This window comes from Enterobacter sp. MGH 37 (assembly GCF_000534515.1).
GTDB lineage: Bacteria > Pseudomonadota > Gammaproteobacteria > Enterobacterales > Enterobacteriaceae > Enterobacter > Enterobacter kobei.
Map to the genome: position 1 here is coordinate 1,020,661 of NZ_KI973206.1, position 52,730 is coordinate 1,073,390.

At 55.5% G+C, this 52,730-nt stretch carries 45 protein-coding genes, 6 tRNA genes, 1 rRNA gene and 3 other annotated features (1 of these 55 running past the window's edge); of the genes, 13 read left to right on the top strand and 39 right to left on the bottom strand.

The genetic code is table 11. The annotated features are described in order from the left end of the window. Window positions 1–726, top strand: partial view of an EamA family transporter RarD gene (rarD, locus tag L383_RS06360; RefSeq protein WP_023331569.1) — the 3' portion only. 171 nt of this gene lie to the left of the window's left edge; 726 of the gene's 897 nt are visible here — the last part of the coding sequence; the start codon falls outside the window, past its left edge; the stop codon is at window positions 724–726. A gap of 84 nt (window positions 727–810) precedes the next feature. On the opposite strand, the gene corA is transcribed toward rarD, so the two are convergent. From corA to L383_RS0124250, 8 genes are all read right to left on the bottom strand, one after another. Then, window positions 811–1,761 carry a magnesium/cobalt transporter CorA gene (gene corA / locus L383_RS06355; protein ID WP_008501540.1) on the bottom strand — a complete coding sequence of 317 codons (951 nt, stop codon included), beginning with the start codon at window positions 1,759–1,761 and terminating at the stop codon, window positions 811–813. 150 nt (window positions 1,762–1,911) lie between these two features. Further along, complete coding sequence (ysgD, locus tag L383_RS26210; protein WP_212743980.1) at window positions 1,912–1,968, bottom strand: YsgD/CorL family protein; 57 nt, start codon at window positions 1,966–1,968, stop codon at window positions 1,912–1,914. Between the two features lie 149 nt (window positions 1,969–2,117). Beyond that, a complete protein-coding gene (gene uvrD, locus L383_RS06350; protein ID WP_014885645.1) occupies window positions 2,118–4,280 on the bottom strand; it encodes a DNA helicase II in 2,163 nt (720 codons plus the stop codon). Window positions 4,281–4,387: 107 nt separating this feature from the next. After that, the gene (gene yigB / locus L383_RS06345; RefSeq protein ID WP_023331570.1) at window positions 4,388–5,104 is read right to left on the bottom strand and encodes a 5-amino-6-(5-phospho-D-ribitylamino)uracil phosphatase YigB; all 717 of its coding nucleotides are present in this window, start codon (window positions 5,102–5,104) and stop codon (window positions 4,388–4,390) included. Next, complete coding sequence (gene xerC, locus L383_RS06340) at window positions 5,104–6,006, bottom strand: tyrosine recombinase XerC (RefSeq protein WP_014885647.1); 903 nt, start codon at window positions 6,004–6,006, stop codon at window positions 5,104–5,106. Before xerC ends, yigB begins: the two co-directional genes overlap by 1 nt. After that, a complete protein-coding gene (locus L383_RS06335) occupies window positions 6,003–6,710 on the bottom strand; it encodes a DUF484 domain-containing protein (RefSeq protein ID WP_023331571.1) in 708 nt (235 codons plus the stop codon). The genes xerC and L383_RS06335 overlap by 4 nt, the downstream gene beginning before the upstream one ends. Further along, window positions 6,707–7,531, bottom strand: coding sequence for a diaminopimelate epimerase (gene dapF, locus L383_RS06330; protein ID WP_014885649.1), 825 nt, complete (start codon window positions 7,529–7,531; stop codon window positions 6,707–6,709). The genes L383_RS06335 and dapF overlap by 4 nt, the downstream gene beginning before the upstream one ends. Before the next feature lie 35 nt (window positions 7,532–7,566). After that, window positions 7,567–7,770: an LPS translocon maturation chaperone LptM gene (locus tag L383_RS0124250; protein WP_014885650.1), complete on the bottom strand. Its 204-nt coding sequence runs from the start codon at window positions 7,768–7,770 to the stop codon at window positions 7,567–7,569. A gap of 135 nt (window positions 7,771–7,905) precedes the next feature. Between L383_RS0124250 and cyaY the strand changes: the two genes are divergently transcribed. After that, window positions 7,906–8,226 (top strand): iron donor protein CyaY, encoded by a 321-nt coding sequence (gene cyaY / locus L383_RS06325; RefSeq protein WP_014885651.1) that lies wholly within the window; start codon window positions 7,906–7,908, stop codon window positions 8,224–8,226. A 92-nt stretch (window positions 8,227–8,318) separates the two neighbouring features. Here cyaY and cyaA read toward each other — a convergent pair whose 3' ends face one another. After that, window positions 8,319–10,862, bottom strand: a complete 2,544-nt coding sequence (cyaA, locus tag L383_RS06320; RefSeq protein ID WP_023331572.1) for a class I adenylate cyclase — start codon at window positions 10,860–10,862, stop codon at window positions 8,319–8,321. A 350-nt stretch (window positions 10,863–11,212) separates the two neighbouring features. Here cyaA and hemC point away from each other — a divergent pair, with 350 nt between their 5' ends. From hemC to L383_RS06295, 5 genes are all read left to right on the top strand, one after another. Beyond that, window positions 11,213–12,154, top strand: a complete 942-nt coding sequence (hemC, locus tag L383_RS06315; RefSeq protein ID WP_032629599.1) for a hydroxymethylbilane synthase — start codon at window positions 11,213–11,215, stop codon at window positions 12,152–12,154. Further along, a complete protein-coding gene (gene hemD, locus L383_RS06310) occupies window positions 12,151–12,891 on the top strand; it encodes a uroporphyrinogen-III synthase (protein ID WP_023331574.1) in 741 nt (246 codons plus the stop codon). Before hemC ends, hemD begins: the two co-directional genes overlap by 4 nt. A 20-nt stretch (window positions 12,892–12,911) precedes the next feature. After that, window positions 12,912–14,102, top strand: a complete 1,191-nt coding sequence (gene hemX, locus L383_RS06305; protein WP_023331575.1) for a uroporphyrinogen-III C-methyltransferase — start codon at window positions 12,912–12,914, stop codon at window positions 14,100–14,102. A 2-nt stretch (window positions 14,103–14,104) separates the two neighbouring features. Then, window positions 14,105–15,304: a protoheme IX biogenesis protein HemY gene (gene hemY, locus L383_RS06300; RefSeq protein WP_014885656.1), complete on the top strand. Its 1,200-nt coding sequence runs from the start codon at window positions 14,105–14,107 to the stop codon at window positions 15,302–15,304. Between the two features lie 169 nt (window positions 15,305–15,473). Then, window positions 15,474–16,685 carry an MFS transporter gene (locus L383_RS06295; protein WP_023331577.1) on the top strand — a complete coding sequence of 404 codons (1,212 nt, stop codon included), beginning with the start codon at window positions 15,474–15,476 and terminating at the stop codon, window positions 16,683–16,685. 506 nt (window positions 16,686–17,191) lie between these two features. On the opposite strand, the gene L383_RS06290 is transcribed toward L383_RS06295, so the two are convergent. From L383_RS06290 to trxA, 17 genes are all read right to left on the bottom strand, one after another. Next, a tRNA-Pro gene (locus tag L383_RS06290) sits at window positions 17,192–17,268 on the bottom strand. A 45-nt stretch (window positions 17,269–17,313) separates the two neighbouring features. Then, a tRNA-Leu gene (locus L383_RS06285) sits at window positions 17,314–17,399 on the bottom strand. 21 nt (window positions 17,400–17,420) lie between these two features. After that, window positions 17,421–17,496, bottom strand: a tRNA-His gene (locus tag L383_RS06280). Window positions 17,497–17,563: 67 nt separating this feature from the next. Continuing rightward, window positions 17,564–17,640, bottom strand: a tRNA-Arg gene (locus L383_RS06275). 102 nt (window positions 17,641–17,742) lie between these two features. Next, window positions 17,743–19,128, bottom strand: coding sequence for a bifunctional threonine/serine APC transporter ThrP (locus tag L383_RS06270; RefSeq protein WP_023331578.1), 1,386 nt, complete (start codon window positions 19,126–19,128; stop codon window positions 17,743–17,745). 197 nt (window positions 19,129–19,325) lie between these two features. Next, a complete protein-coding gene (gene wecG / locus L383_RS06265) occupies window positions 19,326–20,066 on the bottom strand; it encodes a lipopolysaccharide N-acetylmannosaminouronosyltransferase (protein ID WP_023331579.1) in 741 nt (246 codons plus the stop codon). A 12-nt stretch (window positions 20,067–20,078) separates the two neighbouring features. Next, the gene (wzyE, locus tag L383_RS06260; RefSeq protein ID WP_023331580.1) at window positions 20,079–21,431 is read right to left on the bottom strand and encodes an ECA oligosaccharide polymerase; all 1,353 of its coding nucleotides are present in this window, start codon (window positions 21,429–21,431) and stop codon (window positions 20,079–20,081) included. Then, window positions 21,428–22,507 carry a TDP-N-acetylfucosamine:lipid II N-acetylfucosaminyltransferase gene (locus tag L383_RS06255; protein WP_023331581.1) on the bottom strand — a complete coding sequence of 360 codons (1,080 nt, stop codon included), beginning with the start codon at window positions 22,505–22,507 and terminating at the stop codon, window positions 21,428–21,430. Before L383_RS06255 ends, wzyE begins: the two co-directional genes overlap by 4 nt. Next, window positions 22,504–23,754: a lipid III flippase WzxE gene (gene wzxE, locus L383_RS06250; protein ID WP_014885663.1), complete on the bottom strand. Its 1,251-nt coding sequence runs from the start codon at window positions 23,752–23,754 to the stop codon at window positions 22,504–22,506. The genes L383_RS06255 and wzxE overlap by 4 nt, the downstream gene beginning before the upstream one ends. Window position 23,755: 1 nt before the next feature. Beyond that, the gene (rffA, locus tag L383_RS06245; RefSeq protein WP_014885664.1) at window positions 23,756–24,886 is read right to left on the bottom strand and encodes a dTDP-4-amino-4,6-dideoxygalactose transaminase; all 1,131 of its coding nucleotides are present in this window, start codon (window positions 24,884–24,886) and stop codon (window positions 23,756–23,758) included. A gap of 4 nt (window positions 24,887–24,890) precedes the next feature. Next, entirely contained in the window at window positions 24,891–25,568 is a 678-nt protein-coding gene (gene rffC / locus L383_RS06240) for a dTDP-4-amino-4,6-dideoxy-D-galactose acyltransferase (protein WP_023331582.1), read from the bottom strand. Further along, window positions 25,565–26,827 (bottom strand): UDP-N-acetyl-D-mannosamine dehydrogenase, encoded by a 1,263-nt coding sequence (gene wecC, locus L383_RS06235; RefSeq protein WP_014885666.1) that lies wholly within the window; start codon window positions 26,825–26,827, stop codon window positions 25,565–25,567. The genes rffC and wecC overlap by 4 nt, the downstream gene beginning before the upstream one ends. Beyond that, the gene (wecB, locus tag L383_RS06230) at window positions 26,824–27,954 is read right to left on the bottom strand and encodes a non-hydrolyzing UDP-N-acetylglucosamine 2-epimerase (protein WP_014885667.1); all 1,131 of its coding nucleotides are present in this window, start codon (window positions 27,952–27,954) and stop codon (window positions 26,824–26,826) included. Before wecB ends, wecC begins: the two co-directional genes overlap by 4 nt. A 56-nt stretch (window positions 27,955–28,010) precedes the next feature. Continuing rightward, entirely contained in the window at window positions 28,011–29,057 is a 1,047-nt protein-coding gene (gene wzzE, locus L383_RS06225; RefSeq protein ID WP_014885668.1) for an ECA polysaccharide chain length modulation protein, read from the bottom strand. Between the two features lie 13 nt (window positions 29,058–29,070). Then, a complete protein-coding gene (gene wecA, locus L383_RS06220; protein WP_014885669.1) occupies window positions 29,071–30,174 on the bottom strand; it encodes a UDP-N-acetylglucosamine--undecaprenyl-phosphate N-acetylglucosaminephosphotransferase in 1,104 nt (367 codons plus the stop codon). 241 nt (window positions 30,175–30,415) lie between these two features. Then, window positions 30,416–31,675, bottom strand: coding sequence for a transcription termination factor Rho (rho, locus tag L383_RS06215; RefSeq protein ID WP_008501566.1), 1,260 nt, complete (start codon window positions 31,673–31,675; stop codon window positions 30,416–30,418). Window positions 31,676–32,019: 344 nt separating this feature from the next. Then, on the bottom strand, window positions 32,020–32,349 hold the full coding sequence (trxA, locus tag L383_RS06210) for a thioredoxin TrxA (RefSeq protein ID WP_006179218.1): 330 nt from the start codon (window positions 32,347–32,349) through the stop codon (window positions 32,020–32,022). A gap of 144 nt (window positions 32,350–32,493) precedes the next feature. Here trxA and rhlB point away from each other — a divergent pair, with 144 nt between their 5' ends. Next, window positions 32,494–33,759, top strand: coding sequence for an ATP-dependent RNA helicase RhlB (gene rhlB, locus L383_RS06205; protein WP_014885670.1), 1,266 nt, complete (start codon window positions 32,494–32,496; stop codon window positions 33,757–33,759). A 6-nt stretch (window positions 33,760–33,765) separates the two neighbouring features. After that, a complete protein-coding gene (gene gppA / locus L383_RS06200) occupies window positions 33,766–35,250 on the top strand; it encodes a guanosine-5'-triphosphate,3'-diphosphate diphosphatase (RefSeq protein WP_023331584.1) in 1,485 nt (494 codons plus the stop codon). Between the two features lie 56 nt (window positions 35,251–35,306). Here gppA and rep read toward each other — a convergent pair whose 3' ends face one another. Next, a complete protein-coding gene (rep, locus tag L383_RS06195; protein WP_008501569.1) occupies window positions 35,307–37,331 on the bottom strand; it encodes a DNA helicase Rep in 2,025 nt (674 codons plus the stop codon). 85 nt (window positions 37,332–37,416) lie between these two features. On the opposite strand from rep, the gene ppiC reads away from it, so the two are divergent. Beyond that, complete coding sequence (gene ppiC / locus L383_RS06190; protein ID WP_008501570.1) at window positions 37,417–37,698, top strand: peptidylprolyl isomerase PpiC; 282 nt, start codon at window positions 37,417–37,419, stop codon at window positions 37,696–37,698. 85 nt (window positions 37,699–37,783) lie between these two features. On the opposite strand, the gene ilvC is transcribed toward ppiC, so the two are convergent. Continuing rightward, window positions 37,784–39,259 (bottom strand): ketol-acid reductoisomerase, encoded by a 1,476-nt coding sequence (gene ilvC, locus L383_RS06185; protein ID WP_023331585.1) that lies wholly within the window; start codon window positions 39,257–39,259, stop codon window positions 37,784–37,786. A gap of 152 nt (window positions 39,260–39,411) precedes the next feature. Here ilvC and ilvY point away from each other — a divergent pair, with 152 nt between their 5' ends. After that, window positions 39,412–40,302 carry an HTH-type transcriptional activator IlvY gene (ilvY, locus tag L383_RS06180; protein WP_014885674.1) on the top strand — a complete coding sequence of 297 codons (891 nt, stop codon included), beginning with the start codon at window positions 39,412–39,414 and terminating at the stop codon, window positions 40,300–40,302. 18 nt (window positions 40,303–40,320) lie between these two features. Here ilvY and ilvA read toward each other — a convergent pair whose 3' ends face one another. The 7 genes from ilvA to ilvL all read right to left on the bottom strand — a co-directional run bounded on the left by ilvA (window position 40,321) and on the right by ilvL (window position 46,871). After that, entirely contained in the window at window positions 40,321–41,865 is a 1,545-nt protein-coding gene (gene ilvA / locus L383_RS06175; protein WP_014885675.1) for a threonine ammonia-lyase, biosynthetic, read from the bottom strand. Window positions 41,866–41,867: 2 nt separating this feature from the next. Continuing rightward, window positions 41,868–43,718 (bottom strand): dihydroxy-acid dehydratase, encoded by a 1,851-nt coding sequence (ilvD, locus tag L383_RS06170; protein ID WP_014885676.1) that lies wholly within the window; start codon window positions 43,716–43,718, stop codon window positions 41,868–41,870. Window positions 43,719–43,778: 60 nt separating this feature from the next. Further along, window positions 43,779–44,708, bottom strand: coding sequence for a branched-chain-amino-acid transaminase (ilvE, locus tag L383_RS06165; RefSeq protein WP_023331587.1), 930 nt, complete (start codon window positions 44,706–44,708; stop codon window positions 43,779–43,781). An 18-nt stretch (window positions 44,709–44,726) separates the two neighbouring features. Then, window positions 44,727–44,990: an acetolactate synthase 2 small subunit gene (gene ilvM, locus L383_RS06160; protein WP_003860184.1), complete on the bottom strand. Its 264-nt coding sequence runs from the start codon at window positions 44,988–44,990 to the stop codon at window positions 44,727–44,729. Then, window positions 44,987–46,633: an acetolactate synthase 2 catalytic subunit gene (gene ilvG, locus L383_RS06155; protein ID WP_023331588.1), complete on the bottom strand. Its 1,647-nt coding sequence runs from the start codon at window positions 46,631–46,633 to the stop codon at window positions 44,987–44,989. The genes ilvM and ilvG overlap by 4 nt, the downstream gene beginning before the upstream one ends. A gap of 2 nt (window positions 46,634–46,635) precedes the next feature. Continuing rightward, window positions 46,636–46,686 carry a peptide IlvX gene (gene ilvX, locus L383_RS26565; RefSeq protein ID WP_201405605.1) on the bottom strand — a complete coding sequence of 17 codons (51 nt, stop codon included), beginning with the start codon at window positions 46,684–46,686 and terminating at the stop codon, window positions 46,636–46,638. Between the two features lie 86 nt (window positions 46,687–46,772). Then, window positions 46,773–46,871, bottom strand: a complete 99-nt coding sequence (gene ilvL, locus L383_RS25275; RefSeq protein ID WP_001311244.1) for an ilv operon leader peptide — start codon at window positions 46,869–46,871, stop codon at window positions 46,773–46,775. 341 nt (window positions 46,872–47,212) lie between these two features. Here ilvL and L383_RS06150 point away from each other — a divergent pair, with 341 nt between their 5' ends. Next, complete coding sequence (locus L383_RS06150) at window positions 47,213–48,733, top strand: YifB family Mg chelatase-like AAA ATPase (RefSeq protein WP_023331589.1); 1,521 nt, start codon at window positions 47,213–47,215, stop codon at window positions 48,731–48,733. Between the two features lie 29 nt (window positions 48,734–48,762). Here the strand turns inward: L383_RS06150 and L383_RS06145 are convergent, their stop codons facing one another. Next, complete coding sequence (locus L383_RS06145; protein ID WP_014885680.1) at window positions 48,763–49,101, bottom strand: MaoP family protein; 339 nt, start codon at window positions 49,099–49,101, stop codon at window positions 48,763–48,765. A 118-nt stretch (window positions 49,102–49,219) separates the two neighbouring features. Between L383_RS06145 and hdfR the strand changes: the two genes are divergently transcribed. After that, window positions 49,220–50,041: an HTH-type transcriptional regulator HdfR gene (hdfR, locus tag L383_RS06140; RefSeq protein ID WP_023331590.1), complete on the top strand. Its 822-nt coding sequence runs from the start codon at window positions 49,220–49,222 to the stop codon at window positions 50,039–50,041. 93 nt (window positions 50,042–50,134) lie between these two features. Here hdfR and L383_RS06135 read toward each other — a convergent pair. From L383_RS06135 to rrf, 3 genes are all read right to left on the bottom strand, one after another. Next, window positions 50,135–50,210: transfer RNA gene (locus L383_RS06135), tRNA-Trp, on the bottom strand. A 53-nt stretch (window positions 50,211–50,263) separates the two neighbouring features. Continuing rightward, a tRNA-Asp gene (locus L383_RS06130) sits at window positions 50,264–50,340 on the bottom strand. Window positions 50,341–50,396: 56 nt separating this feature from the next. Next, window positions 50,397–50,512, bottom strand: a 5S ribosomal RNA gene (rrf, locus tag L383_RS06125). A 77-nt stretch (window positions 50,513–50,589) separates the two neighbouring features. After that, window positions 50,590–51,462 (bottom strand) — a sequence feature (23S ribosomal RNA rRNA prediction is too short). Between the two features lies 1 nt (window position 51,463). Continuing rightward, window positions 51,464–52,222 (bottom strand) — a sequence feature (23S ribosomal RNA rRNA prediction is too short). A gap of 11 nt (window positions 52,223–52,233) precedes the next feature. Further along, window positions 52,234–52,673 (bottom strand) — a sequence feature (23S ribosomal RNA rRNA prediction is too short). Between the last annotated feature and the right edge of the window lie 57 nt (window positions 52,674–52,730).

Below are 52,730 nucleotides of genomic sequence, written 5' to 3' on the forward strand. Positions count from 1 at the left end.
CGTCAGTGGTCCGGCGTCAAAACGCTGCTCAAAACGCCTAAGAAAGTTTTTCTGCTGGCGCTTTCGGCGGTGCTCATTGGCGGAAACTGGCTGCTGTTTATCTGGGCGGTGAATAACCACCACATGCTCGAAGCCAGTCTTGGCTACTTTATTAACCCGCTGGTGAACATCGTACTGGGGATGCTTTTCCTCGGCGAACGTTTCCGCCGTATGCAGTGGCTGGCGGTGTTTCTGGCCTTCTGCGGCGTGCTGGTACAGCTCTGGACGTTCGGCTCGCTGCCGATTATTGCCCTCGGCCTGGCTTTCAGCTTTGCGTTCTACGGTCTGGTACGTAAGAAGATTGCGGTGGAAGCCCAAACGGGGATGCTGTTTGAAACCCTGTGGCTGCTGCCGGTGGCGGCGATCTACCTCTTCGGTATCGCCGACAGCGCCACCAGTCATATGGGCAGCAACCCGTGGTCGCTGAATCTGATGCTGATGGCGGCAGGCGTGGTGACCACTATTCCTCTGCTGTGCTTCACCGGTGCGGCAACGCGTCTGCGTCTCTCCACGCTGGGCTTCTTCCAGTACATCGGCCCGACGCTGATGTTTCTGCTGGCGGTGGTGTTTTACGGCGAAGTGCCGGGTGCAGATAAGATGGTGACGTTCGCCTTTATCTGGATAGCGCTGGCGATTTTTGTCGCCGATGCGATTTACACCCAGCGCAGAGTGCGCAAAGGGCTGTAGTGCCTTTTTGCCGGATGGCGGCTGCGCCTTATCCGGCCTACACATTCAGTAGGCCCGGTAAGCGTAGCGCCACCGGGCGGATTCTCAAAGCCAGTTACGACGCTTAAAGTACAGATACGGCGCCAGCCCGGCGAGGATCATAAAGATAATCGCCCCCGGGTAACCAAAGCTCCACTTCAGCTCCGGCATAAACTCGAAGTTCATCCCATAGCTGGAGGCCACCAGCGTCGGCGGCAGGAACACCACGGATACCACCGAAAAGATCTTGATGATGCGGTTCTGCTCGATGTTAATAAAGCCCATCGCCGCCTGCATCAGGAAGTTCACCTTCTGGAACAGGGATTCGTTGTGCGGCAGCAGGGATTCGATATCGCGCAGGATCTCACGCGCCTGCTCCAGCTGACCGCCCGGCAGACGCGCCTTGCGCACGAGGAAGTTCAGCGCGCGCTGGGTATCCATCAGACACAAACGCACCTTCCAGCCGATATCTTCCAGCTCGGCCAGCGTGGAGAGCGCTTCGTCGTATTCATCGCCCTGATGGCCTTCCATGATCACGCGGCTCAGCTTTTCCAGATCGCTGTAGATGTTTTCAATCTCATCCGCCAGCTGTTCGATTTTGGTCTCAAACAGGTCGAGCAGCAGTTCGTAAGCGTTGCCGTCCACCATTGCCTGGCTGCGGGCGCGCATGCGGTAGAGACGAAACGCGGGCAGTTCACGCTCGCGCAGGGTAAACAGGCGACCGTCGCGAATGGTAAAGGCCACGGTGGAGTTGCCCGCATGGTCTTCCGCATCTTCAAAGAAGAAGAAGGAGTGAATGTGCAGGCCGTCTTCATCTTCAAAAAAACGCGCAGATGCTTCGATGTCTTCCAGTTCAGGACGGGTTGCCAGGCTTTGCCCCAGCTCAGATTGTACGCGAAGGCGCTCATCGTCGTCCGGCTCGACCAGATCCACCCATACGGCATCAATGAGGGGCTGTGACTCTTCGGCTTCAAGCCGAGTCAGTCGGTTATTTTCGAGTTGAAATGCGCTCAACATGACCGGGACTCCCAATGCAAAAAATATCGGACAGTTCGGTGGGCACACAGAAACAAATTGGGTTTCAGACCATTAAACAGCCTGACTCAGCGCGACGGGAATAATGCAGTCGCTGACAACCACTAAGGCCATCAGCAAGGGGAGATAGCCTTAGGAGTTGTTCCTGGATGACAGGGAATTGAGCCAGTATCTACTGGGTGTGTCCAAGGCGAATGTCCTCTTAGCGTAATCGTGCGCGCATGTTACGCCAGCTATAACTGTGGCGTCAACACGCAACGGAACGCTGAAGGGCATTAATTGACCTTCAACGTATAAGGCTAGCAGATTATTACAAAATAGTGATATTTTTCTGAATGTTACACTGTTTCCAGCTTAGCGTAAGCGGCCACCAGCCATTTGATCCCCTGCCCCTGGAACGCCACCTGCAGGCGGCTGTGCTCGCCGCTGCCTTCCAGGTTCACAATGGTGCCTTCGCCAAACTTCGAATGGCGCACGCGCTGGCCCAGCTTGTACCCGGTGTCCGTTTCAGAGATCGGTGACCCCATACGCGGATGGCTGACCGGGCGGCTGATGCTGGCACGCAGGCGCACTTCCTCCACGCACTCCTCCGGCAGTTCGCCGATAAAGCGCGACGGACGGTGGTAGACCTCTTTCCCGTACAGGCGGCGGGTTTCCGCATAGGTTAGCGTCAGCTTTTGCATCGCGCGCGTCACGCCCACATAGGCCAGTCGACGCTCCTCTTCCAGCCGTCCGCCTTCATCGAGCGACATCTGGCTCGGGAACATCCCCTCTTCCATCCCGACGATAAAGACCTGCGGGAACTCCAGACCTTTGGCGGAGTGCAGTGTCATCAGTTGCACCGCATCCTGCCAGGTGTCCGCCTGCCCTTCACCCGCCTCCAGCGCGGCGTGGGAAAGGAACGCCTGCAGCGGCATCAGGTCTTCGTCTTCTTCGTTGTAGCTGAACTGGCGCGTTGCCGTGACCAGTTCCTCTAAGTTCTCAATACGGGTCTGACCCTTCTCGCCTTTTTCCTGCTCGTACATGGTGCGCAGGCCGGAGTCTTTGATTACCCGGTCAGTCTGCACGTGCAGCGGCATATCGGCGGTTTCCTGCGCCAGAGCGTCAATCAGCTCAAGGAAGCGCTGCAATGCGCTTGCCGCACGACCGGCAAGGGCTTTCTCCTGCAGCAGCTCGCGGCACGCCTGCCACAGCGTCAGCTGGCGGTCGCGCGACGCCTGACGCACCACGTCCAGCGTGCGGTCGCCAATGCCACGGGTTGGGGTGTTGACCACGCGCTCAAACGCCGCGTCATCATTACGGTTCGCAATCAGACGCAGATACGAGAGCGCATCTTTGATTTCCTGACGTTCGAAGAAGCGCATACCGCCATAAATGCGGTACGGCATACCTACCTGCAGCAGCGCCTCTTCCAGCACGCGTGACTGGGCGTTACTGCGGTAGAGAATGGCGCACTGCTCTAACGCGCCGCCGTTATCCTGCCAGGTTTTAATACGGTTCACCACGAAGCGGGCTTCGTCGAGTTCGTTGAAGGCGCAGTAAATTGAAATCGGCTCGCCGTCGACGCCGTCGGTCCACAGCTTTTTACCCAGACGCCCGTTGTTGTTTTCAATCAGGGCGTTGGCTGCGCTCAGAATGTTGCTGGTGGAGCGATAGTTCTGCTCCAGACGGATGGTTTGTGCGCCGGGGAAGTCATTGAGGAAGCGCTGGATGTTTTCCACCTGCGCCCCGCGCCAGCCGTAGATCGACTGGTCATCATCCCCCACGATCATCACCTTACCGGTATCGCCCGCCAGCAGGCGGATCCATGCGTACTGGATGTTGTTGGTATCCTGGAATTCGTCCACCAGGATATTGGTAAAGCGTTCACGGTAGTGCTGAAGGATATGTGGTTTGTTGAGCCACAGTTCGTGGGCGCGCAGCAGCAGCTCGGCGAAATCCACCAGACCGGCGCGATCGCACGCTTCCTGGTAGGCTTTGTAGACGTTTTGCCAGGTCTGCTCCACCGGGTTGCCGAAGCTCTGAATATGGTGCGGGCGCAACCCTTCGTCTTTCTGACCGTTGATGTACCACATCGCCTGACGCGGCGGCCACTGTTTCTCGTCAAGGTTCATCGCCTTGATCAGACGCTTCAGCAGACGGAGCTGGTCTTCGCTGTCGAGGATCTGAAAATCCTGCGGCAGGTTGGCGTCCATATGATGCGCGCGCAGCAGGCGGTGCGCCAGGCCGTGGAAGGTGCCAACCCACATGCCGCCCTGGCTGGTACCCATTAACTGGGCGATACGGTGACGCATCTCCGCCGCCGCCTTATTGGTAAACGTGACGGCCATGATTGAGTACGGCGAGCAGTTTTCCACGCTCTGCAGCCACGCGATACGGTGAACCAGCACGCGCGTCTTACCACTGCCCGCCCCAGCCAGCACCAGCATGTTGGTGCGCGAGGCCGCTACGGCTTCACGCTGTTTGTCATTAAGGCTGTCGAGCAGGTAAGAAACGTCCATTGGCACCGTCACATAGTATTCAGGAACAGAGCAAAACGCCCGGTGGCGCTTCGCTTACCGGGCCTACAACTGCAAAACCCTGGTAATTTATACAATATTACTGGTGATTATATCAGCGTCGTGAGGGATGCCAACCGTGAAATTTCCACGTGCGGCAGAAGACGGCTATCCAGCGTGGTCATCAGGTCGGCGTTCTCTGGCTTGATCCAGCAGGCCTGCATGCCGCAGCGGATAGCGCCAGCCACATCGGTGGTGAGGTCATCACCCACATGCAGAATGTTACCCAGCGGCAGAGTTAGTTTTTCCGCCGCCAGATGGTACATATCGCTGAATGGCTTGGCGCGCCCATGCGGGCCCGCGCGCAGCACAAACTCAAAGTAATGATCGAGACCAAACAGCTCCGGCTGCGCATTGCCGTTTGTGATGGCCACCAGCGGCCACTTTTCGGCGAGCTTCGCCAGCGTGTCGTGGGTCTCCTGCGGCACGTCGATACGGCTGCGCCATTTGGCAAAGTTTTCCATCGCTGCCTCAGCACCGATGGCCGCGTCCTGCACGCTCAGACCCGCGTTGAGCATCGCTTGCTCCACCGCGCGGCGACGCCATTCGGTCACATCATGGTAAATGTCCGGCTCGGTCTCCCGCAGGGACTGACGCAGCGTCTGGAAGTCCTTGTTCTGCATCGCTTTCAGCGCCGGATGGTAATTCTGTACAAACGCCAGCGATTCCTGCTCGGTACGCAGAATCACCTCGCGGTTGTCATAAAGGGTGTCATCAAGGTCAAACGTCAGGGCTGAGATCTGGCCGAGTGGGCGGTAAAAACGCATTATTTCCCCCGTTTGGCGCGTGGATGCGCCGCGTCATACACCGAGGCAAGGTGTTGGAAGTCTAAGTGGGTGTAGATTTGAGTGGTCGACAGATTCGCATGGCCGAGGAGCTCCTGCACGCCGCGCAGATCGCCGCTCGACTCAAGCATGTGTGTCGCAAAGGAGTGTCGCAGCTTATGCGGGTGAACATGACTGTTCAGCCCCTGCTTAATACCCCACTCCGCAAAGCGCTTCTGTACGTTACGCGCCGAGATCCGCTTGCCGAGTTTCGATAAAAACAGCGCATCTTCTTCCGCGCCAAACAGCCCGCGCAGGTCAAGCCAGTGCTCAATCCAGGCGACGGCATTGCGGCCAATGGGCAGGCGGCGCTCTTTGCTGCCCTTGCCCATCACCCACACTTCGCCGGTGTCCAGGTCGAGGTGTTTTAAATCGAGGTTCACCAGTTCAGACAGACGCAGGCCTGCGCCGTACATCACTTCCAGCATCGCGCGGTCACGCACCGCCAACGGATCGTTCAGATCAATATCCAGCAGACGGTTTACGTCGTCGACGTCGATATTTTTCGGCAGATGGCGCGGGGCTTTCGGCGTGGCGATCCCTTTTGCCGGGTTGGCTTTTATGCCGCCCTGGCTGACCAGCCAGTCAAAGAAACTGCGTAGCGCGGAGAGCCTGAGGGCCAGGCTCGCCGGGCTGAGGTTTTTTTTACGGCTACGCACAACGAACCCGCGTACCGTGGCAGCGTCACATTGTTGCCAGCTTTTCAGGCCGATCTCGTCGGCAATCTGCATGATGGCATCAAGCTGACGCTGGTAGTTAAGCAGCGTAATGGGGCTGAGCTGACGTTCCACCCCCAGATAGCGCAGAAAGCGCGCGACGTCAGTGGAAAGCGGTCCGTCCGTCATACGCGTTCAATCCAGCGCTCCAGCAGTTCGGGCAGCATCAGGGCGATCTCCTGCAGCAGGTGCGTGGCCTGGCCTTGCTCGTAGTGGTGCGCGTCGCGGCTGGTAAATAACATGACGCCCAGATCGCCATCGCGTCCCATCAGCGACATCGCCACCGAGCCAATCGCCTTCGCTTCCGGTAATACCACCAGCAGTTCAGGCCCGTTCAGCGGCCCCAGATAGTGATGCGCATGGCCCAGACGCTGAATGCGCAGCGGTTCAAACGCCTGACGACTGAGCGCCAGATGGGTAAACCCGGACGGTGCGCCAATGCGCCAGCGGTCAGGGAAAAGACGAATCGTTGCACCCGCCAGCCCAAGCTCACGCGCCCAGCGGTGGAAGCGGCTAAGGAACTCATCAAGGCTGTGCGCCGAGGCCAGACGCGCCTGCAGATGCAGCAAACGATAGAACAGGCTTTCGTTGGTGCTGGCCTGCTCCATCAGCAGCGTCATGTTCTCTTCAAGCTGATTGATGTGGTTGCGCGAGCGCGCCATGTGCCATTCGACCAGCGACACGGTCCCGCGAACCGGATGCGGCACGCGCATCTCTTCGACGACGCGTGCATTGCGAATAAAAAACTCAGGATTGCGCAGCAGATAATCCACAACAGCTCTGTCGTCCAGTTCCGTCACTGTTTCCTGCAGTTCTTCCCCTGGTTGTTTCATAGATGGATAAACCCGTCATAGACATGTGCCGCCGGGCCAGTCATATACAGTGGATGACCCGGTCCTTTCCAGGCGATATCAAGCCGACCGCCCGGTAACTCGACGCGAACCTCTTCGGCGAGTAGCCCCTGTGAGATGCCGACCGCCACGGCCGCACACGCACCGCTACCGCAGGCCTGGGTTTCGCCCGCGCCGCGCTCGTAAACCCGCAGGCGGATGTGCTCACGCTTCACCACCTGCATGAAACCGATGTTCGCCCGCTCCGGAAAACGCTCGTGGCCTTCCAGCACCGGACCGAGCGTTTCAACCGCGGCGGTTTCCACATCATCCACCTGAATCACGCAGTGCGGATTACCCATCGAGACGACGCCGCACAATACTGTCTGCTCGGCCGCACGCATAATATAGGTCTTTTCCGCTTTATTTGCGCGAAACGGCACGGCAGAGGGTTCGAAGTTAGGCTCGCCCATGTTCACGCGCACCAGTTCGTCATCGGTGACGCTGAGCACCATGCGGCCGTTGGCCGTACTGACGCGAATATCGCGCTTGTTGGTCAGCCCTTTCAGGCGGACAAAGCGGGCAAAACAGCGCGCACCGTTGCCGCACTGGTTAACCTCGCTGCCGTCCGCGTTAAAAATACGGTAGTGGAAATCGAGGTCGGGATCGTATGGCGGCTCAACCACCAGCAGTTGATCAAACCCCACGCCCAGATGCCGATCCGCCAGGCGACGGATAAGTTCCGGTGAGAAAAACACATTCTGCGTTACCGCGTCGACGACCATAAAATCGTTGCCAAGGCCATGCATTTTAGAGAACTGCATCATTTGCTCCATTGCGCGGGTACAGAACGTTTTCGTCAGAGATTAACCTGAGTCGGGCCACCGTTGTCGCCACGATCGTTAGTATTTGGCGTGGTAGACTCAATGCCGCTTTGGACGGGTTTCGTCGGCGGCGGCGCGGTTTTATCCGCAGGTGGGAAGTAGAGTGGTCCCTTCAGTCCGCAGCCCGTCAGGCTAAACAGGGTGATGAGAACGGCAAGCGTTCGGAAAGCGTTTTTCATTATAAAGTTGCCCGTAAGTTCAAATCTGTTTCTATCATCGCAGGAGAAGACACAAAAGCAAGAGTTTGCCGCTTTCCTGCAACGTGAATTATTTAGCGTTATACTGCCGGCATCACGAAAAACAGGAACAAAACCATGAACGACAGTGAATTCCATCGCCTTGCAGACACCCTGTGGATGACCATCGAAGAACGTCTCGACGACTGGGACGGCGACAGCGATATCGATTGTGAAATCAACGGCGGCATTCTGACCCTGAGCTTCGAAAACGGCAGCAAAATTATTATTAACCGCCAGGAACCGCTTCACCAGGTCTGGCTGGCCGCAAAACAGGGCGGATATCATTTCGATCTGAAAGACGGGGAATGGATTTGCGACCGCAGCGGCGAAACGTTCTGGGATTTGCTGGAGCAGGCAGCGACGGCGCAGGCGGGTGAGACCGTCAGTTTCAGGTAGTTTTGTTGCCGGGTGGCGCTTACGCTTACCCGGCCTACGGGTTCGGGCTGTTGTAGGCCCGGTAAGGCGTAGCCGCCACCGGGATCACGAAATCAGGAGAAATACTGCTGCAACAGCGGTGCGGTATCCTGGTTTGCTGGCACCGCAGGGGTAATTGCCTGCGTACGGAACGGGATCACCTGCGCTCGCCCATCAACGTTCACAATCTGATAGAACTGCGGCAGGTTGAAGTTGATAAAGCTGGAGCCATAGGTGAAGCGATCATGTGAAGAAGAGTAGAAACGGCTGACGTCGCGCACCAGCTCCTCTTTGCTACCTTCACAATGATGATACACCTCGGCGCGGTTGGTCTCATCCAGAATGTAAATGTTAAACCCGGCATCGTCGCCCGACTCTTCGAAGAAGAACTGAATAATCCCTTCACTCGCAAAGCCGTCCACCACCTGTGGCAGTTTGACGTGGTTGGTTTCCACCTGGACCGACAGTCCATGCAGCTTGTTATGTGAAATCGCCCCGTAAAACTCAATGGCGTTTTCCAGCTTCTGTACCGATACATTCAGACGTTCGAAGAACAGCCCCCAGGTCTGGCCGGAGACGCGCAGCGCTTTAAAACGCCCGGTTTCCTGACGGGTACTGGAGAGACGCAGCTCGATGCACTCGGAGACCAGTTGCTGCACGCGGGTACGAATTAAGCCGCGCAGGTGCTGGCTGTAGCAGAACACTTCGACGCTGTCCGGCGGCGCGGCGTCCTGGTGCATTTTGCCCAGAATAGTTTTCAGCGCTTCGATCATCGCCTGCTCGCCGTTGAAATGCAGAGTACGCACTTCATTCCACGAGTTGCGGTACAGCAGATCCACGCTGCCCACCAGACAGTTTTGCTGTTCGCCAAAGCTGAAGACGTCCAGTTTGCGGAAGTCAAAATGGACTACCTGATTACGGAAAGCTGCCGTCGGGTCGTATTCCAGGTTGACGATAATCGCCAGATGGCGAATTTCACAGGGGCTGTAGAGCGCTTTCGGCGTTGGCGCAGGCAGACGCAGTGGGAAGTGGTGCGAAACATCCGCCACCATCTCCTGCAGCTTGGCTAAATCGACGACCTCGTTGCCCTTGATAAACAGGCGGGTACGTGAAGTCAGCAGACCGTTAAACCACGCCCAGGCCACCAGTTTGTTCAGGTAGCGGTTATATTCCAACGGCTGATGGCTGACGATCGAGTCCATGCTAGGCGCACGGTTGTACAGATACCACCCGGTGCGGTTTGCGCGGCCCGGCGGTACATAGATAAAGGTCAGGTTCGGTTCTGACAGGTCAGGCGAAATCTGCGGGTTCACCAGGGTGACTTTGCCCGGCAGCGCTTCAAACGCGGCATAGAGCTTACGGGTCAGTACGCCAATGTCCTGCGGGCTGGCGGAGACGCTAAGGTTGTTGCGGCGCGCAAAGCGGATCAGGTTACGGTAGCTTTGCATCATCGCATCGAGCAGTTCGTTATGCGCTTCACGCACCTGATCGATTTTCCAGTTAGCACGGTTGTCGAGCATGGACAGACGCGCTTCGTCCCATCCCCACTCTTTCACTAACTGGCTGACCACTTCACGACGCCAGCCCACACAGGCGCGCTCGCGGCTCAGTTTTTCACAAACTTTGAGATAAAAACATCGACGCACCAGGTCAAGACGCGTGGAGTCATCAATGGCTTTCAGGTATTCGGTAACGCGTTCCAGCATCATGCAGTAGGCATCAAGCCCGTAGGAGACAATCTCACCATCGTGCAGGCGCTGCTTGATATCTTTCGCCAGCAGACGCGGCGTGGGGTATTCCCAGGAGTAGGCTTCAAGCAACAGCGTTTTCAACACCGCTTTGTACGGTGAATCAATGCTCTTATAGAGCTGCCAGAGGCTAGCGCCGAAGTACTCTTCTGCGGACAGGGAGCTAAGGCCGCCCAGATCCAGCCACTCGTTTGGCGTCAGAACGCCCTGCGAATAAAGCGACATGACGTAGTCGTCATAATTCTCTTCTTCATCGCACGGCACCATATTCCACAGAATACGCTTCCCGGCCAGACGCACAGCAGTACGATAAAATTCATCCAGCAATAAGATGTGCTGAGTCGAGCCGCAGTCTTCACCACCCAGACTGCCGCTTTCGTTATGGCGGAAACGGTTTTCATCAATCAGGAAGAAGCTCACTTCCACGCCAAGCGACGCGGCCCAGCTCTCCAGCAGGCTGCATTTACGCTGCAGCAGCTGCCGCTCTTCGTTATCGAGCCAGGATTGATGGCAGACCCAGATATCCAGGTCTGAAGAACAGCTTTGCCCTACCGATGAGGTACTCCCCATCGTGTAAACGCCGGTAATCGGCAATTCACCTGTCGGTGATTCCTGCGGCGGCATGCCGCGGTAGAGTTCCAGCTCGTTCAGATAATGCTGTTGGGTTTCATCAGGCGTGAAAAGACATATGCCTCTGGGAACGTTACCGTCAAGGTACCCAGGCATCAGCGGATGGTGATAGTGCAATAATGTCGGCAGCAGACTGTATACCTGCTGGAAAGCAGGGCCCATGGCAGCAAGCGCGCGATCCACGCGCAATTGATTTATGGCATCCAGTCTCTGTTTCAGAGTCTCAATATAGAGGTACAAGACGTATCGCCTGATGTTTCCGGGTGTCGTAAGCCATTCAAAACACGAATAACCGCGAGCCCGCAGTATTTCAAAAAGATAACCGTTACCCTTTTTTCGCCCTTATCATTATGGTGGTACCGACGAAAAAATGGTCTAAAACGTGATCAATTTAACACCTTGCCGGTTGACCGTAAAGAAAGATGCGCTACATACAAGTGTAGCACCGTTCTGTACGTGTAAATTCCTGAATACGGCTATGGCTGGCCAATACGCCACCGTGTCCCTCTCGCGCTTCATCAACCGTAAAACTGCCATCCCAGAGTCAACAATGTTAGGATGGTTAGCGATTGATAATGACGGTAACAAGCATGTTAGACAATGTTTTGAGAATTGCCACACGCCAAAGCCCTCTCGCGCTCTGGCAGGCACATTATGTTAAGCAGCGCCTTGAAGCCTGCCACAATGGATTGCGCGTCGAGCTGGTGCCGATGGTCACGCGCGGTGACGTGATCCTGGATACGCCACTGGCGAAGGTGGGCGGCAAGGGCCTGTTTGTCAAAGAACTGGAACTGGCATTGCTTGAGAACCGCGCCGATATCGCCGTGCACTCCATGAAAGATGTGCCCGTCGAGTTCCCGGAAGGGCTGGGGCTGGTGACCATCTGCGAGCGCGAAGATCCGCGTGATGCGTTTGTCTCTAACCGCTATGACTCGCTTGATGCGTTGCCCGAAGGTAGCGTAGTTGGCACCTCCAGTTTACGCCGTCAGTGTCAGCTGGCGGAGCGTCGCCCTGACCTGATCATCCGCTCGCTGCGCGGCAACGTCGGCACACGCCTGGGCAAACTGGATAACGGTGAATACGATGCCATTATTCTTGCCGTCGCTGGACTGAAGCGTCTGGGGCTGGAGGAACGCATTCGCGTGGCGCTACCACCAGAACTGTCGCTGCCGGCCGTGGGCCAGGGTGCCGTCGGCATCGAGTGCCGTCTGGACGATGTGCGTACCCGCGAACTGCTCGCGCCGCTGAACCATGACGAGACCGCTATCCGCGTAAAAGCCGAGCGGGCGATGAATACCCGCCTCGAAGGCGGATGCCAGGTGCCGATTGGCAGCTATGCTGAATTAACCGAAGGGAAACTCTGGCTGCGCGCGCTGGTGGGTGCCCCGGACGGTTCACAGATGGTACGCGGCGAACGTCGTGGCAATCCGCAAGATGCCGAACAGCTTGGCGTGTCGCTGGCGGAAGAGCTGCTGAATAACGGCGCGCGTGAAATCCTGGCTGAGGTCTATAACGGAGAACCCCCTGCATGAGTATTCTTGTCACCCGCCCTTCTCCCGCAGGAGAGCAGTTAGTGAGCCGTCTGCGCACACTGGGGCAGGTGGCCTGGAGTTTTCCGCTGATTGAATTCTCCCCCGGTCGCGAGCTCTCTGCGCTCGCCGATCGGATGAATACCCTGCAGGAAGGCGATCTGCTGTTTGCGTTGTCGCAACATGCCGTGGAATTCGCCAACGCCCAGCTGCAACAGCAGAGTCTGTCCTGGACAACCGCCCCACGCTATTTCGCCATTGGTCGCTCAACGGCGCTGGCGCTGCATACCGTAAGCGGTGCTGATGTTCGCTACCCGTTAGATCGGGAAATTAGCGAAGTCTTGCTACAATTACCTGAATTACAAACTATTGCCGGAAAGCGCGCGCTCATTTTGCGCGGCAATGGTGGCCGCGAGCTGCTGGGCGAAACGCTGCGTGAACGGGGTGCCGACGTGACGTTCGTTGAGTGCTATCAGCGTTGCGCAAAGCACTACGATGGCGCGGAAGAAGCGATGCGCTGGCACGCGCGCGGCATTAATACGCTGGTGGTCACCAGCGGTGAAATGTTACAACAGCTTTGGTCGCTGATACCGCATTGGTATCGCGAAAACTGGTTACTCCGCTGTCGGCTTCTGGTCGTCAGTGAGCGTCTGGCGAACCTCGCCCGGGAACTGGGCTGGCAGGATATTCGGATCGCTGATAACGCCGACAACGATGCGCTGCTGCGCGCATTACAATAACTCTCAAATGGGAAGCCATAATGACGGAACACGAAAAATCCTCCGCCGTGGTTGAAGAGACCAGGGAGACTGTGGACACCACGCCACAGCCAGAGACGACTGAGAAAACCGCTGAGAAGAAAAACGGCAGCAACAAAACCAGCCTCGCGCTGAGCGCAATTGCCATCGCCATTGCACTGGCGGCAGGTGTTGGCCTGTACGGCCTTGTGAAGCAACAGGGCGCTAACCAGACGGCCACCAGCGATACGCTGGTCAATCAGCTTACCTCCCTGCAAAAAGCGCAGGAAACGCAGAAAACCGAGCTGGAAGCGGTGATTAAGCAGCAGGCTGCCGCGCTGGCCGAGGCAAACAACAAACAGCAAGAGCTGACCAAACAACTGGACGAAGTACAGCAGAAAGTCGCCACGATTTCCGGTACCGATGCCAAAACCTGGCTGCTCTCTCAGGCCGATTTCCTCGTAAAACTCGCCGGGCGTAAGCTCTGGAGCGACCAGGACGTTACCACCGCCGCCGCACTGCTGAAAAGCGCCGATGCAAGCCTGGCAGACATGAACGATCCCAGCCTCATTACCGCACGTCGCGCGATCACCGAAGATATCGCGAGTCTTTCCGCCGTTTCGCAGGTGGATTACGACGGCATTATCCTCAAGGTGAACCAGCTTTCGAATCAGATTGATAACCTGCAGCTGGCGGATAACAACGACGACGACTCCCCCATGGATTCCGACGGTACCGAGCTTTCCAGCTCTCTGAGCGAATGGCGCATTAACCTGCAGAAAAGCTGGCAGAACTTTATGGACAGCTTTATCACCATCCGTCGCCGCGATGAAACCGCTGTACCGCTGTTAGCGCCGAATCAGGATATCTATCTGCGCGAAAACATCCGTTCCCGCCTGCTGGTGGCGGCTCAGGCTGTGCCGCGTCATCAGGAAGAGACCTACAAACAGGCGCTGGATAACGTCTCGACGTGGGTGCGTGCGTATTACAATACCGATGACGCGACGACCACAGCTTTCCTCGAAGACATCGACAAGCTGAGCCAGCAGAACATCACGATGACCGTACCGGATAAGCTGGCCAGCCAGCCGATTCTGGAGAAACTGATGCAGACGCGCGTGCGTAACCTGCTGGCACAGCCGGGCGTTCCGGCAGAGCAAACAGGCGGAGCGGCACCAGCGCCAGCGCCTGAAAGCGCGCCACAAGGAGAGTAATGATGCTAAAAGTTCTCTTACTCTTCATCTTGTTGATCGCCGGGATCGTCCTGGGACCGATGCTTGCCGGTCATCAGGGGTACGTTCTGATCCAGACCGATAATTACAACATCGAAACCAGCGTAACAGGTCTGGTGATTATTCTGATCCTCGGCGTCGTCGTACTGCTGGCAGTCGAATGGATCCTGCGCCGTATTTTCCGTACCGGCGCGCATACGCGCGGCTGGTTCGTTGGCCGCAAGCGTCGTCGTGCGCGTAAGCAAACCGAGCAGGCGCTGCTTAAGCTCGCCGAAGGCGATTATCAGCAGGTTGAAAAGCTGATGTCGAAAAATGCCGACCATGCAGAACAGCCGGTGGTGAACTATCTTCTGGCTGCCGAAGCAGCGCAGCAGCGCGGTGATGAAGCCCGTGCGAATCAGCATCTGGAACGTGCGTCAGAACTGGCTTCCGGTGACCCGATTCCGGTGGAGATCACCCGCGTTCGTCTGCAGCTGGCACGCAATGAGAACCATGCGGCGCGCCATGGCATTGACCGCCTGCTGGAAATAGCTCCCCGCCATCCTGAAGTCCTGCGTCTTGCCGAACAGGCTTATATTCGTACCGGTGCGTGGGGCTCGCTGCTGGACATCATTCCGTCAATGGCGAAGGCCGAAGTGGGTGATGACGAGCATCGTGACGAGCTTCAGCGTCTGGCATGGATTGGCCTGATGGATCAGGCACGCGCCGACCTGGGTAGCGACGGCCTGAAGACCTGGTGGAAAAATCAGAGCCGGAAAACGCGTCAGCAGGTTCCTCTGCAGGTGGCGATGGCGGAACATCTTATTGAATGTGACGATCATGACACCGCCCAGGAGATCCTCCTCGACGGTCTCAAGCGCCAGTACGACGATCGTCTGGTCATGGTGATCCCGCGCCTGAAAACCAATAACCCAGAGCAAGTCGAGAAAGTGCTGCGTCAGCAGATCAAAACCGTCGGTGACCGCCCGCTGCTGTGGAGCACGCTGGGCCAGTCGCTGATGAAGCACGGCGAATGGCAGGAGGCGAGCCTCGCCTTCCGTGCGGCACTGAAACAGCGTCCGGACGCCTATGACTACGCGTGGCTTGCCGATACGCTCGACAAACAGCATAAGCCAGAAGAGGCTGCTGCCATGCGGCGAGATGGGTTGCTGTTGACGTTGCAGAACAACGGCACGCAGCAGTAATTAACAGGGAGGCCAGACGGCCTCCTTTTTTTATCGCTTTTCTCCTGCTACATTCTTTACACCTCAAGCCACAAACGAACCCGCCAATGTAACGATGCCTTTTCATTAACTTTTTTTCGCACATGCGCGAATTGCGCGTGGACTAAATCGTTTCTGAAAGGAAATCGTCATGAACTCGCTTTTGTATGCGCTTATTGTAGCGCTGCGCTGCCATCGCTGGCTGCGCCTGCTTGCCTGTGCTTTTATCTTCTCTTCACTGGGAAATGGGTTAACCCAGGTTGTAGTCTTCGGGCTGCTGTTAGCGTGGTCAGCCCCGCCAGCCCTGCTTACCCTCGCCTTTCTTTTCGCCACGGTACCAGGGTTTTTCGGCAGCATGCTCGGTGAAAGGCTATGCTCGCGCTATTCTCCGATATCCCTGCTGATATTGACCGAAGGACTCGGCTTACTTGCCCTGCTCTTTCCCCTGCTTGGCGTGGGTTATCATAGCGTTGTCGCGTTACTCGCCGTGCAATCCACCGAAGCGCTACTCAGCGGGATGAGCTGGCCCGCCCTGACGTTGCTCTTCAAGCGCGGCCTCAGCGAAACGGAACTGCCTGCCGCCACCTGTCTGGAAAATGTTATTTTTGCGTCTCAGGTGCTATTAGGTACCGGGCTGGGCGTGGTGCTTTTTCAGAAGATGCCCGTGCTCGCCTTGCTGACCATTGATGCCATCAGTTTCCTCGGGTCGCTGGTCATGTTATGGCTGGCGGAACGCCTGTTTTCACCAGCTCCACACGCCGCCCCTGAAGAAAAGGGGGTTTCTACGAAATTGCGCTGGCAGACATTGACCGTTCGGCAGAAACGCAGCTTGCTCATTTTGCCTGCGCTGGCCGCTGTCGGGTCACCCGCTATGGCACTTCTTCCGGCACTGGCCCAGCAGCTACGCCCTCAGGATGCGGCTGGCCTTGCTCTGCCCCTGCTTTTTGCGAGGAGCATGGGGCAGCTTTGCGGCCCTTTGCTGCTTAAAAGAGACAGTCTGGCGCGTTTTGCGGCTCGTACGCCGCGATTATTACTTTGCCTTGGCATCTTTCTGGCCGCTTATGGAATGCTGCCGTTTATGGCCAACTGGGCAGGTTATGCGCCTGGGATGATCTTTGTCGCACATCTGGCCTCAAACGTGCTTTTTGCGGCGGGTACGTTTGGCATGCTCAGTCATTTTCAGGCCAGGCAAATCGCTGTTGCCAGCGGTAAAGCCTGGCGCTGGCAAACGCTCAGCGCCTCACTTTTCACTGGCATTGCAGCTGTGGTGGCTTCCGGGGTTGGCTCAGTACAGGCGCTATATATGGTTTCGTCAGCGGCTCTGCTGATAGTTGCTCTCATCATGCGCTTTTATCAGGAGTAAGGCATAAAAAAACGCCTGCTATAAAAGCAGGCGTTAAAACAGGTCTGTAAGACAACATATTTGGTGCTTCACTCAACGTTATGTCCATGGTGTCTGATGAGGCCGAAGCGACATCTGTCAGTGGACGATAAGCACCGTAAATGGCTCTGCGTCATTCCTGAGTTTATGAGGCACTAAGGCGAACATAAGAGATGGAATGAGCATCTACACGTATATTATTGCACGTAACGTGCCAGAGTTACACGCAAAACGTTTACATGACGCAACATTTTAAGATAAAAGGAAATTATGCTGTTAAGCACTGTCTGAAGCTTCATAACGTATCGCTAAATGCAGAAATATGTCGTCAGAAAGAGACAGTAAAGCCCCTAAATAAATATTTCTATTACTTTCAAGGGATTACATGTCGCTGAATCGCGACACTGAAAAAGGGCGCTGTCGGGGAATCACTACAGGAAAGGAACATCACAGAAAACAAAAAACCCCGCCGAAGCGGGGTTCAAAATTGGTCGGCGAGAGAGGATTCGAACCTCCGACCCACTGGTCCCAAACCAGTTGCGCTACCAAGCTGCGCTACTCGCCGATGTACTGCTTTTTGAATTTTTAGTTCAATTCATTTAAAAAGTCGTGGTGCGAGGGGGGGGACTCGAACCCCCACATCCTAAGGACACTAACACCTGAAGCTAGCGCGTCTACCAATTCCGCCACCTTCGCAATTCACAACTCTTTCAATAATGGGGTGGCTAATGGGATTCGAACCCACGACAACTGGAATCACAATCCAGGGCTCTACCAACTGAGCTATAGCCACCACTGTATTCTTTCACGCGGTACTGACTACTTCTCAGACCACCGCAGCTCTAGCGCCGGGACTAAAATGGCGCGCCCGACAGGATTCGAACCTGAGACCTCTGCCTCCGGAGGGCAGCGCTCTATCCAGCTGAGCTACGGGCGCTTAGCGCCGTTGCGGGGCTGGATATTACGTACCTCCGTCCCCGCTGTCTAGTGCTTTTTTGAAAAAAATGCGCGTTTGGTTATGGTTTGCACATTTTGCCGCTTATTCCTCCACTTTGTGCGTGGTGCCGCGGCGACCCAGGCCAAAAAGCTTATACGCGGCCGTCACTGCCGCCAGGAAGATTAGCCCGACAAACAGCGACATGCGGGTATCTTCATTAAAGTACATTCCAATTAATACGCAAATCAGGAACGCCATCGTTAAATAGTTCGCATATGGGAACAGGATCGAGCGGAACGGATGGCTGGCGATCGCTTTTTTATGTGCATGACGGAAACGCAGCTGGCTGATGAGAATGACAAACCACGGCACCATGCCCGGCAGCACGCTGGCACTGTAGACGTAAACAAACACACGCTGCGGATTAGGAATGATGTAATTCAGGCATGAGCCAATCAGCAGAATCACAATGGATACCGCGACCCCCGCAACCGGCACACCCGCACGTGATACTTTGCTCATCGCCGCAGGTAGCTGGTTATTTTTCGAGAGTGCGTAGAGCATACGGCCACAGCTGTACATCCCGCTGTTACAGCCAGAGAGTGCCGCCGTCAAAACCACAAAGTTGATGATGCCTGCTGCTGCGGTAATACCAATCTTCGCAAAGGTTAAAACGAACGGGCTTCCGGTCGTGCCAATTTCATTCCACGGGAAGATGGTCACGATAACGAAGATCGCGCCCACATAGAAAATCAGGATGCGCCACAGCACTTTGCCCACCGCGCTGCGCAGCGTGACCTGCGGGTTTTTCGCTTCACCGGCAGTAATACCGATCAGCTCCACACCCTGATATGAAGCCACCACGATACACAGCGCTGTCAGGAAGCCCTTCCAGCCGCCAGCGAAGAAGCCGCCGTGTTCAGTCAGGTTGCCAAAGCCGATGGCGTGCCCACCGTTGCCAAAGCCAAAGAAAATCACGCCCAGACCAATCACAATCATCACGATGATGGTGGTCACTTTGATCATCGCAAACCAGAACTCGATTTCACCGTACAGGCGCACCGCGGCCAGGTTTGCCAGCGCCACCAGCCCCACGGCAATCAGCGCCGGTATCCACTGGACCATGTCCGGGAACCAGAACTGGACATAGACCCCTATCGCGGTGATTTCAGAGATGCCCACCGCCATCCACATAAACCAGTAGGACCAGGCTGTCAGGTAGCCGAAGAACGGGCTCATATAACGGTGCGCGTAAACGGCAAAAGATCCGGTTACGGGTTCCAGAAAGAGCATTTCGCCCATTGAGCGCATGATGAAGAAAACAAACAGCCCGGCGATGATATACGCCAGTAATACGGAAGGGCCTGCCCATTTAAGGGTGCTTGCGGAGCCCATAAACAGGCCCACGCCGATAGTGCCGCCCAGCGCGATCAGTTCGATATGACGAGCTTCCAGCCCACGCTGTAGCTCCGGTTGTTTCTCTGCCATAAATCCTCGATTGTGTTTGCTGTTTCCCGGCTTAATACCGGGTATTGTTTTTTAGGGGGACTAAAATACGGAGCGAATGGTTTCTTAAAATCGACCAAATGGCAAACGATGCATAAAAAAAATGAATGCATTGCACAAATTATCAGCAGTTTTGCAGGCGAGTTGCAGCGCGAACAGCATATCGCGCTACATTTTGATTACATTTTCCCGGTGTAGTGCCAGGCGAGGTAGCGAAGCAGACGAATCTGTCGTTTAATGCGGGTGGGTTGTGAAAGCAGGCGGTAGAGCCATTCCAGCCCCATATTTTGCCAGACCGTCGGTGCACGCTTAACGTGGCCGGTAAAGACGTCGTAGGTGCCTCCTACGCCCATATACAGGGCATCCGGGCTGACCAGCCGACAGTCGCGCATCAGGATTTCCTGGCGCGGGGAACCCATCGCCACGGTGACAATTTTTGCCCCGCTGTCGCGAACGCGTGCAAACAAGGCCTGCCGATCTTCAGGCTTAAAGTAACCATCCTGACTGCCGACAATATTAACATTCCACTGACGACGCAGCTTCTCTTCGGTCTGTGCCAGCACTTCGGGCTTACCGCCAATCAGGAAGACTGGCGTCCCCTCCGCGCCCGCGCGGGCCATAAGATGCTCCCAGAGATCGGCCCCCGCCACGCGGGAAACATTAGCGCCAGGAAACTTTTTACGGATAGATCGGACCACGCTAATCCCGTCCGCGTATTTAAATTCAGCCGCTTCAATCAGGCTTTTGACTTCGGCGTTATCTTCCACCGCCAGCATCTTTTCTGCATTGATGGCAACCAGCGTACCGGATTTCATCTGACCATCGGCAAAAAGAAAATCCAGCGCGTGCTGCATATCGCGCCAGCCAATAAGCTGCAAACCACGAAGCGCATAACGCGGTGCAGAAGTTTTATCCGTCATGACTATCCTTTCTTAAACTTGCGACAGCGTTGTGCTGCCCTGTTGCCCGCGCTTGTGCACAAGCCCTGCACTGTCAAACAGCCAGTACAGCAATTTGGCCAGTAACAGGCTGATGCCGAAAACGACCATGAAGAACACCACGCGCGAAACGAATGAATCCAGGCCTTCGCGCGCCAGTACGATCATATTGAAAATGGCACCAAAGCAGAAACTGTGCAAAATGGCCGCTTTGTAGCGGTTCGTCTCTTCAATACCGCGCAGGTAAAGCCAGTCGAACCATTTAATAATCAGCCCTACGACAACCGCACCAGGCAGGATAAACCAGCCGCCGCCCATCACCACCAGGGAGCCGATCAGCGTTGGCGAGATCGCCAGACCCGAATGATTGTTCAACACTTCCCAGGTAAAATAGTTCGCGGTATTGAGCACCACGCCAGGGCGGTCCGGCCATAGCCAGCTCGGGATAAAGACATAGAAGTCGCGAACAATCGGCGCAAGCCCCTGGAAATCAATCTTGTCGTAGTTTTGCAGCAGCAAGGCCAGGTTTTCCCACGGCGAGAAGGTATCGCGCGTCAGGTAGAGGAACGTGTAAAACGCCTCATCGCCCGCCACGTTCATCCCGTAGCGCTTCAGCGCCAGCCAGAACATCCCCACAATGCCAAACACCCCTGCCGCCGCCAGCATCCACAGCGAGATCCAGCCGCGGATGATGCCAATAAACAAGAAGATAGCGAAAGCGATGATGATATTGGCGCGCGTACCGCCCACAATCATGTAGGTCAGGATACCGAACGCGACGGTACTGACCAGGAAGAACAGCCACGCTTTACTGTCCTGGCGCAGGAAGAAAATCACCAGCATCGCCGGGATAAAGAAGTAGAAGAATCGCTTTAACGCCACGCCCGAAACTTCAGCCGAAAAAATCTGGCTGTAGGAGTTGAGCTTAAACAGCAGGAAGCCGTTATGCATAAAGAAGATCCCGACACTGACCAGGGCGATAGCCATCAATATCACCCATGTCAGGTGGGTCTCCACCCGATTCATGGTAAAGAGCGCCCGGCGTGATGCAGTGGCCCTGGCTGAACGCAGCCGCGTTTTGTAGGTGACGTAGTAAACCGCATAGAAACAGGTCGCCGCCAGAAGCGCCTGGAGCAAGATTTCCGGCGGCGCGACGCTCACGTCAAACCGGAAAACCAGAATGCTGGTCAGCGGAAAGCCGAAAAAGAAGGTCAGCAGAAACAGTAACGAGAAGAATACGTTAAAGTTGAAGCGCACCCGGCGGAATTCAAACCAGGTGAGGGTGGCGATAAACAGCGTGCTCAGAAGCCAGACAACCAGTAAGCCGCTGAATTGCAACTGACTCATGCTTTCTCTCCTGACGCGATACGCAGCGCACGGTGCCACGGCGTGAGATAGTTCGGGCTGAAAAAGTCGATACTGTTTTTATCCACCAGCGTGAGCTGACGTTGTGCTTCCCGAACCACCTCGACATTCAGCGTATCGGAGGTAAACAGCACCGGAATATGCTGTTCAACCATATCCTGCCAGAATGGGTTGTCACGGTTGAGCACGCACGGCACCCCCGCCTGGATCAGCAGACACAACGTACCTATCCCCTGCTGACGCGCGAAGATAAAATAGCCGAGATCGCATTTTCTTAGCAGCGTAAGGTATTCATCAAACGCCAGCTTTTCATTGAGGATTTGAAGATTCTCAGGGCTAAAAAGCGTAAGACCCTGCTGGCGAACCTCGTTGATGTAGGCGTCGTTATTGGCCGGATAACCCATCGGCACGACCACGTTCACCGTGTCGCCAAACTGCTGGTGTACCGCCCGCAGCGCGGCAACATGCTCGTTACTGCGGTCGCCTGAATTTCCCACCAGAATCGTCAGCTTGCCTTCACGAACCGTGTCATTCGCCAGGGTATTTAGCGCCGGATCCATGCGGGTTGGGAAATAGATTAGCTCACCGCGCACGTTCGGATGCTGTTTCGCAAAATAGTTGAGATCGCCACGGGTGGCAAAAACGCAGCCCACCCTGCCCTGTGCCATCCGGCGAAGGGGATAGAAAAGGCGGAATTTCCAGCCGCGTGAGACTTCGTAGAGATCCGCCCCCCAGATATGCCAGCTGCACTGGGAAGGTTTGATTCCCCCGCTGAGCAGGGCCAGCCACAGGCCGGTATTGAACTGCCCGTGGAAAAAGAAACGTTGCTGGCGATTCGCTTTGGCTTTGGCAATGACCGCCTTCGCCAGCGCGGCCTTGTCCGGCCAGAAGCGAAGAGTCAGCGCCGGAAATGCCTCGCTCAGGCCCTTATCCTGACCTGCAACCATAAACTCACGTGCATCAGGGTTACCCGGTGCCAGTTCATCGTTAAAGAACCGCAAAACGGTCTGGTTATGGTGTGGGATATCCGATCCCAGGATGTGAATCAGTGCAGTCATGCGCGTTTACGCCACAATAAAAATACGCCGCAACAGGCAGCGAAATAAACGATATAGGTTGCCATATAGGCCTGAGCCGCCCCCAGCGCACCATGCGAAGGTATCAGCCAGTGTGAAAATGCCGTCAGTAACCCAAACTGGCTTATCTCCGCCAGGATATACAGCCGCAGCGAGGCTTTCGCAATCACCAGGTAGCCGAAAACGTAAGCCCCCACTTTCAGCACATCGCCCACCAGTTGCCAGGCAAACAGATCGCGCATGGCGGTAAACTTCGCTGAGAAAAGCAGCCAGATGGCGACATCGCGCAATAGCCAGACGGTAAAACTGGCCGCCGCCACGGCGGGAAGCACAAAGCGCAGCGAGCGGAAAATCTCACGGGTAATATCCTGCCTGGACGTCAGACGCGATAAGGTTGGCAGCAAATAAACGCTAAAGGAAGCCGTAATAAACTGTAGGTAGGCGTCGGAAATACTGCTTACGCCCTGCCAGATCCCTACCTCATCCCAGCTATAATGCGCCGCCAGCAGGTTTCGCATCATCACGTAAGCCACCGGCAGCGTGACGGAAGTGATGAGCGCCATCAGGGTAAATTTACCCAACTGGCTGGCAAGCACTTTGTCCCATTGCGGTTTGAGGTAGCTCAGAGGGATAACGCCCCGACGCATCAGCATAAACGCGGCAGGAACGACAACCAGCGCCGGAACCAGCGCCAGCCCGAGCAGTGCCCCTTCATAGCCACCCAGGCGGTAGCAGAAGTAATAGGCAATCACGCCGATGACGCTCCCCAGGATTAACGCAAGCGCGTTCCCGGCAGCATCACGAAAGCCTTTCATCAATGCCAGCAGCAGGTTTGCCCAGGCAATACCCATCTGAACCAATGCGACCAGACGCACCAGCCCCTCATACTGGGTGTGCCCAAATAATCCCTGACTGATGGGGGCCGCCGCGAGCAAAAATACGATAGCCAGCAGGGTCGAAAACCCGGTAACCATCGCCGACGCGGTGCCGACGACCCTGCGAAGCTGTGCCGCATCATCATGATACTGAGCAACGTATTTGGTCACACCGTTGAAGATACCAGCCCCGGCCAGCACGCCAAGGACGGTCACCAGCTGGCGGAAGTTCCCCGCCAGCCCGACGCCTGAAGGACCGAATGAGACGGCCAGCAGCTTGACGACCAGCAGTCCGGCGCCAATCTTTACAAGCGTGGACGCGGCGGTCCACACCGATGCTTTTGCCAGAGACATATCAGCCGAAATAACTCAGAAGGGTATTAATCACCGTACGCTGGTTAACTGGCGCGAGGTTGTAGAACAGTGGCAAGCGAAGCAAACGCTCACTTTCTTTTGTAGTGTAACGGTCTTCACCGGCGAACACCCCGAACGCCTCGCCTGCCGGGCTCGAATGTAGCGGAATGTAGTGGAAGACAGCCATAATTTCGGCTTCTTTCAGCCAGGCGATGAGCTGGCTGCGATCGTCGTTATCCCGAAGCTTGATGTAGAACATGTGGGCATTGTGAACGCAATCAGCCGGAATAGTTGGCAGCTCGATACGCCCGGCTTTTGCCAGCGGTTCAAGTGCATCGTAATAGGTTTGCCACAGGGACAGGCGCTGAAGGTTAATCCGCTCCGCCGCTTCCAGCTGTGCCCACAGATATGCCGCCTGCAGATCCGCCATCAGATAGCTTGAGCCGATATCGCGCCAGGTGTATTTATCCACCTGCCCGCGGAAGAACTGGCTGCGGTTGGTGCCTTTTTCACGGATCACTTCCGCACGCTCCACGAGCGCCGGGTCGTTGATCAGCGTCGCGCCACCTTCTCCACCCGCCGTATAGTTTTTCGTTTCGTGGAAGCTAAAGCAGCCAATGTGGCCGATAGTGCCCAGCGCGCGTCCCTTGTAGGTGGACATCACACCCTGAGCGGCATCTTCCACCACAAACAGGTTGTGTTTTTTGGCGATCGCCATGATGGTGTCCATTTCACAGGCTACGCCCGCGTAGTGAACCGGCACGATCGCCCGCGTTTTGTCGGTGATCGCCGCGTCAATCAGCGTCTCATCAATGTTCATGGTATCCGGGCGGATATCCACAAAGACGATTTTTGCTCCGCGCAGGACAAACGCATTTGCTGTGGAGACAAAGGTATAGCTCGGCATGATCACTTCATCGCCGGGCTGGATATCCAGCAGCAGTGCCGCCATTTCCAGCGATGCCGTACAGGACGGGGTCAGCAGCACTTTAGCGCTGCGAAAACGCTGCTCCATCCACTGCTGACAGCGACGGGTGAAACCGCCATCACCGCAAAGTTTGCCGCTGCCCATGGCAGACTGCATATAGTCGAGTTCCGTACCGACGACGGGGGGGGCGTTAAATGGAATCATCTTGTCACCTGTATAACCAGTAGGCGGTGGCGTCGATGTTGGCACCACTCGCAATATAACGTTTAAGCGCGGCAGTGTTGCCCATTTGGGTAGCCACCCGCAGCGTCACACTCTGCTGCTGCTGCGCCCAGTGCAGCGCCGCCTGCATGAGTTTTGCCCCCATACCGCGTCCGGCTAATAAGCCAATACGCGCCTCGCGCTCGTTGAGCTTACGCAGCGAAACGAATCCCTGTATCTGACCGTCCGCGGCACGACACACCAGACAGACGTGGTCAAAGGTGCCTTTGACCGCATTCTCAATCCACTGGGCATAGAAGCGTCCGCTGTCATCAGGTGCATACCAGGGCGCACGAAAGCGGCTCTGAGCAAATGCCTTAGCCGCCATCTGGCGTAATACAGGGATATCCTGTTCCGTTGCAAGTTCCGCCCCGCACGCATCGTGTCGGGTAAGGGCAATAGACAGGTCTGCCTCACCTTCAACCAGCTGAAAACCGTGTTGCTGGAGCACATCAAGCGAATCGGCGCGGTCCGCCGGGATCTTAGCCTGCACGCGCTGCCAGGCGCTGAAGTCAGCTTCCTGCAGAGCAGGCGCATCCTCACGCAAGCGCACTATCGCCGAGGGGAGTGCAAAAAAAGTGCTTTCCCATTCAAGGGATTCAAGCACGCCGTGGAGTTCACTCAACGCCAGACGCCTTTGGTATCAACGACATACTGTTGATGCACGGTATCACCAGACGTCGCTTTAAACTCTTTATGATCCACCAGCAGCACCAGCACATCCGCCGTTGCCAGCGCGTCATCAAGGGTCGTCAACGTGCAGTGCCCCGCCAGTTTAGCCGGCAGTTCATGGATATTCGGCTCAACCACCACCGTGTCGCCCTTGTGCCATCCGGCGATCATCTCGGCAATTTCCATTGCCGGGCTTTCGCGCAAATCGTCAATATTGGGTTTAAACGCCAGGCCAAAGCAGGCAATTTTCAGCTCGCTGGCACGCTTGCCGCTCTCTGCCAGACAATCGGCGACCGTGGCTTTGACCTGGTTGAGCACCCAGTGAGGTTTGCTGTCGTTCACTTCGCGCGCGGTACGGATCAGACGCGCCTGCGCCGGATTCTGCGCCACGATAAACCACGGATCGACGGCGATACAATGTCCACCCACCCCCGGGCCCGGCTGAAGAATGTTCACGCGCGGATGGCGATTCGCCAGGCGAATCAATTCCCAGACGTTAATCCCCTGATCGGCACAGATCAGCGACAGCTCATTCGCAAAGGCGATATTCACGTCACGGAAGCTGTTTTCCGTCAGCTTGCACATTTCAGCGGTGCGGGAGTTGGTCACTACGCATTCGCCTTCGAGGAAAATTTTGTACAGGGCGCTGGCACGTTCCGAGCAGACGGGGGTCATACCGCCAATAACACGATCGTTTTTAATCAGCTCAACCATGACCTGGCCCGGCAGCACTCGCTCCGGACAGTAGGCGATGTTGATATCCGCCTGCTCTCCCGCCTGTTGCGGGAAGCTTAAATCGGGACGCGCGTCGGCCAGCCACTGCGCCATCTGCTCGGTGGCGCCCACTGGCGAGGTCGATTCCAGGATCACCAGCGCCCCTTTCGTCAGCACAGGGGCAATGGATTTCGCTGCCGCCTCGACGTAGACCATATCGGGCTCGTGCTCGCCTTTAAAAGGCGTCGGGACGGCGATCAGGTACGCATCCGCTTCCACTGGCGTCGTGCTGGCACGCAGGAAGCCGCCGTCAACGGCCTCTTTCACCACGCGGTCCAGATCGGGCTCAACAATATGAATTTCGCCGCGGTTAATGGTTTCCACCGCCCGGGCATTGATATCCACACCGACAACCTGTTTCTGACGAGAGGCAAACGCCGCCGCGGTGGGCAGGCCAATGTAGCCAAGACCAATGACAGAGATGGTAGTAAAACTCATAGCGATACCCGATTGTGTTTAAGTGCATGCAAAATACGACCACAAGCCTGGCCATCTCCGTACGGATTATGGGCCCGGCTCATTGTCTGATATGCGTCATCATCATGCAGAAGTCGCGTCACCTCTTCGACGATGAGCTGCGCGTCAGTACCGACCAGACGCACGGTACCCGCTTTAACCGCTTCCGGGCGTTCAGTCGTTTCACGCATCACAAGCACCGGCTTGCCGAGGGACGGTGCTTCCTCCTGAATGCCGCCGGAATCGGTGAGGATTAGCCAGGCATGGTTCATCAGCCAGACAAACGGCAGGTAGTCCTGCGGTTCAATCAGCAGGACGTTTTCAACATGGCCAAGGATGCGGTTGACCGGCTCGCTGACGTTAGGATTGAGGTGGACCGGATAGACAATCTGTACATCGACGTTCTGCGCCGCAATTTCAGCCAGCGCGTGACAGATTTGCTCAAAACCCCGGCCAAAGCTTTCGCGACGATGGCCTGTGACCAGAATGGTTTTTTTGCCGTTATTCAGGAATGGATAGCGGGCTGCGAGCGCTTTCTGCAGATCGCTGTTTGCCAGGACGCGATCGCGTACCCAAATCAACGCATCGATGACCGTATTGCCGGTCACAAAAATTTTGTTGTCGGCGATATTTTCGCGCAGCAGGTTCTGACGCGAGTTCTCGGTAGGGGCAAAATGGTACATTGCCAGATGGCCGGTAAGCGTACGGTTGGCCTCTTCTGGCCACGGCGAATAAAGGTTGCCGGTACGCAGGCCCGCCTCAACATGGCCGACGGGAATACGCTGGTAAAAAGCGGCCAGGCTTGTTGCCATCGTCGTCGTGGTATCGCCATGTACCAGAACAACGTCGGGCTGGAATGACTCCAGGATCGGCTTGAGACCTTGCAGTATGCGGCAGGTTATTTCCGTCAATCCTTGTCCCGGTTTCATAATATTGAGGTCGTAATCCGGGACGATGGAAAAGAGCGTTAAGACCTGGTCGAGCATCTCACGGTGCTGGGCCGTAACGCAGACTTTCGCTTCAATATCAGGGTCGCTGGCCAGCGCATGTACCAGAGGCGCCATCTTAATGGCCTCCGGCCTGGTGCCAAATACGGTAAGTACTTTCACATCGATTCTCTTCGATTAGACGATGAAGGCCCTGGCCTTCATCGTAAACGGCGTTCTTAGTTTGCGCGACGACGCGTTAACGCAACACCAGCACCAGCGAGTGCACCCACAATCCCCCACATGATCATCAGGAATGCACGGCGCGGACTATCGCGTTTTACAGGTTCTTCAGGTGTTCTCAAATAACGATAGGTCTGAAAACGCGGGTCCATCGTGGGACCGACATTAAGCGTGTTCAGCATCGCGCGATTTTGATCGTAGTCGAGGTCAAAATCAGGGCCAACGGCCTGCAGATTTTCCAGACGCGCCTGCAACATTGGGCGACCAAGCAGGAACATTTCAGAGTCAGGCAATTCATCTGCCGGGACATCCGTCTCAGAGCGGGAAATATTGTGCTGCTCCGCAATTTTCAACGCCTGTTCAATGTTATGTATGCGTCGGGCGAAAATGGCATTTGCCACTTCCTCCTGGCGTTTGACCTGCGCCTTCATCTGGATTGTGCGGGCTGCCCATGCGCCTTTCAGCTCTTCATTAAGATGGCTTGCGGCACGCTGGCTGGCAAACGCGACGTACTGACGCAACAGATTGTTGGCGTCCGGCGCGGTTTCTGCAATCAGCTTGACGCTGTCGTTGACGTTACGCAGCGCATCACCCGGCATAAATTGAACATTGTTAATCAGATCGTCCAGCAGCGCGGCATCGGCTTTGGTGTTATCAACCCGACGCTGCTTGTAGTAATCCGTCTGGGACCAGAAATCGCGGCGTGTATCCCACGAGGCCAGTTGCATCACAAACTCTTTATAGGCTTCATCCATAACGGAAGCCTGGTCCGGCGTCGCGAGATTGGCTTTAATATCCAGGTTTCGCAGGAATTGCTGCTGGGAATAGTACCCCCCGAGCATGTTAACCGTTGGTCTGTCTGTGATTGCCGTGGCGCTCCACTCCTGTTTTGCAAAGAATGTGTAGGCCAGCGCTAACAGTGCAAACCCCAGCGCGATCCCCGCAATCCAAAGTTTGCCTGCCCATAACACGCGAAACAAACCCCGAATATCCAGTTCATTCTCAGTTACCACTGATTTCGCTCCCGCCAACGGTTGAGTCATCATAGTCCCGGTTTTACTTAGTTAATGTTGTGTTTTTGCCACTGTTACGACGCATCCTGCGCTTAAGACGTTTAATGAATCGCGCGACTTTCCATGCGCGCTTAATGCAGTAGCCATAGAGAGAAAAAGCAAGCAAGAACAATACCAACATAGCCCACTCAGGCACAAAATGTGTATATTCCGCCGTCACACCAATCCCCGCTAGAATAGCAGCCGCCAGTGTAATTAGCACAAATGCCTGCCGGGAAGTGAATCCGGCTCGCATGATCAAATGATGAATGTGCTGACGGTCAGCAGAGAAAGGGCTCATCCCTTTACGAAGCCGGCGATACATAATGGCGACCATATCCATTAACGGGATGGCAATAATCCACAATGCCGTTACAGGACTAATGGGATGCACGTCACCCTGAGTGGTTTCCAGCAAGATCCAAATGATAGTAAAGCCGATGAACGTGCTACCCGCATCGCCCATGAATACTTTGTAGCGTCGACCCAGTGCGCCAAGATTTAACATGATATATGGCAGGATCGCCGCAATCATGGCAAAACACCACATAGCCAGGCTGTATTGCCCGTCGAACCATAAAATGAAACCTATTGCGGCAAATGAGACGCAGGACAGTCCTCCCAGCAATCCATCAATACCGTCAACCATGTTAAATGCGTTAATCGCAACCCACACAGCAAAAAGCGTCAGGAAATAACCGAATGGGCCGAGCTCCATCTCCCAGAGGCCAAAAATATAGCCCAGGCTACTCAGGTGCAACTTTGCGAATGTCATCATGGTGATGGCTACAGCAGCCTGAACGAAGGCACGGATCTTGACGCTAATGTCATAACGATCGTCAAGAGCGCCGACCACGACGAGAACGGTTGCACATGCCAGGTACAACCGGGCGTGGGGAATGTAATAATCAGCTATTGCAAAAGTGAAGCAGATACCTGCAAAAACAGAAATCCCCCCAACCAGAGGGATCATGCCTTGATGCCGCTTACGGAAGTTAGGTTTATCCACTAATCCCAGGTATTTTGCCACCTTACGAGCCAGAAACAAAAAGCAGGTGGTAAATAAGAAAATACTGGTTAGTTCAGTAAACGTATCAAGTAGGTTCACAATGGATGTTCTCAACAAATGTTAGTCAAGGAAGTATAACCATCAAGGCGCTGAGCCTGAAGTTATAAAGCAAACCTCTTACAATTCCATTTGCTTATTATTCAAGCTATTAATGTTTTTACTGTGCGAATTATCTTATTGTCGCACTGACCGGTCAAAATTGGGAGTAGATGGTACTAGCGTATAATCCATAAAAGAAAAACGCCACGTAAAAACGTGGCGTTTACAGGCTTTATTTACGTTACGAGCGCTTCATCATGTCGAAGAAATCGTCGTTCGTTTTGGTCATCGCCAGTTTGTTAATGAGGAATTCCATTGCGTCGATTTCACCCATTGGATGGATGATTTTGCGCAGGATCCACATTTTCTGCAGCTCTTCCTGGGTAGTGAGCAGCTCTTCTTTACGGGTACCGGAACGGTTGTAGTCGATTGCCGGGAAGACGCGTTTTTCAGCGATCTTACGAGAAAGGTGCAGTTCCATGTTACCTGTACCTTTAAATTCTTCGTAAATCACTTCGTCCATTTTGGAGCCGGTATCGATCAGCGCCGTTGCGATGATGGTCAGGCTACCACCCTCTTCCACGTTACGTGCCGCACCGAAGAAGCGTTTCGGACGGTGCAGGGCGTTGGCGTCCACACCACCGGTCAGTACTTTACCGGAAGCCGGAACCACGGTGTTGTAAGCACGTGCCAGACGGGTAATGGAGTCGAGCAGGATGATCACGTCTTTCTTGTGCTCAACCAGGCGTTTCGCCTTCTCGATAACCATTTCCGCGACCTGAACGTGACGAGAGGCGGGTTCGTCAAAGGTAGAAGCAACCACTTCACCTTTAACCAGACGCTGCATCTCGGTCACTTCTTCCGGACGTTCGTCAATCAGCAGTACCATTAGTACGCAGTCCGGGTGGTTGTAGGCGATGCTCTGCGCGATATTCTGCAGCAGCATCGTTTTACCCGCTTTTGGCGGGGCCACGATCAGACCACGTTGGCCGCGACCAATTGGCGATGCCAAATCCAGAACACGCGCGGTTAAGTCTTCCGTTGAACCATTACCACGCTCCATGCGCAGGCGAGAGTTCGCGTGCAGAGGCGTTAAGTTCTCAAAGAGGATCTTGTTACGTGAGTTTTCTGGCTTGTCAAAGTTAACTTCATTGACTTTCAACAGCGCAAAGTAGCGTTCACCCTCTTTAGGAGGACGAATCTTACCTGAAATGGTGTCACCAGTGCGGAGGTTGAAACGGCGGATTTGGCTGGGGGATACGTAGATGTCGTCAGGGCCGGCGAGGTAGGAGCTGTCTGCAGAGCGGAGGAAACCAAATCCGTCTTGCAATATCTCCAACACACCGTCGCCAAAGATATCTTCGCCACTCTTAGCATGCTGCTTCAGGATGGCGAAAATGATGTCCTGCTTGCGCATACGAGCCTGGTTTTCCAGCCCCATATTTTCGCCGAGAGTGATCAGCTCAGAAACCGGCGTATTCTTTAATTCGGTAAGATTCATAATGGTGTGGGTTCTTAAACTCGGGGTGATTCTCGAACTTAATGTTGTGAATGGTATGGCAGGGTCATCCATGCCTGTTTAGCGGCCATCATCTCATGTCTGTTCGCTGTCTGGTCACAGGGAAAGAACGCAGAACTGAAACGACAAGACGGATTGAGTGACAAGCCCGGAATTTAGCCACTTCACGCACTGTTGATGTCAACAAGGGGAAGTATCGGGTAAAACAAGATTCAAACAACAGATATGTTTAAAACGAAGTCATAGCTAACTTAGCACGACTTAAGCCGGGCGTCCAGAGTTCCACATCATTTAGCCGGGTGCTCTGGACGCGCAGCGGAGAAACCTTACGCCAGGTTAGCGTCCAGGAACTCTTTCAGTTGACCTTTGGACAGCGCGCCCACTTTGGTCGCCGCCACTTCGCCGTTTTTGAACAGCAGCAGGGTCGGGATGCCACGGATACCGTATTTTGGTGCGGTGCCCGGGTTCTGGTCGATGTTCAGTTTGGCAACGGTCAGTTTGCCCTGATATTCGTCAGCGATTTCATCCAGAATCGGAGCGATCATTTTGCAAGGACCACACCATTCAGCCCAGAAATCGACGAGGATCAGCCCGTCAGCCTTAAGTACGTCCGTGTCAAAACTATCGTCAGTCAGGTGAATAATTTTATCGCTCATATATAACTCCACAGGAATAAGCCTGGTACGTTGGTTTTGTCTACACCAACGACGTGTTGATGTCGCATTAACCAACTAAAGGTTGACTTTATTTCACCGGATACGCTTTCGTAAAGCAATAGTAAGCTGATATTCTACCACACTATGAGCAAAACACATTTAACAGAACAGAAGTTTTCCGACTTCGCCCTGCACCCAAAAGTGATTGAAGCCCTTGAAACTAAAGGGTTTCATAACTGCACGCCCATTCAGGCTCTCGCACTGCCGCTGACGCTGGCCGGTCGCGATGTTGCAGGGCAGGCGCAAACCGGTACCGGCAAAACGATGGCGTTTTTAACGTCAACGTTTCATTATTTACTTTCTCACCCAGCGATTGCAGACCGCAAAGTTAACCAGCCGCGCGCGCTCATTATGGCCCCGACGCGAGAACTGGCGGTACAGATCCACGCAGACGCTGAACCCCTGGCACAGGCTACCGGTCTGAAGCTTGGCCTGGCCTATGGCGGTGACGGCTACGATAAGCAGCTGAAAGTGCTGGAAAGCGGCGTGGATATCCTGATTGGTACCACTGGCCGTCTTATCGACTACGCCAAACAGAACCACATCAACCTCGGCGCAATCCAGGTTGTGGTGCTTGATGAAGCCGACCGTATGTACGATCTGGGCTTCATTAAAGATATCCGCTGGCTGTTCCGCCGCATGCCGCCGGCCAATCAGCGTCTGAACATGCTGTTCTCTGCCACCCTCTCTTACCGTGTGCGTGAACTGGCGTTTGAACAGATGAACAACGCCGAATACGTGGAAGTCGAGCCTGAGCAGAAAACAGGTCATCGCATTAAAGAAGAGCTCTTCTATCCTTCTAATGAAGAGAAAATGCGTCTGCTGCAAACGCTGATCGAAGAAGAGTGGCCGGACCGCGCCATTATCTTCGCAAACACCAAACACCGCTGTGAAGACATCTGGGGCCATCTGGCTGCAGACGGTCACCGTGTGGGCCTGCTCACTGGCGACGTTGCACAGAAAAAACGCCTGCGTATCCTCGACGAATTTACCCGTGGCGATCTCGATATTCTGGTCGCAACCGACGTGGCAGCGCGTGGCTTGCACATTCCTGCCGTTACGCACGTCTTTAACTATGATCTGCCGGATGACTGCGAAGACTATGTACACCGTATCGGTCGTACCGGTCGCGCGGGTGCGAGCGGCCACTCAATCAGCCTTGCGTGTGAAGAGTATGCGCTGAATCTTCCAGCCATTGAGACGTACATCGGTCACTCGATTCCGCAGAGCAAATACAATCCGGAAGCGCTGTTAAGCGAACTGCCGCCGCCTAAGCGTCTTACACGCCCACGCTCCGGCAATGGCCCGCGTCGTTCAGGCGCGCCGCGTAATCGTCGTCGTTCAGGTTAAGAAAATATGCTCAGCTCCACCTCGCTTTATGCAGCAATCGATCTCGGTTCGAATAGTTTTCATATGCTGGTTGTGCGCGAGGTGGCAGGGAGCATACAAACGCTGACGCGCATTAAGCGCAAGGTCCGCCTCGCGGCGGGCCTGAGCAGCGATAATGTTCTCTCTCCCGAAGCCATGGAACGTGGCTGGCAGTGTCTGCGGCTCTTTGCAGAGCGTCTGCAGGATATCCCGCATGCCCAAATCACCGTGGTCGCCACCGCGACGCTCCGCCTGGCGGTTAACGCCGTGGATTTTATTGCCAAAGCGCAGGAAATCCTGGGGTGCCCGGTTCAGGTAATCAGCGGCGAAGAAGAAGCTCGCCTGATCTATCAGGGAGTTGCGCATACGACAGGCGGGGACGATCGCCGTCTGGTGGTGGATATCGGCGGTGCCAGTACCGAGCTTGTAACCGGTACCGGCGCGCAGGCGACCTCGCTGTTCAGCCTGTCGATGGGCTGCGTAACCTGGCTTGAGCGTTACTTCGCTGACCGCAATCTGGGTAAAGAGAATTTCGACGAGGCAGAAAATGCCGCGCGCGAAGTGTTACGTCCGGTGATGGACGAACTGCGCTACCACGGCTGGAAAGTGTGTGTCGGTGCGTCAGGTACCGTTCAGGCCCTGCAGGAAATCATGATGGCGCAGGGAATGGACGAGCGCATTACGCTTGCCAAGCTTCAGCAGCTTAAACAGCGCGCTATTCAGTGCGGACGCCTGGAAGAGCTGGAAATTGAAGGCCTGACGCTGGAACGTGCCCTGGTCTTCCCGAGCGGGCTCGCCATTCTGATCGCCATTTTCACCGAGCTGAACATCCAGTGTATGACCCTTGCCGGCGGCGCGCTGCGCGAAGGTCTGGTCTACGGGATGCTGCATCTTTCAGTGGATCAGGACATCCGCAACCGTACTTTGCGCAACGTGCAGCGTCGTTTTCTGGTTGATATCGATCAGGCTGGCCGCGTATCGCAGCTGGCCTCTCGCTTTGCCGATCAGGTCGCTAACGTCTGGGATCTTGACCCTCTGAGCCGCGATTTATTGCTGAGCGCTTGTGCTCTGCATGAAGTGGGGCTGAGCATCGACTTTAAGCAGGCCCCGGCTCATGCAGCCTACCTTGTGCGTAACCTTGACTTACCGGGCTACACGCCCGCACAGAAAAAGCTGCTGGCAACGCTGCTGCTGAACCAGACCAACGCCGTTGATCTCTCCTCTCTTCATCAGCAAAACGCTGTACCGCCGCGCGTGGCCGAGCATCTGTGCCGCCTGCTGCGTCTGGCAATTCTGTTTGCCAGCCGTCGTCGTGATGATTTGCTGCCTGCGATTAATCTGGTGGCCGATGATGAGAAGCTGACGCTGACGCTGCCGGAAAACTGGATTGATCATCACCCGCTCGGCGCAGAGATGATCGAGCAGGAGTGCCAGTGGCAAAGCTATGTGCACTGGGCACTGGAAGTAAAATAAGAGAGTAGAATATGCCGGGTGGCGCTGCGCTTACCCGGCCTGCAAGCCCTTCAAACTCATCCCTTCTCTTTGGCTTTTGCCAGCATGGCGCGAATGTTTGCCACGTTCGCCTGGCCTTTGTGCATCCGCTCTTCAGCGGTAATCACCTTGCGCTCTTGTTCCCAAATCAGGTCGTCCTGCGGCAGTTCCAGCAGAAAACGGCTTGGCTCCGGGCGGACAAGCTCACCATACTGGCGGCGCTCTTTACACAGCGTGAACGTCAGCTCTTTCTGCGCACGGGTGATCCCCACATAGGCCAGACGCCGCTCCTCGTCGACGTTGTCTTCATCAATACTGCTCTGATGGGGCAGCAACCCCTCTTCCATGCCGACCAGATACACATACGGAAACTCCAGCCCTTTTGACGCATGCAGCGTCATCAGCTGAACCTGATCAGCCTCTTCTTCGCTCTCGCCGCGCTCCATCATGTCGCGCAGGGTAAAGCGGGTGACCACCTGGGTCAGGGTCATCGGCTCATCGATTTCCGAGCCTTCCAGCATTTCGGTCATCCAGCTGAAGAGCTGATTAACGTTTTTCATGCGCATCTCAGCCGCTTTCGGGCTGGCGGAGGTTTCGTACAGCCAGGATTCGTAATCAATACCGTGAATCAGATCGCGCACCGCCGCCACCGGCTCGCGCTCTGCAAGACGCTGCACTTCGCCAAGCCAGTGGGTGAATCGCGTTAACGAGTCGTAACCGCGCCCGGTCAGCGTCTGGCTTAGTCCCATATCGAAGCTGGCCGTAAACAGGCTTTTATTGCGGGTCATCGCCCATTCACCCAGCTTTTGCAGCGTCGCCGGACCGATTTCGCGCTTCGGCGTATTCACGATGCGCAGAAACGCGCTGTCGTCATCCGGGTTAGTGAGCACACGCAGATAGGCCAGCAGATCTTTAATTTCAGGCCGTGAGAAGAACGAGGTGCCGCCCGAGATTTTGTACGGTATGCGGTTCTGCATCAGCATCTTTTCAAAGACGCGCGACTGGTGATTACCGCGATAAAGGATCGCGTAATCCTTATATTCGGTTTTGTTGACGAAGTGGTGGGCAATCAGTTCGCCCGTCACGCGCTCCGCTTCATGTTCTTCATTGTTGGCGCTGAGCACTTTCAGCTCCGTGCCGTAGCCCAGCTCGGAGAACAGGCGCTTTTCAAATACGTGCGGGTTATTGGCAATCAGGATGTTTGCCGCCTTCAGGATCCGTCCGGAGGAGCGGTAGTTTTGCTCCAGCTTAATCACCTGCAGCGCGGGGAAGTCTTTACTCAGCAGCACCAGGTTTTGCGGACGCGCGCCGCGCCAGGAGTAGATCGACTGGTCGTCGTCGCCTACCACGGTGAAACGGGCACGCTGGCCCACCAGCAGCTTTACCAGCTCGTACTGGCTGGTGTTGGTGTCCTGATATTCATCCACCAGCAGGTAGCGGATTTTATTCTGCCAGCGCTCGCGCACCTCTTCATTTCGCTGTAAAAGCAGCGTCGGCAGCAGGATCAGGTCGTCGAAGTCCAGCACATTACACGCTTTCATGTGCGCATCGTACAGACCATAACAGTGGGCGAAGATCCGATCCCGTTCCCCTTTGGCGATCGCCGCAGCCTGGGCCGGGGTCATCAGATCGTTTTTCCAGTTAGAGATCGTCGAGATCAGCTGCTGCAACAGCACCTTGTCATCTTCGATCAGCCCTTCAGTGAGCTCTTTGAGTAATGCCACCTGGTCGGTGTCATCGAAAAGCGAAAAGTTGGATTTCATCCCCAGCGCGGCATACTCACGTTTGATGATATCCAGCCCCAGCGTGTGGAACGTGGAGATCATCAGCCCGCGCGCCTCTTTGCGCCCCAGCGTCTGGCCGACACGTTCTTTCATTTCGCGTGCCGCTTTGTTGGTAAAGGTGACCGCCGCAATGTGACGGGCCTGATAACCACAGCCACGGATCAGGTGCGCAATCTTATTGGTGATGACGCGCGTTTTACCGGATCCTGCTCCCGCCAGCACCAGACAGGGTCCGGTGACAAATTCGACGGCTTGTTGTTGTCCGGGGTTTAGACGCATAAATGATCACTCAATGAAAGTCAGGAGGGGAGAATAACAGCGTGGTAGTATAGCGAGCCTAATCCATACCACTCAAGGCACGATCATGGCAAAAACAGCAGCAGCACTGCATATTCTTGTTAAAGAAGAGAAACTGGCTCTGGATCTTCTGGAGCAGATCAAAAACGGCGCCGACTTCGGCAAGCTGGCTAAGAAGCACTCAATTTGTCCGTCAGGCAAACGTGGCGGCGATTTAGGTGAATTCCGTCAGGGCCAGATGGTGCCGGCGTTCGATAAAGTGGTCTTCTCCTGCCCGGTGCTGGAGCCGACGGGTCCGCTGCACACGCAGTTTGGCTACCACGTCATTAAAGTGTTATATCGCAAATAAAAAGCCGGGTGGCGGCTGCGCCTTACCCGGCCTACATTTTACGTGTTTGTAGGTCGGGTAAGCGAAGCGCCACCCGACGAGGTTGTTAACCCGCTACCGCGATACGCTTCATATCGGTCATGTAGCCACGCAGTTTGTGACCCACTTTCTCGATCTGGTGGCTGCGAATCGCTTCATTCACATCGCGCAGCTGCGCGTTGTCTACCGCACCTTCCGCAATCGCTTTGCCCAGATCGCCCGGTTGCAGGGTGGTCATGAACTCTTTCAGTAGCGGTACGCAGGCGTAAGAGAACAGGTAGTTACCGTATTCAGCGGTATCAGAGATAACCACGTTCATTTCGTACAGACGCTTACGGGCGATGGTGTTCGCGATCAGCGGCAGTTCGTGCAGAGATTCGTAGTAGGCAGACTCTTCGATGATGCCTGAATCCACCATGGTTTCGAACGCCAGCTCAACACCCGCCTTCACCATGGCGATCATCAGTACGCCTTTATCGAAGTACTCCTGCTCGCCAATTTTGCCTTCAAACTGTGGTGCCGTTTCGAACGCGGTTTTGCCGGTCTCTTCACGCCAGGTCAGCAGTTTCTTATCGTCGTTCGCCCAGTCCGCCATCATGCCGGAAGAGAATTCGCCGGAGATGATGTCGTCCATATGTTTCTGGAACAGCGGTGCCATGATGGTTTTCAGCTGTTCAGACAGCGCGTAAGCACGCAGTTTTGCCGGGTTGGACAGACGGTCCATCATCAGCGTAATACCGCCCTGCTTCAGCGCTTCGGTGATGGTTTCCCAGCCGAACTGGATCAGTTTTTCCGCGTAGGCCGGGTCGGTGCCTTCTTCCACCAGCTTGTCGAAGCACAGCAGAGAACCGGCCTGCAGCATACCGCACAGAATGGTCTGCTCGCCCATCAGGTCAGATTTCACTTCGGCAACGAAGGACGATTCCAGCACACCCGCACGGTGGCCGCCGGTCGCCGCTGCCCATGCTTTGGCAATCGCCATGCCTTCGCCTTTCGGATCGTTTTCCGGGTGAACCGCGATCAGGGTCGGTACGCCGAAGCCACGTTTGTACTCTTCGCGTACTTCCGTACCCGGGCACTTCGGTGCCACCATCACTACGGTGATGTCTTTGCGGATCTGCTCGCCCACTTCAACGATGTTGAAGCCGTGGGAGTAACCCAGCGCGGCACCGTCTTTCATCAGCGGCTGCACGGAACGCACCACGTCAGAGTGCTGTTTGTCCGGGGTCAGGTTAACCACCAGATCCGCCTGCGGGATCAGCTCTTCGTAGCTCCCCACTTTGAAGCCGTTTTCGGTCGCTTTGCGCCAGGAAGCACGCTTTTCAGCAATCGCTTCTTTACGCAGGGCATAAGAGATATCCAGACCGGAGTCACGCATGTTCAGGCCCTGGTTCAGACCCTGTGCGCCACAGCCGACGATGACCACTTTTTTACCCTGAAGGTAGCTCGCGCCATCGGCAAATTCATCGCGCGCCATGAAGCGGCATTTGCCCAGCTGCGCCAGCTGCTGGCGCAAGTTCAGTGTATTAAAGTAGTTAGCCATGGGTGATACCTCGTGATGTTGTGTGTCTTATTGTTCGGTTCGCGTTTCAGCGAGAATAGAACCACATTACAACAGGAAATTTATTGCGGAAATTGATATATTCACAACGTCATATTGCAATTTTTGCAATATAAAAAGAGGGAGTGGAATCGGTGGATTTACGCGATCTGAAAATGTTTCTGCATCTGGCGGAAAGCCGTCACTTTGGCCGCAGCGCACGGGCGATGCACGTCAGCCCCTCCACGCTCTCGCGCCAGATACAGCGCCTTGAGGAAGACCTCGGCCAGCCGCTGTTTGTGCGCGATAACCGCACCGTCACGCTCACGGAAGCGGGTGAAGAACTGCGCCTTTTTGCCCAGCAGACGTTGCTGCAGTATCAGCAGCTACGGCACGCCATTGACCAGCAGGGACCGTCGCTGTCCGGCGAACTGCATATTTTCTGCTCCGTCACTGCCGCCTACAGCCATCTGCCGCCCATTCTTGATCGCTTCCGCGCGGCACATCCATCGGTTGAAATTAAGCTGACCACGGGCGACGCCGCCGACGCGATGGAAAAAGTGGTGACGGGCGAAGCAGATCTCGCCATTGCAGGGAAACCCGAAACGCTCCCGGGTGCGGTAGCGTTTTCAATGCTCGAAAATCTGGCGGTGGTACTGATTGCCCCGGCGCTGCCCTGCCCGGTGCGAAACCAGGTATCGGTAGAAAAACCGGACTGGTCCACGGTGCCGTTTATCATGGCCGACCAGGGGCCAGTGCGCCGTCGCATTGAGCTGTGGTTCCGCCGACAAAAAATCAGTAACCCGTTGATTTACGCCACGGTCAGCGGTCATGAGGCGATGGTGTCGATGGTGGCGCTCGGCTGCGGCGTGGCGCTATTGCCGGAAGTGGTGCTGGAAAATAGCCCGGAACCGGTGCGCAATCGCGTGATGATTCTGGATCGCAGCGATGAGAAAACGCCGTTTGAGCTTGGCGTGTGCGCACAAAAAAAGCGGCTGCATGAGCCGCTTATTGATGCGTTCTGGAAGATATTGCCCAACCATTGAAGTCGGGTTGCGCTCCGCTTATCCTGCCAGGAAGAAACGGAAGGCGGGGTTGTGGGTTTCGTCGTGACACTCATAGCCCAGTTCGTTCAGCCGTGTTTCAAAATCCGGCTCGTGCTCACCCAGTTCAAACGCCGCCAGCACGCGGCCGTAGTCGGTGCCGTGGCTGCGGTAATGGAACAGGGAGATGTTCCAGTGCGTGCCCAGCGTGTGCAGGAATTTGAGCAACGCGCCCGGTGATTCCGGGAATTCGAAGCTGAACAGGCGTTCCCTGAGCGGCTTCGAGGGACGCCCGCCGACCATATAGCGCACGTGCAGCTTCGCCATTTCGTCGTCTGAAAGGTCCACCACGCTGTAACCACCGTCATGCAGGAGGTTAAGGATCTCTTTACGCTCCTCGACGCCACGGCTCAGACGCACGCCGACGAAAATGCAGGCATCTTTGGCATCGGCGAAACGGTAGTTGAACTCCGTCACCGAACGACCGCCCAGCAGCTGGCAGAACTTCAGGAAGCTCCCCTTCTCTTCCGGAATAGTCACCGCCAGCAATGCTTCACGCTGTTCACCCAGCTCGCAGCGCTCGGACACGTAGCGCAGGCCGTGGAAGTTCACGTTGGCGCCGGAAAGCACATGCGCCAGGCGCTCGCCGCGGATGTTGTGCTGCGCGATGTATTTTTTCATCCCCGCCAGGGCCAGCGCGCCGGACGGCTCCGCGACCGCACGCACATCCTCAAACAGATCTTTCATTGCCGCGCAGATAGCATCGCTATCAACCGTGACGATATCGTCGAGGTATTCCTGGCAGAGACGGAAGGTTTCATCGCCAATGCGTTTTACCGCCACGCCCTCAGCAAACAGACCAACGCGCGGCAGATCCACCGGATGCCCGGCATCCAGCGCCGCTTTCAGGCAGGCAGAGTCCTCCGCTTCAACAGCGATGACTTTGATCTGCGGCATCAGCTGTTTGATCAGCACGGCCACACCCGCCGCTAACCCGCCGCCGCCCACCGGAACGAAGACGCGGTCGAGATGGGCATCCTGCTGCAGCAGTTCAAGCGCCAGCGTGCCTTGTCCGGCAATGACCATCGGGTGATCGAACGGCGGCACCCAGGTGAAGCCCTGCTGCTGCGCCAGCTCAATGGCTTTGGCTTTAGCTTCGTCAAAATTGGCGCCGTGGAGCAGCACTTCCCCGCCGAAACCGCGTACCGCGTCGACTTTGATGTCAGCGGTAGCAACCGGCATCACGATTAGCGCTTTCAACCCCAGACGAGCAGACGAGAACGCCACGCCCTGCGCATGGTTGCCCGCCGAGGCGGTAATGACGCCGCGCGCTTTTTGCTCGTCGGTCAGTCCGGCCATCATCGCGTAGGCGCCGCGCAGCTTGAAGCTGTGCACCGGCTGGCGGTCTTCGCGCTTCACCAGGATCACGTTATCGAGGCGCGAAGAGAGTTTTTCCATTTTCTGAAGCGGCGTGACCTGCACGGCTTCATAGACCGGTGCGCGTAGCACCGCTCTCAGATATTCCGCCCCCTCGGGGGCGGCGGATAAGGGTTGTGACTCGGCCATCATTAGCCCCCAAGTTTCGATTTATCGCGCACCGCGCCTTTATCTGCACTGGTGGCAAGGCTCGCGTATGCGCGCAGGGCGAAGGAGACTTCACGCTGACGATCTTTCGGCGTCCAGGCTTTATCGCCGCGCGCTTCTTGTGCCTCACGACGGGCCGCAATTTCCTGGTCGCTCAGCTTCAGTTGAATGCCGCGATTCGGGATATCGATTTCGATCAGGTCACCGTCTTCAATGATGGCGATGTTGCCGCCGCTTGCCGCTTCCGGTGAAACGTGGCCGATGGAGAGCCCGGACGTACCGCCGGAGAAACGGCCGTCGGTGATCAGCGCACAGGCTTTGCCGAGACCCATGGATTTCAGGAAGGTGGTTGGGTAGAGCATTTCCTGCATGCCCGGCCCGCCTTTCGGCCCTTCATAGCGAATAACAACCACGTCGCCTTCTACCACTTTGCCACCGAGGATGGCGTCCACCGCTTCATCCTGGCTTTCGTACACTTTCGCCGGGCCGGTGAATTTAAGGATGCTGTCGTCCACGCCTGCCGTTTTCACGATGCAGCCGTTTTCCGCGAAGTTACCGTACAGCACGGCCAGACCGCCGTCCTTGCTGTAGGCGTGCTCCAGCGAACGGATGCAGCCTTCGGCGCGATCGTCATCCAGGGAATCCCAGCGGCAATCCTGCGAGAACGCCTGCGTGGTACGGATCCCGGCGGGACCGGCGCGGAACATCGTTTTCACCGCGTCGTCTTTGGTCAGCATCACGTCGTATTGGTCCAGCGACTCCGGCAGCGTCAGGCCGAGCACGTTTTTCACGTCGCGGTTCAGCAGCCCGGCGCGATCCAGCTCGCCCAGGATACCGATTACACCACCGGCACGGTGAACATCTTCCATATGGTATTTCTGGGTGCTTGGCGCAACTTTACACAGCTGCGGCACTTTACGGGACAGCTTGTCGATATCACTCATGGTGAAGTCGATTTCGGCTTCCTGCGCGGCGGCCAGCAGGTGCAGAACGGTATTGGTGGAACCGCCCATGGCGATATCCAGCGTCATCGCATTTTCAAACGCCGCTTTGCTGGCGATGTTACGCGGCAGTGCACTGGCATCATCCTGTTCGTAGTAGCGTTTGGTGAGCTCAACGATGCGTTTACCGGCGTTGAGGAACAGCTGTTTACGATCGGCGTGTGTCGCCAGCAGCGAGCCGTTACCCGGCTGCGACAGGCCCAGCGCTTCGGTCAGACAGTTCATGGAGTTGGCGGTGAACATCCCGGAACAGGAGCCGCAGGTCGGACACGCGGAGCGTTCAACCTGGTCGCTCTGCTCGTCAGACACTTTCGGATCCGCGCCCTGGATCATCGCATCGACCAGGTCGAGCTTGATGATTTTGTCGGACAGCTTGGTTTTACCGGCTTCCATTGGGCCGCCGGAGACGAAGATCACCGGAATGTTCAGGCGCAGGGAGGCCATCAGCATCCCCGGGGTGATTTTATCGCAGTTGGAGATACAGACCATTGCATCGGCGCAGTGGGCGTTGACCATGTACTCAACCGAGTCGGCGATCAGCTCACGCGACGGCAGTGAATAGAGCATGCCCCCGTGACCCATTGCGATACCGTCATCCACCGCGATGGTGTTGAACTCTTTCGCCACACCGCCGGAAGCTTCGATTTGCTCGGCAACCAGTTTACCGAGGTCGCGCAGATGCACATGGCCTGGCACAAACTGGGTGAAGGAGTTCACCACGGCGATAATTGGCTTGCCGAAATCGGCGTCGGTCATCCCGGTGGCGCGCCACAGTGCGCGGGCACCCGCCATGTTACGGCCGTGGGTGGTGGTGGCTGAACGATACTTAGGCATGCTTTATTTACTCCCGTCTGACTATTCAATGGGACGGTGCGTGCCGTCCCAAATTTATATTTAGTGATTAACCTGATCCAACCAGCAGTATTTATCTTCTGTTTCGCCAGTAAAGAGGCCAAAGAAGGCTTGCTGGATGCGTTTGGTGACCGGGCCACAGCGGCCTTCGCCGACCTGAATACCGTCTACGCTACGAACCGGCGTGATTTCAGCCGCCGTACCGGACATGAACACTTCATCAGCCAGATACAGGGATTCGCGGGACAGCACCTGCTCGCGCACTTCGATACCCAGGTCTTTCGCCAGCTTGATGATGGCGTCACGGGTAATACCCGGCAGCGCGGAAGATGTGAATGGCGGCGTGAACAGGATGCCATCTTTCACTTCAAACAGGTTTTCACCTGCGCCTTCCGAGATGTAGCCATTCACGTCCAGCGCGATACCTTCCTGATAGCCGTGACGGCGCGCTTCGCTACCGACCAGCAGAGAGGAAAGGTAGTTACCGCCCGCTTTAGCAGCGGTCGGGATGGTGTTTGGCGCCACGCGGTTCCAGGAAGAAACCATTGCGTCGATCCCCTGCTCCAGGGCTTCTGCTCCGAGGTAAGCCCCCCACGGGAACGCGGCAATGATCACATCGGTGTTGTAACCGGCTGGCGGGTTCACGCCCATACCGACATCACCCACGAAGACCAGTGGACGAATGTAGGCGCTGGTCAGGTTATTCTTGCGAATGACTTCGCGGCAGGCTTCCATCAGCTCATCAACGCTCTGTGAAACCGGGAAACGATAAATTTTGGCTGAATCATGCAGACGCTGCATGTGTTCGCGATGGCGGAACACCACTGGCCCTTTGTGAGAATCGTAGCAACGGATACCTTCAAAGACGGAGGTGCCGTAGTGCAGCGCGTGGGACATGACGTGGACCTTCGCGTCCTCCCAGCGAACCATCTCACCATTGAACCAAATGTAATCAGCTTTTTTTGTCGTCATTTTTTCGTCCTGTCACGCTTAAGCGCGGATTTGTTGTGATGTGGTTGTGCTCTGGCAGATGGCAACATGGGCAACGTCTACCAGTTTTGATAACTGACTAAACAGTAAGTCGACCGGCCGCGGGCTGGCAACGGTTAATTCGATACTGATGTTCTGCGCGTCGGTGGCCGTCTCCATATTCATAGAGCAAATCTGAAAACCACGATGACGGACCACACGCAAAACGCGTTCTAAGGTTTCCGGGTTGAAGCGAGCCTGCACGGCGACCTGATGTTGCATCATGATAATTTCTCCAGCATTTGTGAGTTACTGGCACCGGGCGGTACCAACGGCCAGACGTTCTCAAGCTCGTCGATTGAGACATGAAGCAGGTACGGCCCTTCGCTTGACAGCATGGTGTCGAGTGCCGCTTCAACCTGGTCTTTACGGGTGATGTGCTGGCCAGGAATGCCGAAGGCGCTGGCCAGGGTGAGGAAATCGGGGTTATCGGTCAGGGTGGTTTCGCTGTAACGCTCCTGGAAGAACAGCTGTTGCCACTGTCGAACCATCCCTAAACGCTGATTATCCAGCAACACGATTTTCAGCGGCAACTGCTTGCGCTTAACGGTGCCCAGCTCCTGAACGTTCATCATGAAGGAGCCGTCACCGGAGATACAGATAACCGTATCGTTCGGGCGAGCCACCTGCGCACCCACGGCGGCAGGCAGGCCAAAGCCCATGGTGCCTAAGCCGCTGGAGGTGATGAAGTTTTCCGGACGGGTGTAGGTCATGTGCTGGGCTGACCACATCTGGTGCTGGCCTACGTCGGTGGTGATGACGCTATCAGCCGGTTTACGGTCAGACAACTGTTTCAGCAGCAGCGGCGCGTAGATGGCATCGCCAGGATGGTCGTAACGCCAGGCGTGTTCGGCGCGCATCTCTGCGGCGTGCTGGCGCCACGCGCTGATATCCAGTGGCTGCGCCAGTGCCGGTAACAGCGTATTGAGATCGCCCTGCAGCGCGACGTGCGCCTGACGCAGTTTGTTCATCTCCGCCGGGTCGATATCCATATGGATAACTTTGGCATTTGGCGCGAAGGTATTCAGTTTGCCAGTAACGCGGTCGTCAAAACGCGCACCCACGGCGATGAGCAGATCGCACTCTTGCACCGCCAGGTTTGCGGCTTTAGTGCCGTGCATCCCCAGCATGCCGAGATAGTATGGGTCGTCTGCATCAACCGCACCAAGACCTTTCAACGTGCAGGTGGCAGGCATTTGCGTTACCGCGATAAATTCACGCAGGGCAGGCACGGCCTGCGCCATGCCGACACCCCCGCCGACGTACAGCATCGGCTGTTTCGCCTGCGCCAACATCTGGCGCGCCTCTTCAACCTCTGCATGCGGGAACGCATCGTCGCTTTCCACGGTGGAGAAGTGCGGTTCCAGTTCGCCGAGTGCAACCTGGATATCTTTCGGGATATCCACCAGAACGGGGCCAGGGCGGCCCGAGCTCGCCACTTCGAACGCTTCGGCCATTACGCGCGGCAGCTCATCCAGAGACTGGACAAGGAAGCTGTGCTTGGTGCAGGCCAGCGATAAACCAAGTACGTCCACTTCCTGGAAAGCATCGGTACCAATGAACGGGGAAGCCACCTGACCGGTGATCGCCACGACGGGCACGGAATCGAGCAGCGCATCAGCCAGGCCGGTAATCAGGTTCGTTGCGCCCGGACCTGACGTTGCCATGCACACGCCGGTTTTACCCGTCGCGCGGGCATAGCCGATAGCGGCCATTGCTGCCCCCTGCTCGTGTCGGCACAAGAGATGTTCCACGCCGCCGTCATACAGTGCATCGTAAATCGGCATGATCGCGCCACCCGGATAACCGAATACGGTCTCGACTCCCTGCGCGCGCAACGCATGTACAACCCATTGTGCCCCATTCATAGTTAGTTCCCCGTCATAAATCTGGAGAAACAGAATTTTATGCTAGTCGTCATGTCCTGCTCCTCGTTTACGTTTTTTAGTCATAAAAAAACCCCCGGACCTTTCGGTGCGGGGGTCTTAGTTCGTTAAGGCTTGATTTCTAAGCCTTTCCTCGTCCAAGTGCAGCCCCGCACGGTGGGATAATAATCACCACCACGCTAATCACGACCAGGCTAATCACTCGTAGAAGGGCTGTCATTTTCAGTTCTTTTTGCATCTTGTTCGAAGGAATACCTAAAGAGGTATCACAGTTTTTAAATCAAACACAAGATTTATTTATGACGCATTTGGTTAGGCCGCGAATCATATTTCTTAAAATCGTTGTTTTATATGGGGAAATTGAAGAATGAATATTTTTCATATTTTTACGACGGCGCTAACCATCAAAACGGCGCTTTTTACCTTCTGCGAGAAGTCTTCCACGGGTATGTAATGATTTCAGTGTGCACTTAAAATCTCTGAATAAGAGCCGTAAATACGCAAAATGACGCTAAACAGACAAAAGAGGCACTGGCATAGTCGTACCAGGAGGTAGTGCAAATGTCACTGTCAGTTGTTTATACGCGTGCGGCTCTCGGGGTGAAGGCACCGCTTATTTCTGTAGAGGTTCATCTGAGTAATGGGCTACCCGGGCTCACGCTCGTCGGGCTACCTGAAACGACGGTTAAAGAAGCCCGGGATCGCGTTCGCAGCGCAATAATAAATAGCGGTTATACCTTCCCCGCTAAGAAGATCACCATCAACCTGGCTCCCGCCGATCTGCCCAAAGAGGGAGGACGATATGATTTACCTATCGCAATTGCGCTTCTCGCAGCCTCTGAGCAGCTTAATACGACCAGGCTAGGCTCGTACGAGTTTGTGGGAGAACTCGCGCTCACAGGCGCGTTAAGGGGCGTTCCCGGTGCGATATCGGGCGCGCTGGAAGCTATACGTGCAGGACGGCAAATCATTGTCGCGAATGAAAATGCATCAGAAGTGAGTCTTATCGCCGAGAAGGGGTGTCTTGTCGCAGGGCATTTACAGGAAGTTTGCGCCTGGCTGGAAGGGCGCCATGAACTGTCCGAGCCGGAAGAGTGTGACAATGTTATAGCCGATACCCCAGAGGATCTCAGCGAGATTATGGGACAGGAGCAAGGGAAACGGGCGCTGGAGATTACGGCCGCAGGTGGACACAATCTTCTTTTGATCGGCCCGCCTGGTACGGGTAAAACGATGCTGGCGAGCAGGCTGAGTGGCTTGCTGCCACCGCTCAATAATCATGAAGCGCTGGAAAGTGCCGCCATTTATAGCCTTATCAGTTCTACCTCGTTGCAAAAACAGTGGCGCCGTCGCCCTTTTCGTTCACCTCATCATAGCGCTTCACTGACGGCGATGGTCGGCGGTGGGTCTATTCCCGGGCCGGGTGAAATCTCACTGGCGCACAATGGCATTCTGTTTCTCGACGAGCTGCCTGAGTTTGAGCGCCGCGTCCTGGATGCCCTGAGAGAACCCATTGAATCTGGAGAGATACACATCTCACGCACGCGAGCCAAAATAAGCTATCCCGCGCAGTTTCAGCTGGTCGCTGCGATGAATCCCAGCCCTACGGGTCATTATCAGGGCAACCATAACCGCTGTACGCCTGAGCAGACATTGCGCTATCTGGGAAAGTTATCCGGCCCGTTTCTCGACCGTTTCGATTTATCCCTCGAAATCCCCCTTCCCCCGCCGGGCCTGCTCAGGCAAAAAGGCATCACTGGTGAAAGCTCAGCAGATGTACGCGAGCGGGTCATTGCTGCCCAGACGCGACAATATGCCCGTCAGAACAGGCTGAATGCGCGGCTGGATAATGCCGGGATCCGGCAGTTTTGTTCTCTTAACATGGAGGATGCGGTTTGGCTGGAGGAAACCTTGACGCGTTTTGGTCTTTCTATACGCGCGTGGCAGCGTTTGCTGAAAGTGGCCAGAACCATTGCTGACGTGGAGGGTTGTAGTGACATTCAGAGGAAACACTTGCAGGAGGCGCTGAGCTACCGCGCTATCGATCGTTTGCTGCTCCATCTGCAGAAGTTGCTGGCGTAAAAAAGGGGCCGTAGCCCCTTCTCATCATCTTAGTCATCAGACTCAGTGTAGTCTTCTGCGCCTTCCATCTGTGGCTTACCGCCGGAGAGCGTATGGAAGCGTTTTGGACGCTTAATGCGCGCCATGTACTTGATCCATACACGTTCTGCTTCAGACTGTGGCTCACGCTCGCCACGGCACACTAAGACAAACTGCTTTTCATCTTCAGTTGCAGGCTCACGCTTACCCAGATCCAGCTCGTTGAAGGCATAACCATGACGCTCAAGCAGCTGCGCCTCTTTGATGGTGAAATCGCCGTGACGAGAGAACCCGCGCGGATAATGTTTATTGTCGAAAAAACGATTAGTCGTCGTAAAGCTTTCCGCCATCCTACACGCTCCTAATTCTTTGGCCGAGCTATTTATGGCGCGGAGTATTAGTTACGCTTGACAGAGTGTAAAACAAAACATTTAAATCATAACGACAAATTATTTTGCGGAGAAAGATGTGGATACGGAATTGCTAAAAACTTTCCTCGAAGTGAGCAGAACACGCCACTTCGGGCGAGCTGCTGAAGCCCTTTACCTGACGCAGTCAGCGGTCAGTTTTCGTATTCGACAGCTGGAAAATCAACTGGGTGTGAATCTTTTTACCCGCCACCGCAACAACATACGTTTAACGCCTGCCGGTGAGAAACTGCTCCCCTATGCGGAAACGTTGATGAATACCTGGCAGGCAGCACGTAAAGAGGTTGCCCATACGTCGAGGCACAATGAGTTCTCGATAGGGGCCAGCGCGTCCCTGTGGGAATGTATGCTAAGTCAGTGGCTTACCCGGCTATATCGTTCTCATGAACATTTGCAATTTGAAGCCAGAATTGCGCAACGCCAGTCCCTGGTTAAGCAACTTCATGAGCGCCAGCTTGATCTTCTTATCACGACCGAAGCCCCCAAGATGGACGAATTTAGCAGCCAGATCGTAGGGCAGTTTGGTCTGGCACTTTATGCTTCTGAACCTTCAATGATGAAAGCCGATCTGACCTATTTGCGCCTGGAGTGGGGTCCTGATTTTCAGCAGCATGAGGCGGGATTGATAACCCCAGATGATGTTCCACAGTTAACCACCAGTTCTGCCGAGATTGCCTGTCAGCAACTTCCCTTGTTGAAGGGTTGCACCTGGTTACCCGCCCGTTGGGCAGATACTAAAGCGGGGCTACATACCGTGATAGATTCCACCACCATTTCGCGCCCGCTGTATGCGATTTGGCTGCAAAACAGCGATAAGCAGTCGCAGATAAAAGATCTCTTAAAAATCAATATTATGGAATGATGCATCAGCCAGCAGGGAAGCTGGCTGAAAATTCAGGTGTGCCGTTGTATTTCAGGCAAAAAAAAATCCTTTGCCGAAGCAAAGGATTCAATATGGCAGGGGCGGAGAGACTCGAACTCGCGACACCCGGTTTTGGAGACCGGTGCTCTACCAACTGAGCTACGCCCCTAAAGTTTTTTGCCATTAAGCCTGCCAGTGAGGCAGGCTTAATGTCTTAATAAGTGGCGGAACGGACGGGACTCGAACCCGCGACCCCCTGCGTGACAGGCAGGTATTCTAACCGACTGAACTACCGCTCCACCGAAGACTGCTTGTAACCACCGGATTTATGCACCGGCTTACTACTAAATTTGATGCCTGGCAGTTCCCTACTCTCACATGGGGAGACCCCACACTACCATCGGCGCTACGGCGTTTCACTTCTGAGTTCGGCATGGGGTCAGGTGGGACCACCGCGCTAAAGCCGCCAGGCAAATTCTGTTATCTGTATCAGGCTGAAAATCGTCTCTCACCGCCAAAACACCTTCGGCGTTGTAAGGTTAAGCCTCACGGTTCATTAGTATCGGTTAGCTCAACGCATCGCTGCGCTTACACACCCGACCTATCAACGTCGTCGTCTTCAACGTTCCTTCAGGAGACTTAAAGTCTCAGGGAGAACTCATCTCGGGGCAAGTTTCGTGCTTAGATGCTTTCAGCACTTATCTCTTCCGCATTTAGCTACCGGGCAGTGCCATTGGCATGACAACCCGAACACCAGTGATGCGTCCACTCCGGTCCTCTCGTACTAGGAGCAGCCCCCCTCAATTCTCCAGCGCCCACGGCAGATAGGGACCGAACTGTCTCACGACGTTCTAAACCCAGCTCGCGTACCACTTTAAATGGCGAACAGCCATACCCTTGGGACCTACTTCAGCCCCAGGATGTGATGAGCCGACATCGAGGTGCCAAACACCGCCGTCGATATGAACTCTTGGGCGGTATCAGCCTGTTATCCCCGGAGTACCTTTTATCCGTTGAGCGATGGCCCTTCCATTCAGAACCACCGGATCACTATGACCTGCTTTCGCACCTGCTCGAGCCGTCACTCTCGCAGTCAAGCTAGCTTATGCCATTGCACTAACCTCCTGATGTCCGACCAGGATTAGCTAACCTTCGTGCTCCTCCGTTACTCTTTGGGAGGAGACCGCCCCAGTCAAACTACCCACCAGACACTGTCCGCAACCCGGATCACGGGTCTACGTTAGAACACCAGCCATTAAAGGGTGGTATTTCAAGGGCGGCTCCACGCAGACTGGCGTCCACGCTTCAAAGCCTCCCACCTATCCTACACATCAAGGACCAGTGTTCAGTGTCAAGCTATAGTAAAGGTTCACGGGGTCTTTCCGTCTTGCCGCGGGTACACTGCATCTTCACAGCGAGTTCAATTTCACTGAGTCTCGGGTGGAGACAGCCTGGCCATCATTACGCCATTCGTGCAGGTCGGAACTTACCCGACAAGGAATTTCGCTACCTTAGGACCGTTATAGTTACGGCCGCCGTTTACCGGGGCTTCGATCAAGAGCTTCGCGTTGCCGCTAACCCCATCAATTAACCTTCCGGCACCGGGCAGGCGTCACACCGTATACGTCCACTTTCGTGTTTGCACAGTGCTGTGTTTTTAATAAACAGTTGCAGCCAGCTGGTATCTTCGACTGATTTCAGCTCCACCCGCAGGGGCTTCACCTACATATCAGCGTGCCTTCTCCCGAAGTTACGGCACCATTTTGCCTAGTTCCTTCACCCGAGTTCTCTCAAGCGCCTTGGTATTCTCTACCTGACCACCTGTGTCGGTTTGGGGTACGATTTCGTGTTACCTGATGCTTAGAGGCTTTTCCTGGAAGCAGGGCATTTGTTACTTCAGCACCGTAGTGCCTCGTCATCACACCTCAGCGTTAAAAGGTACCGGATTTACCTGGAACCTCCGCCTACATGCTTAAACCGGGACAACCGTCGCCCGGCTAACATAGCCTTCTCCGTCCCCCCTTCGCAGTAACACCAAGTACAGGAATATTAACCTGTTTCCCATCGACTACGCCTTTCGGCCTCGCCTTAGGGGTCGACTCACCCTGCCCCGATTAACGTTGGACAGGAACCCTTGGTCTTCCGGCGAGCGGGCTTTTCACCCGCTTTATCGTTACTTATGTCAGCATTCGCACTTCTGATACCTCCAGCAACCCTCACAGGCCACCTTCAACGGCTTACAGAACGCTCCCCTACCCAACAACACATAGTGTCGCTGCCGCAGCTTCGGTGCATGGTTTAGCCCCGTTACATCTTCCGCGCAGGCCGACTCGACCAGTGAGCTATTACGCTTTCTTTAAATGATGGCTGCTTCTAAGCCAACATCCTGGCTGTCTGTGCCTTCCCACATCGTTTCCCACTTAACCATGACTTTGGGACCTTAGCTGGCGGTCTGGGTTGTTTCCCTCTTCACGACGGACGTTAGCACCCGCCGTGTGTCTCCCGTGATAACATTCTTCGGTATTCGTAGTTTGCATCGGGTTGGTAAGCCGGGATGGCCCCCTAGCCGAAACAGTGCTCTACCCCCGAAGATGAGTTCACGAGGCGCTACCTAAATAGCTTTCGGGGAGAACCAGCTATCTCCCGGTTTGATTGGCCTTTCACCCCCAGCCACAGGTCATCCGCTAAT

What these genes read in the sequence shown, in the direction of transcription:
- corA (WP_008501540.1), bottom strand. Translation starts at nt 1,761, where the DNA reads ATGTTGAGCGCATTTCAACTCGAAAATAACCGACTGACTCGGCTTGAA.
- uvrD (WP_014885645.1), bottom strand. Translation starts at nt 4,280, where the DNA reads ATGGACGTTTCTTACCTGCTCGACAGCCTTAATGACAAACAGCGTGAA.
- yigB (WP_023331570.1), bottom strand. Translation starts at nt 5,104, where the DNA reads ATGCGTTTTTACCGCCCACTCGGCCAGATCTCAGCCCTGACGTTTGAC.
- xerC (WP_014885647.1), bottom strand. Translation starts at nt 6,006, where the DNA reads ATGACGGACGGACCGCTTTCCACTGACGTCGCGCGCTTTCTGCGCTAT.
- L383_RS06335 (WP_023331571.1), bottom strand. Translation starts at nt 6,710, where the DNA reads ATGAAACAACCAGGGGAAGAACTGCAGGAAACAGTGACGGAACTGGAC.
- dapF (WP_014885649.1), bottom strand. Translation starts at nt 7,531, where the DNA reads ATGCAGTTCTCTAAAATGCATGGCCTTGGCAACGATTTTATGGTCGTC.
- L383_RS0124250 (WP_014885650.1), bottom strand. Translation starts at nt 7,770, where the DNA reads ATGAAAAACGCTTTCCGAACGCTTGCCGTTCTCATCACCCTGTTTAGC.
- cyaY (WP_014885651.1), top strand. Translation starts at nt 7,906, where the DNA reads ATGAACGACAGTGAATTCCATCGCCTTGCAGACACCCTGTGGATGACC.
- hemC (WP_032629599.1), top strand. Translation starts at nt 11,213, where the DNA reads ATGTTAGACAATGTTTTGAGAATTGCCACACGCCAAAGCCCTCTCGCG.
- hemD (WP_023331574.1), top strand. Translation starts at nt 12,151, where the DNA reads ATGAGTATTCTTGTCACCCGCCCTTCTCCCGCAGGAGAGCAGTTAGTG.
- hemX (WP_023331575.1), top strand. Translation starts at nt 12,912, where the DNA reads ATGACGGAACACGAAAAATCCTCCGCCGTGGTTGAAGAGACCAGGGAG.
- hemY (WP_014885656.1), top strand. Translation starts at nt 14,105, where the DNA reads ATGCTAAAAGTTCTCTTACTCTTCATCTTGTTGATCGCCGGGATCGTC.
- L383_RS06295 (WP_023331577.1), top strand. Translation starts at nt 15,474, where the DNA reads ATGAACTCGCTTTTGTATGCGCTTATTGTAGCGCTGCGCTGCCATCGC.
- L383_RS06270 (WP_023331578.1), bottom strand. Translation starts at nt 19,128, where the DNA reads ATGGCAGAGAAACAACCGGAGCTACAGCGTGGGCTGGAAGCTCGTCAT.
- wecG (WP_023331579.1), bottom strand. Translation starts at nt 20,066, where the DNA reads ATGACGGATAAAACTTCTGCACCGCGTTATGCGCTTCGTGGTTTGCAG.
- wzyE (WP_023331580.1), bottom strand. Translation starts at nt 21,431, where the DNA reads ATGAGTCAGTTGCAATTCAGCGGCTTACTGGTTGTCTGGCTTCTGAGC.
- L383_RS06255 (WP_023331581.1), bottom strand. Translation starts at nt 22,507, where the DNA reads ATGACTGCACTGATTCACATCCTGGGATCGGATATCCCACACCATAAC.
- wzxE (WP_014885663.1), bottom strand. Translation starts at nt 23,754, where the DNA reads ATGTCTCTGGCAAAAGCATCGGTGTGGACCGCCGCGTCCACGCTTGTA.
- rffA (WP_014885664.1), bottom strand. Translation starts at nt 24,886, where the DNA reads ATGATTCCATTTAACGCCCCCCCCGTCGTCGGTACGGAACTCGACTAT.
- wecC (WP_014885666.1), bottom strand. Translation starts at nt 26,827, where the DNA reads ATGAGTTTTACTACCATCTCTGTCATTGGTCTTGGCTACATTGGCCTG.
- wzzE (WP_014885668.1), bottom strand. Translation starts at nt 29,057, where the DNA reads ATGACTCAACCGTTGGCGGGAGCGAAATCAGTGGTAACTGAGAATGAA.
- rho (WP_008501566.1), bottom strand. Translation starts at nt 31,675, where the DNA reads ATGAATCTTACCGAATTAAAGAATACGCCGGTTTCTGAGCTGATCACT.
- trxA (WP_006179218.1), bottom strand. Translation starts at nt 32,349, where the DNA reads ATGAGCGATAAAATTATTCACCTGACTGACGATAGTTTTGACACGGAC.
- rhlB (WP_014885670.1), top strand. Translation starts at nt 32,494, where the DNA reads ATGAGCAAAACACATTTAACAGAACAGAAGTTTTCCGACTTCGCCCTG.
- gppA (WP_023331584.1), top strand. Translation starts at nt 33,766, where the DNA reads ATGCTCAGCTCCACCTCGCTTTATGCAGCAATCGATCTCGGTTCGAAT.
- rep (WP_008501569.1), bottom strand. Translation starts at nt 37,331, where the DNA reads ATGCGTCTAAACCCCGGACAACAACAAGCCGTCGAATTTGTCACCGGA.
- ppiC (WP_008501570.1), top strand. Translation starts at nt 37,417, where the DNA reads ATGGCAAAAACAGCAGCAGCACTGCATATTCTTGTTAAAGAAGAGAAA.
- ilvC (WP_023331585.1), bottom strand. Translation starts at nt 39,259, where the DNA reads ATGGCTAACTACTTTAATACACTGAACTTGCGCCAGCAGCTGGCGCAG.
- ilvA (WP_014885675.1), bottom strand. Translation starts at nt 41,865, where the DNA reads ATGGCCGAGTCACAACCCTTATCCGCCGCCCCCGAGGGGGCGGAATAT.
- ilvD (WP_014885676.1), bottom strand. Translation starts at nt 43,718, where the DNA reads ATGCCTAAGTATCGTTCAGCCACCACCACCCACGGCCGTAACATGGCG.
- ilvE (WP_023331587.1), bottom strand. Translation starts at nt 44,708, where the DNA reads ATGACGACAAAAAAAGCTGATTACATTTGGTTCAATGGTGAGATGGTT.
- ilvM (WP_003860184.1), bottom strand. Translation starts at nt 44,990, where the DNA reads ATGATGCAACATCAGGTCGCCGTGCAGGCTCGCTTCAACCCGGAAACC.
- ilvG (WP_023331588.1), bottom strand. Translation starts at nt 46,633, where the DNA reads ATGAATGGGGCACAATGGGTTGTACATGCGTTGCGCGCGCAGGGAGTC.
- ilvL (WP_001311244.1), bottom strand. Translation starts at nt 46,871, where the DNA reads ATGACAGCCCTTCTACGAGTGATTAGCCTGGTCGTGATTAGCGTGGTG.
- L383_RS06150 (WP_023331589.1), top strand. Translation starts at nt 47,213, where the DNA reads ATGTCACTGTCAGTTGTTTATACGCGTGCGGCTCTCGGGGTGAAGGCA.
- L383_RS06145 (WP_014885680.1), bottom strand. Translation starts at nt 49,101, where the DNA reads ATGGCGGAAAGCTTTACGACGACTAATCGTTTTTTCGACAATAAACAT.